The organism is Reyranella soli, assembly GCF_007992495.1.
Lineage (GTDB): Bacteria > Pseudomonadota > Alphaproteobacteria > Reyranellales > Reyranellaceae > Reyranella > Reyranella soli.
In genome coordinates, this window is record NZ_BKAJ01000131.1 from 1 (window position 1) to 42,317 (window position 42,317).

The 42,317-nt window shown below is 64.4% G+C and carries 47 protein-coding genes and 2 tRNA genes; 21 read left to right on the plus strand and 28 right to left on the minus strand.

The genetic code is table 11. From position 1 onward, the window contains the following. The first annotated feature begins 247 nt into the window (after nt 1-247). Nucleotides 248-1,864 (plus strand): GMC family oxidoreductase, encoded by a 1,617-nt coding sequence (locus RSO01_RS32765; protein WP_147154802.1) that lies wholly within the window; start codon nt 248-250, stop codon nt 1,862-1,864. A gap of 283 nt (nt 1,865-2,147) precedes the next feature. Here RSO01_RS32765 and RSO01_RS32770 read toward each other — a convergent pair whose 3' ends face one another. Next, a complete protein-coding gene (locus RSO01_RS32770) occupies nt 2,148-2,918 on the minus strand; it encodes a molybdate ABC transporter substrate-binding protein (protein ID WP_147154803.1) in 771 nt (256 codons plus the stop codon). Between the two features lie 342 nt (nt 2,919-3,260). Here RSO01_RS32770 and RSO01_RS32775 point away from each other — a divergent pair, with 342 nt between their 5' ends. Then, entirely contained in the window at nt 3,261-4,262 is a 1,002-nt protein-coding gene (locus RSO01_RS32775; protein WP_147154804.1) for a C-terminal binding protein, read from the plus strand. A gap of 264 nt (nt 4,263-4,526) precedes the next feature. Continuing rightward, complete coding sequence (locus RSO01_RS32780) at nt 4,527-5,258, plus strand: SDR family NAD(P)-dependent oxidoreductase (protein WP_147154805.1); 732 nt, start codon at nt 4,527-4,529, stop codon at nt 5,256-5,258. Between the two features lie 456 nt (nt 5,259-5,714). Here the strand turns inward: RSO01_RS32780 and RSO01_RS32785 are convergent, their stop codons facing one another. The 6 genes from RSO01_RS32785 to infA all read right to left on the minus strand — a co-directional run bounded on the left by RSO01_RS32785 (nt 5,715) and on the right by infA (nt 9,252). Further along, complete coding sequence (locus RSO01_RS32785; RefSeq protein ID WP_147154806.1) at nt 5,715-6,146, minus strand: FKBP-type peptidyl-prolyl cis-trans isomerase; 432 nt, start codon at nt 6,144-6,146, stop codon at nt 5,715-5,717. Between the two features lie 791 nt (nt 6,147-6,937). Further along, nucleotides 6,938-7,013: transfer RNA gene (locus RSO01_RS32790), tRNA-Phe, on the minus strand. A gap of 37 nt (nt 7,014-7,050) precedes the next feature. Further along, nucleotides 7,051-7,278 (minus strand): DNA gyrase inhibitor YacG, encoded by a 228-nt coding sequence (locus tag RSO01_RS32795; RefSeq protein ID WP_246158979.1) that lies wholly within the window; start codon nt 7,276-7,278, stop codon nt 7,051-7,053. Next, nucleotides 7,271-8,455: a ribonuclease E/G gene (locus tag RSO01_RS32800; RefSeq protein WP_147154807.1), complete on the minus strand. Its 1,185-nt coding sequence runs from the start codon at nt 8,453-8,455 to the stop codon at nt 7,271-7,273. The genes RSO01_RS32795 and RSO01_RS32800 overlap by 8 nt, the downstream gene beginning before the upstream one ends. After that, complete coding sequence (locus RSO01_RS32805; RefSeq protein ID WP_147154808.1) at nt 8,452-9,030, minus strand: Maf family protein; 579 nt, start codon at nt 9,028-9,030, stop codon at nt 8,452-8,454. Before RSO01_RS32805 ends, RSO01_RS32800 begins: the two co-directional genes overlap by 4 nt. A gap of 3 nt (nt 9,031-9,033) precedes the next feature. Further along, a complete protein-coding gene (gene infA, locus RSO01_RS32810) occupies nt 9,034-9,252 on the minus strand; it encodes a translation initiation factor IF-1 (protein WP_092826863.1) in 219 nt (72 codons plus the stop codon). 139 nt (nt 9,253-9,391) lie between these two features. Between infA and RSO01_RS32815 the strand changes: the two genes are divergently transcribed. The 3 genes from RSO01_RS32815 (at nt 9,392) to RSO01_RS32825 (ending at nt 11,203) form a co-directional block, all read left to right on the plus strand. Further along, complete coding sequence (locus tag RSO01_RS32815) at nt 9,392-10,165, plus strand: hypothetical protein (RefSeq protein ID WP_147154809.1); 774 nt, start codon at nt 9,392-9,394, stop codon at nt 10,163-10,165. Nucleotides 10,166-10,173: 8 nt separating this feature from the next. Further along, on the plus strand, nt 10,174-10,722 hold the full coding sequence (locus RSO01_RS32820) for a hypothetical protein (protein ID WP_174825972.1): 549 nt from the start codon (nt 10,174-10,176) through the stop codon (nt 10,720-10,722). Between the two features lie 130 nt (nt 10,723-10,852). Next, the gene (locus RSO01_RS32825) at nt 10,853-11,203 is read left to right on the plus strand and encodes a hypothetical protein (RefSeq protein ID WP_147154810.1); all 351 of its coding nucleotides are present in this window, start codon (nt 10,853-10,855) and stop codon (nt 11,201-11,203) included. A 3-nt stretch (nt 11,204-11,206) separates the two neighbouring features. Here RSO01_RS32825 and RSO01_RS32830 read toward each other — a convergent pair whose 3' ends face one another. The 8 genes from RSO01_RS32830 to RSO01_RS32865 are packed head-to-tail and all read right to left on the minus strand — an operon-like array spanning nt 11,207 to nt 16,599. Then, nucleotides 11,207-11,656, minus strand: coding sequence for an arsenate-mycothiol transferase ArsC (locus RSO01_RS32830; protein WP_218037528.1), 450 nt, complete (start codon nt 11,654-11,656; stop codon nt 11,207-11,209). Then, a complete protein-coding gene (locus RSO01_RS32835; RefSeq protein WP_147154812.1) occupies nt 11,656-12,132 on the minus strand; it encodes a UPF0262 family protein in 477 nt (158 codons plus the stop codon). Before RSO01_RS32835 ends, RSO01_RS32830 begins: the two co-directional genes overlap by 1 nt. Nucleotides 12,133-12,138: 6 nt before the next feature. After that, nucleotides 12,139-13,446 carry a histidinol dehydrogenase gene (hisD, locus tag RSO01_RS32840; protein ID WP_147154813.1) on the minus strand — a complete coding sequence of 436 codons (1,308 nt, stop codon included), beginning with the start codon at nt 13,444-13,446 and terminating at the stop codon, nt 12,139-12,141. Beyond that, nucleotides 13,436-14,104, minus strand: coding sequence for an ATP phosphoribosyltransferase (gene hisG, locus RSO01_RS32845; protein ID WP_147154814.1), 669 nt, complete (start codon nt 14,102-14,104; stop codon nt 13,436-13,438). Before hisG ends, hisD begins: the two co-directional genes overlap by 11 nt. Nucleotides 14,105-14,157: 53 nt before the next feature. Continuing rightward, nucleotides 14,158-14,580, minus strand: coding sequence for a DUF2948 family protein (locus RSO01_RS32850; protein ID WP_147154815.1), 423 nt, complete (start codon nt 14,578-14,580; stop codon nt 14,158-14,160). Beyond that, entirely contained in the window at nt 14,580-15,863 is a 1,284-nt protein-coding gene (gene murA, locus RSO01_RS32855; protein WP_147154816.1) for a UDP-N-acetylglucosamine 1-carboxyvinyltransferase, read from the minus strand. The genes RSO01_RS32850 and murA overlap by 1 nt, the downstream gene beginning before the upstream one ends. A 14-nt stretch (nt 15,864-15,877) precedes the next feature. After that, complete coding sequence (dcd, locus tag RSO01_RS32860) at nt 15,878-16,432, minus strand: dCTP deaminase (RefSeq protein WP_147154817.1); 555 nt, start codon at nt 16,430-16,432, stop codon at nt 15,878-15,880. After that, the gene (locus RSO01_RS32865) at nt 16,429-16,599 is read right to left on the minus strand and encodes a hypothetical protein (RefSeq protein WP_170303527.1); all 171 of its coding nucleotides are present in this window, start codon (nt 16,597-16,599) and stop codon (nt 16,429-16,431) included. Before RSO01_RS32865 ends, dcd begins: the two co-directional genes overlap by 4 nt. A gap of 59 nt (nt 16,600-16,658) precedes the next feature. Here RSO01_RS32865 and RSO01_RS32870 point away from each other — a divergent pair, with 59 nt between their 5' ends. Continuing rightward, a complete protein-coding gene (locus RSO01_RS32870) occupies nt 16,659-17,363 on the plus strand; it encodes an HXXEE domain-containing protein (RefSeq protein ID WP_147154819.1) in 705 nt (234 codons plus the stop codon). Here RSO01_RS32870 and RSO01_RS32875 read toward each other — a convergent pair. Next, nucleotides 17,317-19,143 (minus strand): acyclic terpene utilization AtuA family protein, encoded by a 1,827-nt coding sequence (locus RSO01_RS32875; protein ID WP_147154820.1) that lies wholly within the window; start codon nt 19,141-19,143, stop codon nt 17,317-17,319. The two genes, RSO01_RS32870 and RSO01_RS32875, sit on opposite strands and share 47 nt — an antisense overlap. 2 nt (nt 19,144-19,145) lie before the next feature. After that, on the minus strand, nt 19,146-19,931 hold the full coding sequence (locus tag RSO01_RS32880) for an enoyl-CoA hydratase (RefSeq protein WP_170303528.1): 786 nt from the start codon (nt 19,929-19,931) through the stop codon (nt 19,146-19,148). 96 nt (nt 19,932-20,027) lie between these two features. On the opposite strand from RSO01_RS32880, the gene RSO01_RS32885 reads away from it, so the two are divergent. Then, the gene (locus RSO01_RS32885) at nt 20,028-20,924 is read left to right on the plus strand and encodes a PaaI family thioesterase (RefSeq protein ID WP_147154822.1); all 897 of its coding nucleotides are present in this window, start codon (nt 20,028-20,030) and stop codon (nt 20,922-20,924) included. A gap of 126 nt (nt 20,925-21,050) precedes the next feature. Here the strand turns inward: RSO01_RS32885 and RSO01_RS32890 are convergent, their stop codons facing one another. The 4 genes from RSO01_RS32890 to RSO01_RS32905 form a co-directional block, all read right to left on the minus strand. Further along, a complete protein-coding gene (locus tag RSO01_RS32890; RefSeq protein ID WP_147154823.1) occupies nt 21,051-21,815 on the minus strand; it encodes an enoyl-CoA hydratase-related protein in 765 nt (254 codons plus the stop codon). A gap of 23 nt (nt 21,816-21,838) precedes the next feature. Further along, on the minus strand, nt 21,839-22,471 hold the full coding sequence (locus tag RSO01_RS32895; protein WP_147154824.1) for a glutathione S-transferase family protein: 633 nt from the start codon (nt 22,469-22,471) through the stop codon (nt 21,839-21,841). Nucleotides 22,472-22,561: 90 nt separating this feature from the next. Beyond that, nucleotides 22,562-22,903, minus strand: coding sequence for an Hpt domain-containing protein (locus RSO01_RS32900; protein WP_147154825.1), 342 nt, complete (start codon nt 22,901-22,903; stop codon nt 22,562-22,564). Then, the gene (locus tag RSO01_RS32905; protein WP_147154826.1) at nt 22,900-24,975 is read right to left on the minus strand and encodes a hybrid sensor histidine kinase/response regulator; all 2,076 of its coding nucleotides are present in this window, start codon (nt 24,973-24,975) and stop codon (nt 22,900-22,902) included. The genes RSO01_RS32900 and RSO01_RS32905 overlap by 4 nt, the downstream gene beginning before the upstream one ends. Nucleotides 24,976-25,267: 292 nt before the next feature. Here RSO01_RS32905 and RSO01_RS32910 point away from each other — a divergent pair, with 292 nt between their 5' ends. Further along, nucleotides 25,268-25,975, plus strand: a complete 708-nt coding sequence (locus RSO01_RS32910) for a response regulator (protein WP_147154827.1) — start codon at nt 25,268-25,270, stop codon at nt 25,973-25,975. A 5-nt stretch (nt 25,976-25,980) separates the two neighbouring features. Here RSO01_RS32910 and RSO01_RS32915 read toward each other — a convergent pair whose 3' ends face one another. Then, nucleotides 25,981-27,090 carry an extracellular catalytic domain type 2 short-chain-length polyhydroxyalkanoate depolymerase gene (locus tag RSO01_RS32915; protein WP_147154828.1) on the minus strand — a complete coding sequence of 370 codons (1,110 nt, stop codon included), beginning with the start codon at nt 27,088-27,090 and terminating at the stop codon, nt 25,981-25,983. Next, the gene (locus RSO01_RS32920) at nt 27,087-27,551 is read right to left on the minus strand and encodes a phasin family protein (RefSeq protein ID WP_170303529.1); all 465 of its coding nucleotides are present in this window, start codon (nt 27,549-27,551) and stop codon (nt 27,087-27,089) included. The genes RSO01_RS32915 and RSO01_RS32920 overlap by 4 nt, the downstream gene beginning before the upstream one ends. A 159-nt stretch (nt 27,552-27,710) precedes the next feature. Here RSO01_RS32920 and RSO01_RS32925 point away from each other — a divergent pair. Next, nucleotides 27,711-27,786, plus strand: a tRNA-Ile gene (locus RSO01_RS32925). A 934-nt stretch (nt 27,787-28,720) separates the two neighbouring features. On the opposite strand, the gene RSO01_RS32930 is transcribed toward RSO01_RS32925, so the two are convergent. Beyond that, entirely contained in the window at nt 28,721-29,665 is a 945-nt protein-coding gene (locus tag RSO01_RS32930; RefSeq protein ID WP_218037529.1) for a hypothetical protein, read from the minus strand. 134 nt (nt 29,666-29,799) lie between these two features. Between RSO01_RS32930 and RSO01_RS32935 the strand changes: the two genes are divergently transcribed. Beyond that, complete coding sequence (locus tag RSO01_RS32935; protein ID WP_147154830.1) at nt 29,800-30,771, plus strand: AraC family transcriptional regulator; 972 nt, start codon at nt 29,800-29,802, stop codon at nt 30,769-30,771. Between the two features lie 424 nt (nt 30,772-31,195). Here RSO01_RS32935 and RSO01_RS32940 read toward each other — a convergent pair whose 3' ends face one another. After that, nucleotides 31,196-31,588 carry a hypothetical protein gene (locus RSO01_RS32940; protein WP_147154831.1) on the minus strand — a complete coding sequence of 131 codons (393 nt, stop codon included), beginning with the start codon at nt 31,586-31,588 and terminating at the stop codon, nt 31,196-31,198. A gap of 47 nt (nt 31,589-31,635) precedes the next feature. Between RSO01_RS32940 and RSO01_RS32945 the strand changes: the two genes are divergently transcribed. From RSO01_RS32945 to RSO01_RS32955, 3 genes are read left to right on the plus strand one after another with little or no spacing between them, the layout of a single operon-like run. Continuing rightward, complete coding sequence (locus RSO01_RS32945; protein WP_308933108.1) at nt 31,636-33,270, plus strand: recombinase family protein; 1,635 nt, start codon at nt 31,636-31,638, stop codon at nt 33,268-33,270. Next, complete coding sequence (locus RSO01_RS32950) at nt 33,267-34,157, plus strand: plasmid partitioning protein RepB C-terminal domain-containing protein (protein WP_147154833.1); 891 nt, start codon at nt 33,267-33,269, stop codon at nt 34,155-34,157. Before RSO01_RS32945 ends, RSO01_RS32950 begins: the two co-directional genes overlap by 4 nt. A gap of 4 nt (nt 34,158-34,161) precedes the next feature. Continuing rightward, nucleotides 34,162-35,052 (plus strand): plasmid partitioning protein RepB C-terminal domain-containing protein, encoded by an 891-nt coding sequence (locus RSO01_RS32955; RefSeq protein WP_246158980.1) that lies wholly within the window; start codon nt 34,162-34,164, stop codon nt 35,050-35,052. A 665-nt stretch (nt 35,053-35,717) separates the two neighbouring features. Here the strand turns inward: RSO01_RS32955 and RSO01_RS32960 are convergent. Genes RSO01_RS32960 through RSO01_RS32970 form a run of 3 tightly spaced genes read right to left on the minus strand, consistent with a single transcriptional unit; the run spans nt 35,718 to nt 37,981 of the window. Next, nucleotides 35,718-37,256, minus strand: coding sequence for a recombinase family protein (locus tag RSO01_RS32960; protein WP_147154835.1), 1,539 nt, complete (start codon nt 37,254-37,256; stop codon nt 35,718-35,720). Next, a complete protein-coding gene (locus RSO01_RS32965; protein ID WP_246158981.1) occupies nt 37,257-37,703 on the minus strand; it encodes a DUF2924 domain-containing protein in 447 nt (148 codons plus the stop codon). Between the two features lie 11 nt (nt 37,704-37,714). Further along, a complete protein-coding gene (locus RSO01_RS32970; RefSeq protein ID WP_218037530.1) occupies nt 37,715-37,981 on the minus strand; it encodes a DUF3489 domain-containing protein in 267 nt (88 codons plus the stop codon). A 336-nt stretch (nt 37,982-38,317) separates the two neighbouring features. Between RSO01_RS32970 and RSO01_RS32975 the strand changes: the two genes are divergently transcribed. From RSO01_RS32975 to RSO01_RS33005, 7 genes are all read left to right on the plus strand, one after another. After that, the gene (locus RSO01_RS32975; RefSeq protein WP_147154838.1) at nt 38,318-39,529 is read left to right on the plus strand and encodes a tyrosine-type recombinase/integrase; all 1,212 of its coding nucleotides are present in this window, start codon (nt 38,318-38,320) and stop codon (nt 39,527-39,529) included. After that, nucleotides 39,529-39,771 carry a hypothetical protein gene (locus tag RSO01_RS32980; protein WP_147154839.1) on the plus strand — a complete coding sequence of 81 codons (243 nt, stop codon included), beginning with the start codon at nt 39,529-39,531 and terminating at the stop codon, nt 39,769-39,771. Before RSO01_RS32975 ends, RSO01_RS32980 begins: the two co-directional genes overlap by 1 nt. Nucleotides 39,772-39,843: 72 nt before the next feature. Then, nucleotides 39,844-40,050, plus strand: coding sequence for a helix-turn-helix domain-containing protein (locus RSO01_RS32985; RefSeq protein WP_147154840.1), 207 nt, complete (start codon nt 39,844-39,846; stop codon nt 40,048-40,050). After that, nucleotides 40,047-40,361 carry a hypothetical protein gene (locus RSO01_RS32990; RefSeq protein ID WP_147154841.1) on the plus strand — a complete coding sequence of 105 codons (315 nt, stop codon included), beginning with the start codon at nt 40,047-40,049 and terminating at the stop codon, nt 40,359-40,361. Before RSO01_RS32985 ends, RSO01_RS32990 begins: the two co-directional genes overlap by 4 nt. Next, on the plus strand, nt 40,361-40,603 hold the full coding sequence (locus RSO01_RS32995; RefSeq protein WP_147154842.1) for a hypothetical protein: 243 nt from the start codon (nt 40,361-40,363) through the stop codon (nt 40,601-40,603). The genes RSO01_RS32990 and RSO01_RS32995 overlap by 1 nt, the downstream gene beginning before the upstream one ends. Continuing rightward, complete coding sequence (locus tag RSO01_RS33000) at nt 40,564-41,238, plus strand: hypothetical protein (protein ID WP_147154843.1); 675 nt, start codon at nt 40,564-40,566, stop codon at nt 41,236-41,238. Before RSO01_RS32995 ends, RSO01_RS33000 begins: the two co-directional genes overlap by 40 nt. Beyond that, nucleotides 41,235-42,233: a phage/plasmid primase, P4 family gene (locus tag RSO01_RS33005; protein WP_170303530.1), complete on the plus strand. Its 999-nt coding sequence runs from the start codon at nt 41,235-41,237 to the stop codon at nt 42,231-42,233. Before RSO01_RS33000 ends, RSO01_RS33005 begins: the two co-directional genes overlap by 4 nt. Nucleotides 42,234-42,317: the final 84 nt, after the last annotated feature.

Consider the following 42,317-nt stretch of genomic DNA (forward strand, 5'->3'; position numbering starts at 1 on the left):
AGGCACCGACGAAGGCGCGCCGGGCTTCCGCGCCCAGTACAGCAAGAATTTCTTCGTGGGTTATCTGCGCGATCCGCTGGGCAACAAGCTGGCCTTTTTCTGCACGGCTGCGGATCAAGCCGCTTAGGGCGGGTCACCAGGTCGTCTCCACCCCCGCGAAGTGCTCCGAGAACCACTTGACGCACGACGCAAGGCCGCGCTCACCTGGGCGCTGCGCTTGTGGCCGATGCAAACCGCGGGGCGAAAAATGAACCAACAAAGCTTTGACTTCATCGTCGTCGGCGCCGGCTCGGCCGGCTCGGTGCTGGCCAACCGGCTGAGCGCCGATCCCCGGAACAAGGTGCTGGTGCTGGAAGCCGGGCGCGAAAGCCATCCCTGGTCGTGGATCCCGGTCGGCTTTGCCAAGCTGATCGACAACCCCGCGGCCAACTGGCTCTATGCCTCGGAGCCCGAGGCGTCGACCGGCCAGCGCCGCATCCCGATCCCGCGCGGCAAGCTTTTAGGCGGCTCGTCATCGATCAACGGCATGGTGTTCGTGCGCGGCCAGGCGCAGGACTACGACACCTGGGCACAGCTCGGTAATCGCGGCTGGAGCTATCGCGAGGTGCTGCCGATCTTCCGCGACATGGAGAGCTTCCAGGGCGATGCCGACGAGGAGTATCGCGGCCGCAACGGGCCGCTGAAAGTGACCGAGAGCAACGAGAGCGGCGCAATCTACGAGGCGCTGATCAAGGCCGCCGGCCAGGTCGGCATCGCCTACACCAAGGACTACAACGGCGCCACGCAGGACGGCATCGGCATGACCCAGGCGACCATTCGCGGGGGTCGTCGCATGAGCACCGCGGTCTGCTACCTCGATCCCGCCCGCAGCCGGCCGAACCTGACCATCGTCGCCAACGCGCTGACCGAAGGCCTGCTGTTCGACGGCAAGCGCTGCGTCGGCGTGCGCTACAACGTGGCTGGCCAGCAGCGCGAAGCGCGCGCCACGCGCGAAGTGGTCGTCAGCGCCGGCTCGATCAACTCGCCGCAACTGCTGGAGCTCTCCGGCATCGGCCAGCCGGAGCGGCTGAAGGCGGCCGGCATCGAGGTGCGCCACGAGCTCAAAGGCGTGGGCGAGAACCTGCGCGACCACTACTCGCCGCGGATGAAATGGACGGTGCCGCCGGCGCTCGGCATGACCTACAACGACAAGATGCGCGGCCTCGGCCGCGTCGGCCAGGCGCTGCGCTACGCGCTCAACCGCAAGGGGCTGCTCGGCCTGCCGGCGGCGCCGATCCGCGCCTATATCCGCACCCGCGCCGGGTTGGAGGCGCCTGACGCGGCGATCTCCTGGATCCCGTTCCTGGTGGGCGAGAACTTCCAGCTGGCCAAGACCTCCGGCGTCACCGCGATCACGAACATCCTGCGCTCGGAAAGCACCGGCAGCATTCATGTCACGTCGAGCCGGCCGGACACGCCGCCGGCGATCCGCTTCAACTTCCTGAGCGCATCGCTCGACCGCGAGGTGACGCTGGAAGCGATGCGCATCACCCGGCGCATCATGACGGCACCGGCCATGGCGGGTATCGCCACCGACGAGATCGCGCCGGGGGTGAACATCAACGCCGATGACGAGCTGCTCGATTGGGTCAGGAACAACGCCGAGACCACCTACCATCCGGTCGGCACCTGCAAGATGGGTGCGGACCCGATGGCGGTGGTCGACGACCAGCTTCGTGTCCGAGGCCTGACGGGGCTACGCGTCGCCGATGCCTCGATCATGCCGACGCTGACCTCGGGCAACACCAATGCGCCGTCGATCATGATCGGCGAGAAGGCCGCGCGGATGATGCTGGCATCGACCGTTCAAGCCGTCGCGGCATGAGCGAGTCCGGCGGCGCACTGGGACATCTGAGGTCGGGTAAGACCGACGACGCGAATCGCGATGCTCAAGTACGAACGGCGCGCGAACGAGTAAACGGCCCTCGCAGCGAGGGCCGGAAACAACCGTTTGAAGTTTGCGAGAGAATTTGGAGAATGGTGCCCAGGGGCGGCATGCAACTAGTGCGCAAAATCAAAGGCTTACAGCGCGAGGGCCGGAAATGTAAACGGCCCTCCGGCGTCCGCCCTTGTCTCGGCATCGCAGACGACCTCATCGGCAAGCCTAGCTATAGCCCCGTTTGGAACCCCTTGGACTTGAAGTACGGCGCCGCTTCAGGCCCGGACAAAAAGTCGATAAATGCTTTCGCCGCGGCGGCTGATTGCGTTTCAGCGCCGACGCCGCCGGTGAACAAGGTCATGCTCCCAAGCTCGCCCGGCAATGGACCAACCAATTGTGTGCCGGCAATCGGCACGATCTCGGAGGCCTGCGCGATGCCGAGTTCCACCTCACCCTTCGCCACCAGGTCCGGCGACTGCGCGCCGGGCACAAGCGTTGTCTTCGCCTTCATCTGCTCGGCGATGCCGAGACGCTCGATTGCTCTGCTTGCAACCACTCCGCTCAGGCCGCCCTTGGCCGGATCGGCGTAGGAGATCGAACGGGCTGAAAGCAGAGTTTGCTTGAACGCTTCAACCGTTGAGATATCTGGCTTCGGCACGCCGGCGCGGGCCGCAAGCGCAACCGGCGTGCCGGCAACATTCACGAGGTTACCAGGGGCCAGCTTGTTCTCCTTCGCAAGGTCCTCCATCATCGACCGCGTCAGGATGATCACATCGGCGCGGTCGCCATCGATGAGGCGTTTCTTCTGGACCGCTGCCAAGTTGAAATCTACGACCAGTTTGTGGCCCGTCTTCTGCTCGAAAATCGGGGAAAGCTCGTTGAGCGCGACTGTTAGCGCGACCGACGTAAATACCTTGACCTCAGCCGCGTGACCAACCGTCGTGGACAAGATCAAGCCGGCTACTGCCGCAGCAACTCGCATTAGAACTCGCGCGTTCATTGGTACCTCCCTGCACAATTCAATGTTGTGCGATTAGAGGCCATGAAGTCCCTCGCGACAAGGCGGACTAAGCGCTACGAGCGGTAAAACCGTGCAGCCCCGTCCTCGTCAAGCCATCGAGCTGCCATGCTCCGAAGCGCTTCGCCCTCCTCGATCATCGGCACTGTGGGTCTCGGCAACCTGCTCGAGCCTGGCCTCGATCGCGGCCGCCCTAGCCTGATCCGCTCGCACGTGACTCGGACCGCTTGCAACCGCTTCGGCCGGTTCCGGTCCGTTGCTCGCGTCTGGTCATAGCGCGGGGACGATGGCACTTTGGCCACGACATCGAACGAGGGAGACGTCATGGCGATGCGCATTCTCTGGCCAAACTTACCCGCTCGGCTTGTAACGGTCGCGACCGAAGCGGTCGGCTCCGGGTTCGAGTTGCAGTTCCATGAAAAATTCGAGGATGTCAGCGACGAGCAATGGGCGAAGGCGGACGCGGTCGTCGGCGGGTGCCCTCCGCCATACATCGACAAGCTGAAGGCCTGCCGCATCTTCGTGAAGTACGGCGTCGGCTACGACGACGTCGACATCGAGCGTTTCGGCAAACTGGGCATTCCGGTCTGCAATGTGCCGGACTACGGCACGCGGGAGGTCGCCGACCACGCGATCGCCCTGATGATGACCCTCGCGAAGAGCGTCGCCTATCACGATTCGGAATTGCGCGCGGACCTGAAGGGCAACTGGCGCCCGCAGCACAATCCATTCGGACGCCGTCTGTCGGTTTGCACGTTCGGGGTCGTCGGTATGGGCCGGATCGGCACCGCGGCGGCGCTCCGCGCGAAAGCCTTCGACATGGACGTGGTATTCTACGACCCCTACCAGCCGAATGGCTACCAGTTCGCGATCGGCGTGCGCCGCGCCGACACGCTCGCCGAACTGATGGGGCAATGCGACTTCGTCAGCATCCACACGCCGCTGACAGCCGAGACGCGCGGCCTGATCGGCGCCGAAGCGTTCGCCGCCGCCAAACGGGGGGTGATCCTCATCAACACCGCGCGCGGACCCGTGGTGGACATCGACGCGCTGCACGACGCCATGAAGGACGGCACGGTGCAGGCGGCCGGCCTGGACGTGCTACCGGAGGAGCCGGCGAACGCGCAACGGCGGCTGATCGCGGCATGGCAGAAAAACGAGGACTGGATCCGCCATCGCCTGCTGCTGACACCGCATTCGGCGTTCTACACGCCCGAGAGCTTCCGCGATAACCGGGGCTTCGCTGCCCGCACCGCGGCGCGCTATCTGCGCGACGGACGGCTGGAGAACTGCGTCAACAAGCAATTCCTGATCCCGAAGGTGTGAGGCAGTGGCAGCAACGGGACAGGACCTAGTCTGACGCGGACTGCAGGTTGCCGTGCCGCGCGTACGACGGATAGACCGTCGCCCCTCAGAAACGCTAACGATGAGGCGAAGCGGTTGGCCTTCCGCGTGGGCCTCTGCCTACACCTCGTAAACAACCGGCCAGGACCCACCGCCGCACTCCTGTTGTGACCCAACATTAACAGACGTTGGACCAGGCTTTTCGATCTGCCAGACTTCCTTGTCGTTAATCGGGGGGAAGCGGATATGGCGCGCTTCGACAACAAGGTAGTGCTTGTGAGCGGCGGGGCGCGCGGCCAGGGTGCCGCGGAGGCCCGCCTGCTGGTAGCGCAGGGTGCGAAGGTCGTAATCGGCGACCTTCTGGACAATCAGGGCCAAGCACTGGCTGTCGAGCTCGGACCGGCTGCGTCCTTCGTCCGGCACGATGTGACCTCGGAAGCCGATTGGGCCCGCGCTGTCGAAGCCGCCCAGAAGCTCGGCGGCTTGCACGGCTTGGTCAACAACGCCGGAATCTACCAGCCGGCCGCGCTGATGGAGACCGACGACGCGCTCTGGCAGCGGCACATCCAGATCAATCAGTACGGCTGCTTCCTCGGCATGAAGGCGGTAGTGTCGGCGATGGAGCGCTCGGGCGGCGGGTCCATCTTGAATATCTCGTCAGTCGCCGGGCTCAAGGGCTCACCTGGGTCCTTCGCCTATGCCGCGACCAAATGGGCGCTGCGGGGCATGACCAAGTCGGCAGCGATCGACCTCGCCGGCCGCAAAATCCGGGTGAACTCGGTTCATCCCGGTCCAATCGACACCGATATGATCGCGTTTCGCACGCCCGAGCAGCGCGAGGAGCGGATGAAGCAGGTGCCGATGCACCGTCACGGGACGCCGGAAGAGGTTGCGCAGCTGGTGGCATTCCTGCTCTCCGATGAGAGCAGCTACATCACCGGGGCGGAGATCGCTATCGACGGCGCTTCATCGGCCTAGCCCTCCAGTGGTGGGCTGCCACGCGCAATTCCGTGTTTGACTCGTTCCCGTGCAAGTTGGTGCGCGCATCCGCGGCCGCCAGAAGCTGCTCGCCGCCGATGACATGCCAAGCGGTGGCATTCGCATGACATACCAATGGACCGTCGAGATCGAGGGCAAGGAGCGTCCGGCCTGTGTTGCCGAGACCATGAGCATCGCCTACGCCAAGACATAAGCGACCGCGCTATGCGTCGCCGCAGCCCTTCCCGCCCGGCCCCCACCGGCGATGACGGTGGCGTGCTCCATAGGTCCGGCCGGTTGTTCCTGACGTTTCCCAACGTCGCTCGACGGATCTTCGGGCTGACAATGGCGGAGGATTGGAAACCCGGATCCAACTCCCCCAGCACTGACTTTGGCTGCAGGCAAAGGCTCGGAGTTGGAAGCGCGAGTTTGCCATCTACGGCCTCAACCGGTTGCCTACTTGATCGCCAGCAGTTCGACATCGAAAATCAGCGTGGCGTTGGGCGGAATGACACCGCCTGCGCCGCGCTCTCCATAGCCGAGCTGCGGCGGAATGATCAGCGTTCGCTTGCCGCCAACCTTCATGGTGGCGACGCCCTCATCCCAGCCGGCGATGACGCGCTTCATGCCGATGGGAAACTCGAAGGGCGAGCCGCGGTCGACGGAAGAATCGAATTTTCGGCCTTTCTCACCCCCTTCGGAGAGCCAGCCGGTGTAGTGCATGACACAAGTCTGACCGCTTTTGGGACTGGCGCCCGTTCCGACGGTCGTGTCGATGATTTTGAGGCCGGTCTCGGTCGTCATGGCTTTTCCTTGCGTTTGCGCGGCGGCCGGACGGGCGGCGGCGAGAGTTGTGATTGCGATCATGACACGGCGGGTCACTTGCATGTGGCGGCTTTTCCTCGGAGGGGTCGCGGGCTGAGCCAGCGATACGAAACAATTGCGAGGAAGCCAACTCCGATCGCGGCGGCGCACGCCGCTGAGCGGTGACAGATTGTCGTTTCGCCCGTTCAGGGCGCCGTCCGCAATAAAATTACGCCGCCTGGTCGCGGCCTGACGCGCTCACCTCTGAGACCACGCCGAGGGCGAAGGAGGCCCATCCACGACACCAGCCGAGCTTTTCGATCGTGCCTGCCGCACGCTGTTTGGCGAGCCGTACGTGGCGCAGACTGCTGCGCGGCTCGGCGTGGACAAGAACGCCGTCGGCAAATGGCGTGACGGAAGATCGAGGATCCCGCCGCCGGACCGGCTAGAGATCTCGATCATGATCGAGCTTCGGCATCAGGAGCTATCTGATTTGAAGTCAGCGGTCTTCGCGATCCCGGAGGCGACCGTACGCATCTATGAAAGCGACATTGGAGGCATTCCGGCTGGCGCGTCCCCCGATGGAACGTTCCCGGTTGTCGAGTTCACCGCCGGCACCAATGACGATTGCCGCGCCGGGCTCTGGGGCAAGCTACGCGATGACGAGCGCGGGCTTCCCAAGGGGACGCGGGCCTACCGGCTAACGCGCAATGGAAAGACAGGCGACCCCATCCCCCCTGACCTCACGAAGGTGAGGCTCCGGCCTTTTCGCGTTCGACCGCTTGTTGATCAAGGAACGCGCTACGAACGAATAAACATCCCTCGCAGCGAGGGCCGGAAACAACGTTTTGATAGTGCGCGAGAACTTGGGAAAATGGTGCCCAGGGGCGGGATCGAACCACCGACACTGCGATTTTCAGTCGCATGCTCTACCAACTGAGCTACCTGGGCATGCCGTTTCGGTTGGCGGCGGGCTGTATAGGACGCGTCAGCTTCCCTGTCCAGTTGGTCCGCGGCCGCTGCCGGGCTCCTCTTCGCCCGTCCCTTCGTCGATCGGGACGCGATAGCCCTCCTTCAGCCAGCGACCGAGATCGATGTCGGCGCAGCGCTTGGAGCAGAACGGCCGGTAGTTCGCGGTACCTGGCTTTCCGCAGATCGGACAGTTGGCGGCCATGCGCACGGCGCGCAGCGGCGGTGTGGCGGGTCGGTCAGTCATCGGCCTTCTGCAGGGCTTCGAGCTGGGCCGCCAGAGTCGCGCCGCGTCGTGCGCGCGTCAACTCGAAGTGGCCGAGCCGGGTGAAGCCGTAGAGCTGGGTCGGCACCGGGTCCTCGGCAAGGGCCTCGGCCAGGGCGGCCTGCACCTTGTCGCGGTCGTAGGTGCTGCGCATGGTGACGAAGTCGATCACCACCGCACCCGCGAGGTTGCGCAGGCGCAGCTGCTGGGCGATCGCCGGCGCGGCTTCGAGGTTGACCTCGACCGGCCGGCGCGGCGCGCGGCCCTGACGGCTGCCGGCGCTGCCGCTGTCGACATCGACGGCGGTCAGCGTCTCGCCCGGTTCGAACAGCACTTCGACGCCGCTCTCCAGCACGATGCGCGGGGCGAGCGCGGTGTCGATCTGGCCCTCGACGTCGTCGATGTCGAAGGCGGGCATCGGCCCATTGTGCCAGCGCACGCGGATCTTCTCGCCCAGGCGGTCCAGCTCGTCCTGCAGCGCGCGCGCCATGCCGCGATCGTCGAGGATCACCTCCTCGAGCGTAGCGCCGTGATCGCGCAGCGCGCGGGTGACGGGGTCGCGCTCGCCCGGCATGCGGGCCGTCAGGTCGGCTGGCGGCTGGGCATCGAAGGCGTGCCGGCGAAGCTGTTCCCAGCGCTCCATGATCTGGCCGGCGTCGGCGCGCAGCACCTCGGCGCCGGCGCCGGCGGCGGCCGTGCGCAGCACGATGCCGCCTTCCAGCAGGCCCTCGACATGGCGGCGCAGGCGCTCGCGCTCGCTTTCGCCCTCGATGCGGCGCGAGAAGCTGACGCCCGCGCCGACCGGGTGATAGACGAGATAGCGCCCGGTGACCGCGAGGTTCATCGAGAGCCGCGGGCCCTTGTCGCCCTCGCCATCGTTGCGCACCTGCACGAGCAGCGGCGCGCCGGGCGGCGGCCAGTCGTCGATGCCGGCGCGATCCTCGGCGCGCAGGAAGCCGGAGCGGCCGATGCCGATATCGACGAAGGCGGCATCGAGCTCGGGCATCATCCGCTCGAGCCGGCCGAGGAACACGCTCTCAACGCGCGTAGGCTTGTCGCGGCGCACGATCTGCAGCTCGGCCAGCCGGCCATCCGCGACCAGCGCCATCAGGAAGGCGTTGGGCAGGACGTGGCAGATCAGGCGGTCGATGCGGCTCACGAGACGGCCTTCAGGAGGCCGAGCGTCTCGTAGAGCGGCAGGCCGACGACGTTGCTGTACGAACCGGAGAGGAAGCTCGCGAAGCGCGCGGCGCGGCCCTGGATGGCATAGCCGCCGGCCTTGCCGCGCCATTCGTCGCTCGCGATGTAGTCGTCGATCTCGGCCGGCTCCAGCCGCTTGAAGCGCACGACGGTCTCGACCAGGCGCGTGCGCACCATGCCGTTGGCCGCGCCGACGGCGACGCCTCCCAGCACGCGATGCCGGCGGCCCGACAGCAGGCCGAGGCAGACGCGCGCTTCTTTCTCGGTCTCGGCCTTGGGCAGGATGCGCCGGCCGCAGACCACGACGCTGTCGGCCGCCAGCACGACCATGCCCGGATGACGGTCGGCCACGGCGGCGAGCTTGGCCTTGGCCATGCGCAGCGCGTAGGCACGCGGCAACTCGCGCGGACCGGGCGTCTCGTCGATGTGGGCGGGATCGATCTTAGCGGGCTCGATTCCCACCTGGCGCAGCAGGTCGAGCCGACGCGGCGAGGCGGAAGCGAGGACCAGCGGCGGGATCGGCTGGGCGCTCAACGCCTACTTGAAACGGAAGGTGATGCGGCCCTTGGACAGGTCGTAGGGCGTCATCTCGACGGTGACGCGGTCGCCCGCCAACACGCGGATGCGGTTCTTGCGCATCTTGCCCGAGGTATGGGCGAGGATCGTGTGATCGTTGTCGAGCTTCACCCGGAACATCGCATTGGGCAGCAGCTCGGCTACCACGCCGGTGAATTCGATGAGGTCTTCTTTGGCCATCCGGCCTCCGGTTGGAGCGTTGAGGAATAAAGCGGCCGGAAAATGGGCTGAGAGACGGGTTTAGTCAACTCGACCAGGGGATTGCTTTCGCTTATACAAGGCGCGGCTGCGGACGCCCGGGGAAGGAAGGACCAGTCGTATGAACGCACAGCAGACGTGCAGCCTTTTTGCTGCCGCCCTGATCCTTGCCTCTGGACACGTTTTAGCCCAATCGGCGACGCCAGCGCCGGCCGCTCCGACGGCAGCCGCAGCTGCTGCCGGCCCCAAGACGATCGGCGTTCCCACCAACAGGCGGTATTCGTCGGCGCTGATCGTGCTCAACGCCAAGGCCGGCCGCCTGGAGGGCGACAAGCTGGTCCTCGACGGCGTGCAGCCGACCGCAACCCTGTTCACCAGCCGGCCCGTGCGCACGGTCGGCCACATGGCGACGCCGGAGATGGTCGAGATCTGGCGCACCGGCAGCTTCGCCAAGGATCCGCCCAACGCCACGGCCTCGGTGTTCAGCAAGGACGGCTCGTCGGTCGCCGACGTCGTGGTCGTGCTGAAGGCGGCCAAGCTCGAGGGCGAGAAGCTCACCTTCGACGTGGCTGTGCTGGAAGGCAGTCTGGGCAAGGCCGACGGTCCGGCCTCGGTGTTCATCGACACGATCTGGTTCGGCCTCGGCTCGAACGGCTTCAGCTACTACGGCACCAGCCAGACGACCGGCGGCGAGACGCCCAACATCGGCGACCCGCACGGCACCAGCACGTTCAGCGGCTGGTCCAACCCCTCGCCGACCCATCCCTACGTGCCGCCGCCGCAGAGCTACGGCACCGCGGTCGGCGCGCCGCCGCCGCCCGACATCGATCCGCGCTACCAGCAGCGCTACAACCAGCCGACCTGCGGCAAGCCCCCGCTGCTGCCGTGCTACTGAGGCCCGCCATGAACCGCATCCGTTTCCTGGCCGTCCTCGCCGCCCTCGCCCTGCCCGCACTGCCGGCCGCTGCGCAGACCGACAACCAGACCACCGCTTCGGGCGCGCCCAAGGTCATCGGCCAGCCGCAGCCGCCGCGCGTCGTGCCGTCGATGATCGTGCTCAACGCCAAGGGCGCCAAGCTCGGCGGCGGCAAGCTGGTGCTCGAAGGCGTGTCGCCCAACGCCATCATCTTCGCCGACCGGCCGGTGCGCTCGGCGGGCCACGCGCTCACCGCTCACCTGCTCGAGGAGTGGAGCGGCAACGACAGCTTCGCCAAGACGCCGCCCAACGCGACGGTGTCGGTGCTGATGAAGGCCAAGGCCGCGGTGGTCGATGCGGTCGTCGTGCTGAAGTCGCCCAAGCTCGAGGGCGACAAGCTCACCTTCGATGTCGATGTGCTGGAAGGCGATCTCGTCGGCGGCGATGGCGCTGCGTCCGTCTTCATGGACATCATCAACCTGCCGATGGCGCGCCGCACGGCGCATCGCGGCGCGTGGTATCACGGCTCGAACTAGACTTACGTCGTACTTACACGAAGCATTGCGCGCATGGATTCTGCCATGCGTGTAGCGACGCATGTTCGGCACATTTCAATCACAATCCCGACGAATGCTCCGCGCGCGTTTGTAACCGAGGAGTAGTTCCATGAATCGTACGCTTGCCACGCTCAGCCTGCTCGGGCTCTGCATCGCCTCTGCATCCGTTGCTCAGGCTCAGTCCGTTCCTCTCGCCGGAAATGGTGTGTCGACCGCCACTCAGCAATACAGCGCCATGCCGCCGCTGGCGCGCGATCCCAAGGGCACCGTCGCGCCGCAGAACGGCACGGCCGAGGAAGCCTATGTGAAGGAGCATATCCGCGGCGCGGGCTACAGCGGCGTCAACAGCCTGTACCGCGACACCGCCGGCACCTGGCACGCTCTGGCCTACAAGGGCCCGGCGGACGTCGAGGTGGCGCTCGACCAGTCCGGACACATCACCGAGACTGCGCACCAGTAGTAGTCACACTGACGGGCCTGAGGGTGCGCCGAAGCGCACTTTCAGGCGCGCCAACAGCTGATCGCGCATGCGGCGATAGGCGTCCAGCCGCATCTCGCGCGATCCTTCCACGGCGCTGGGGTCGGGCACCGGCCAGTACTCGACCTCGGCCGCCGTGCCGCGCGTGACTTCCAGCGCCTGATGATGCGCCTCGGGCGACAGCGTCACGATCAGATCGAACGAGCTCGGATCGACATCGCCGAACGTCTTGGCGTGATGACGATGGACGTCGATGCCGACCTCGTCCAGCGCCGCCGCGACGAAGCCGTCGACATCGGTTGCCCGCACGCCGACCGAATCGATGTAGGACGCCTGGCCGTAGAGCCGCTTGGCCAGCGCCTCGGCCATCGGCGAGCGCACGGAATTCTCGCTGCAGGCGAACAGCACGCTGGCGGGAAGGCCGTTCATCGCCATCACGACGTGATATGCAGGGCGCAGATGAGGGTGAACAGCCGCCGCGCCGTGTCGAGATCGATCTCGATCTTGCCCTCGAGCCGCTCGCGCAACAGCTCGGAGCCCTCGTTGTGCAGGCCGCGCCGGCCCATGTCGAGCGCCTCGATCTGCGAGGGGCTGAGCTTCTTGATGGCCGCGTAGTAGCTCTCGCAGACCAGGAAGTAGTCCTTCACCACCTTGCGGAAGGGCGTCAGCGACAGGACGATGTCGCGCAGCTTGTTGTCGTCGGCATCGCGCACGTCGAACACCAGGCGCTGCTCGAAGATGCCGATGTGCAGTCGATACGGACCGGGCGCGCCGCCGACCAGCACGAAGTCGTTCTCCTCGATGAGATCGAACAGCGCCACCGCACGCTCGTGCTCGACCTCGGGCGAGCGGCGGGCCACCGACTCCTCGTCGAGGGCGATGTCGATGATGCGGCGCGCCTTGTCCGGCATCGTTCGTCAGCCGCGGCGGTTCAGCCGGATCGACACCGACCGGCCGTGCGCACCCAGCCCCTCGGCCTCGGCCAGCGCCAGCGCCGCCGGCCCCAGCTCGGCCAACGCCTCGGGCGTGCAGGTGACCAGCGAGGTGCGCTTCAGGAAATCGGCGACGCTGAGCCCGCCCGAGAAGCGCGCCGCGCGTGAGGTCGGCAGCACGTGGTTGGTGCCGGCGACATAGTCGCCGATCGCCTCGGGCGTATGGCGGCCGATGAAGATCGCGCCGGCGTGCCGGATGCGCTGGGCCAGCGCTTCGGCGGGGCCCGCTTCCATCGCGAGCTCGACGTGTTCGGCGGCGATGCGGTCGACGATCGGCGCCGAGGCCGGAAGGTCGGGCACCAGGATGATGCAGCCATTGTCGCGCCAGCTCGCTCGCGCGATGTCGGCGCGCGCCATGACTGAAAGCTCGGTCTCGACGGCAGCGGCCACCCGATCGGCGAAAGCGGCATCGTCGGTGATCAGGATCGACTGCGAGGAGGCATCGTGCTCGGCCTGCGACAGGAGATCGGCCGCGATCCAGGCGGGATCGTTCTGGCCATCGGCGACGACCAGGATCTCGGACGGGCCGGCGATAAGGTCGATGCCGACCTGGCCGAACACGCGGCGCTTTGCGGCCGCGACATAGGCGTTGCCCGGACCGGTGATCTTGTCGACTGGTGCGACCGACTGCGTGCCGTAGGCGAGGGCGGCCACCGCCTGGGCGCCGCCGATGCGCCAGACCTCGTCGGCGCCGGCGATCTCGGCCGCCAGCATGACCAGCGGATTGAGCACTCCCCCGGGCGTCGGCACGACCATGACGATGCGGGCCACGCCCGCGACCTTGGCCGGCACGATGTTCATCAACACTGACGACGGATAGGCCGCCGTGCCGCCGGGCACGTAGACGCCGACCGAATCGATCGGCCGATAGCGTGCGCCCAGTCGCGTGCCGGTGGCATCGGTGAAGTCGACGTCCTGGGGCAGCAGCGCGCGATGGAAAGCTTCGATGCGCTGGGCGGCAAAGGCGAGCGCCTCGCGCTGCGCCGCCGGCACCTTCGCCGCGGCCGAACGCCGCTCGGCATCGGAGATGCGCAGGTTCGCGAGCTCGGCTCCCGGCCAATCGAACTTGCGCGTGTAGTCGACCACCGCTTGATCGCCACGAGCACGTACGTCGGCAATGATGTCGGCCACGACGCGGTCGACATTCTCGTCGCTGTCGCGATTGCGCCCGAGGAAGTCCGAAAAGTCCTTTTCGAAGCCCGGCGCCGCGGCGTCGAGCCTTTTAGGCGGCACGGGAAATCTCGCGGAAGCGGTCGACCCAGCGGCCGATTCGCTCCGGCTGGGTCTTGAGCGCGGCGCGATTGACGATGAAGCGCGAGGTGATGTCGGCGATGTGCTCGATCTCGACCAAGCCGTTCTCTTTGAGCGTGCGGCCCGAATCGACCAGGTCGACGATGCGATGGCTGAGGCCGAGCGAGGGCGCCAGCTCCATCGCACCCGAGAGCTTCACGCATTCGGCCTGCACGCCGCGCGCGGCGAAGTGGCGGCGCGTCACCTCGGGATACTTGGTGGCGATGCGTACATGACTCCAGCGCCGCGGATCGTCGCTGCCCGCCATCTCCGCCGGCTCAGCGACCGCCAACCGGCAGTGACCGATGTTGAGATCGATCGGCGCGTAGATCTCGGGATAGTCGAACTCCATCAGCACATCGCCGCCGGCGATGCCGAGATGGGCGGCGCCGAAGGCCACGAACGTGGCGACATCGAAGGAGCGTACCCGGATGATGTCGAGGTCGGCATGGTTGGTCGTGAAGCGCAGTTGCCGCGCCTCGGGGTCGGCGAAGGCGGCCTCCGGTTCGATGCCGGCGCGCGCGAACAGGGGCGCCGCTTCCTTGAGGATGCGGCCCTTGGGCAGCGCCAGGATGAGCTTTTCGTTGGCTTCGCCGGACACGACACTTTGCTCCAGTAACGAATGCCCGCCCCAAAGATCGAAGGCTTTGCGGGCTATTCGACCGGATGGGCGGGCTTCCACGGGGTGGCCCAAGGCTCCCCGACATCTCCCAAATGGCACGCAAGCCGACCGATTTCCAGCCGTATGGCCCGGCCTGCGGCGAACCGCAGCGTGACTGAACGGTCGTTTTCCTGGACCACGGCCAGCAGCTCGAGCATGCGGTCGGGCTGGTCGACCGGGATGTCCTGATGGCGGACTGCCGTCACCTCATTGAAAACAAGGGCGGAATGGGTGCGCGAATGGGCGGCCTCGACGCTCGGGTCGGCCTCCCAGCGGAAGCGGTTCAAAAGCAGAACGAAGCGCTTCTCGTCCTTGAAGTAGGCGCAGTCGCGCACCGCCACCAGCGCGTCCTGGACGGCCGCCGATATGACGTCGAGATCGTCCGCGTCCAGCGCCGAGAGTTTCAGCCCGCTCATTATCCCTTCAGCCGCTCGATGTCGGCGCCACAGGCGGCGAGCTTCTCCTCGAGACGCTCGTAACCGCGATCCAGATGATAGAGCCGGTTCACCACCGTGTCGCCGTCGGCCGCAAGGGCCGCGATGGCAAGCGACACCGAGGCGCGCAGGTCGGTCGCCATGACCTCCGCACCGCGCAGCTTCGGCACGCCGCGCACCAAAGCGGATTCGTGATGGATGGTGACGTTGGCGCCCATGCGCGAGAGCTCGGGCACGTGCATGAAGCGGCTCTCGAACACCGTCTCGGTGATCATCGAGGCGCCCTCGGCGCGCGTCATCAGCGCCATCATCTGCGCCTGCAGGTCGGTCGGGAAGCCGGGATAGGGCTCGGTCATGACATCGACGCCGGTCAGCGCGCCATTGGTCCGATGCACCCGCATGCCGTTCGGAGTCTTCTCGAGCGTCACGCCGGCCGAGCGCAGGACTTGCGCCGCGGTCTCGATCAGGTCGAGCCGGCCGCCGACAAGCTCGACGTCGCCCGCCGTCATGGCCACGGCCATGGCATAGGTGCCGGTCTCGATGCGATCGGGGATGACGCGATGCGAGGCCTCCTTGAGCGAGGTCACGCCGTCGATGGTGAGCGTCTCCGTGCCGATGCCGCGCACCGCCACGCCCATGCTGACCAGGCATTCGGCGAGATCGGTGATCTCGGGCTCGCGCGCGGCGTTGTCGAGCACGGTCGTGCCCTTGGCCAGCGCCGCCGCCATCATCAGGTTCTCGGTGGCGCCGACCGACACCTTGGGAAAGGTGAAGCGCGCGCCCTTCAGGCCCTTGGGCGCCTTGGCGACGAGATAGCCGCCGTTGATGTCGATCTCCGCCCCCATCGCCTTCAGGCCGGCGATGTGCAGGTCGACCGGGCGGGCGCCGATGGCGCAGCCGCCGGGCAGCGATACCCGCGCCTCGCGCTCTCGCGCCAGCAATGGGCCCAGCACCAGCACCGAGGCGCGCATCTTGCGCACGATGTCGTAGGGCGCCGTGGTCGAGGCGATCTTGCCGGCTTGCAAGGTCAACGTCGTGCCGCGATCGTGGCCGTTCTCGCCAGGCGCCGCGCTCACCTCCACGCCATGCTGCTTCAGGAGCTGGATCATGGTGGTGATGTCGGCGAGCCGCGGCACGTTGTGCAGCGTGAGCTTGCGGTCGGTCAGCAGGGCCGCGACCATCAGCGGCAGCGAGGCGTTCTTGGATCCGGAGATGCGGATCTCGCCCTTGAGCTGTTGGCCGCCCTTGATGCGGAGTCGGTCCATGCTCCCTCCTCCCGTCAGATCTTGGGCAGGGTGACGCCGCGCTGGCCCTGATACTTGCCGGCCTTGTCGCGGTAGGAGACTTCGCAGGGCTCATTGCCCTGCAGGAACAGGAATTGCGCCGCACCCTCGTTGGCATAGATGCGCGCCGGTAGCGGCGTGGTGTTGGAGAATTCCAGCGTGACGTGGCCTTCCCACTCAGGCTCCAGCGGCGTCACATTCACGATGATGCCGCAGCGCGCATAGGTCGACTTGCCGACGCAGATCACCAGCACGTCACGCGGGATGCGGAAATATTCCACCGTGCTCGCCAGCGCAAAGGAATTGGGCGGGATGATGCAGATGTCGGTGGTGCGGTCGACGAAGCTGTTGGCCGCGAAGTTCTTGGGATCGACCACCGCCGAATCGACGTTGGTGAAGATCTTGAAGTTGCTGCCCACCCGCGCGTCGTAGCCGTAGGACGAGAGCCCGTAGGAGATCACGCCGTCGCGCTTCTGCGCGTCGACGAAGGGCTCGATCATGCCCTTTTCCTGCGACATGCGGCGGATCCAGCGATCGGAGAGAATGGTCATTTGGCGGGGCTTTTGGGGGGCTGAGTTTCGGTCTTGGCGCCGTCCTGCCGGACACGGTTCTGGGCGCGTGCCTGCGCCTTACGACGCTTGAGGTTTTCCCGCAAGGCGGCGGCCAACCTTTCGTTGCGATCGCCCTTTTCGGGGACGGATTTTGAGGAGGCGGTCATGCCGGACAGGATACACCATTTGATGACGGGGAGGACGCGCAAGGCTAGCTTGACGGTCCATGTTCGCGTTCTCTTTCGTCTGGCCCTACATGGGCCTCGGCGCGGCCCTTCTCCTGGCTCTGCTCCTCTGCACCGATGCCCTGCGCAGCGACCTCAGGGTGTCGCGCTGGCAAGACCTCGTCTGGCTCGCCTGGTTGGGCATGCTGGCCTACCTGATCCACCAGTTCGAGGAGCACGGCATCGACTTGCGGGGCGCGACCTATGCCTGCCGAGGCGAGATGTGCCGCAACATGGGCCAACCCGACGTCCAGACCTGCCCAATCCCCTTTTCCTTCGTCAACGCCGTCAACATAACCTGCGTATGGGTGTTCGGTCCCGTGACGGCGCTGCTCGGCCGGCGCTGGCCGGGGTTCGCGCTGGCCTTCTTCTCCATCCCCTTCGTCAACACCCTCATCCACCTCATCCCGGTGGTAACGCAGGGCGCCTACAATGCCGGCCTGTTGACGGCGCTCGTGCTCTTCGTGCCGCTGTCGCTGTGGGCCTTCCACGTCGCCCTCTCCCGCTACCGGCTGGGCTGGCGCGCCGTCATCGCCACCATCGTCGCCGGCATCATCTTTCACGCGATCATGATCGGCTCGTTGCCCATCTTCCTCGCCGGCGGCATCGGCGTGTTCGTGCTCGACGCGATCCAGGTGATCAATCCGGCCCTCATCCTTCTCATCGTGATGTATCTCGGGCGTCGGCGAGCGATGCCGGCACCCTGACTGGCATATCCAGAAGCATCTGGGCGAAAGCCTTGGCCAACGGGTCGGCCTTGAGCGAGGCCATGCCGCCGCCGCCCAGCGCCTGGCGCAGCAGGAAGTTGAAGCCGTGGATGCCGGGCAGGCGCCAGCGCGTCACCTTGCCCTGGATGCGGTGGGCGAAGTACTTCGCCACCGCCTCTTCCGTCACCTCGGCGTCGAGGATGGGCTCGTACTCCGGCCGCCGCGCGAAGATGCCGATGTTGGCGTTGTCGCCTTTGTCGCCCGAGCGACCGTAGGCCAGCGCCACCAGCGGCACGGTCGCGGTCGCCGCGTTGGGGCCGGTGGTCGGCAGCGCCGGCGCGGCCGGCGCCTCGACCGGCAGGTCCGCCGTCGTGAAGCCGCCGCTCTTGGCCGCGCGCTCCATCGTGATGCTGCTTCCGTCCATCTCGATGGTCACCGGCACCAGGGCCTTGGGCACCAGGCAGGAGAACATGCGGATCACCGGCGAGGGCGAGGCGCGGCCGGCGCCGAAGCTGCCGGTCATGCCAACCACGCCACCGGTCGCCATCGGCGCGATCTCGCGGCCGAGCAGGCCCAACGCCTCCTTCTGGTCGTGCTTGGCGGCGATCTTGACCACGACCTCGCGGCTGTCCTGCGTGCGCGCATGCGGGCCGTAGGTCGCCTCGCCGCCGATGATCTCGATGCTGAGATCGCGGTAGTCGCCCATGTTCTTCTCGCGGAACATGCGGCGCGTCTTCTTGATGATGGCGTCGGCGCTCGCCTGGCCCTTGGCCACCGCCTCGCGCCCGCCCAGCATGAAGATGGTGCTGAGCTTGTAGCCGTCGGGCCAGGTGGTCGAGACCTTGTAGGTGTCGGTCGGCGGCCGCCCCTTGGCGCCCGACACGCGCACGCGATCCTTGCCGACTTGGCTGTAGGTCGCCTGGGTGAAGTCGCAGACCACGTCGGGCACCATGTAGGCGCGCGGATCGCCGATCTCGTAGAGCATCTGCTCGGCCACGGTGGCCGTGGTGATCAGGCCGCCCGTGCCGTCGGGCTTGCCCAGCACGAAGGAGCCGTCGGCCGAAACCTCGGCCACCGGGAAGCCCATCTCGTCATAGTCGGGCACCAGCCGCCAGTCGGTGAAGTTGCCGCCGTTGCACTGTGCGCCGCATTCGATGATGTGGCCGCAAAGCGTGCCGGCGGCGAGCCTGTCGTGGTCGTCCATGGTCCAGTCGAAAGCATGGATCAGCGCGCCCAGGGTCACCGCGGAATCGACGCAGCGGCCGGTGATCACCACATCGGCGCCCTCGCTGAGGGCGCGGGCGATCGGAAAGCCGCCGAGATAGGCGTTCATGCTGACGACCTTGCCCGGCAGCTCGGCGCCGGTGTCCATCTCGCGGATGTCGAGCCCGCGCAGCTCGTCGATGCGCGGCAGCAGGTCGTCGCCCAGCACGACGGCGACCTTGAGCTTTACGCCCGCCGCCTCGCACGCCTTGAGCACGGCATCGCGGCAGGCCTGCGGGTTCACGCCGCCGGCATTGGTGATCACCTTGATCTTCTTCTCGGCGATCTCGCGCGCAAGCGGCGCCATCACCACCTGCACGAAATCCGTGGCGTAGCCCAGCTGCGGATTGCGCATCTTCTGCGCCGCCATGATCGACATCGTGACCTCGGCGAGATAGTCGCTCACCAGGTAGTCGACCTTGCCGTGGCGCACGAGCTGGACGGCGGCAGTCTCGGTGTCGCCCCAGAAGCCGGAATGGCAGCCGATACAGACGGTCTTGCTGCTGTTCTGGGCCATGGCTACTTCCTGTTGCGATTGACGAACGCGCCCATGCGCTCGATGTGCTCGCCTTCCGCCACCGACTGGGCGAAGGCGTCGATGCCGGCCTGCACCGCCTCGTCGAGCGGCAGCCGCTCCCAGCGCCGCATCAGCCGCTTCTGCGCCCGTACCGCCTTGGGCGTACCCTCGACGATCGAGGCAACGCAGCGCTCGACCGCCTCGCCGATCTTCGCGGCCGGCACGACCTGCTCGACCATGCCCCAGCGGTCGGCCGTGGCGGCATCGATGTTCTCCGCCGTCAGCAGCAGCCACGAGGTGCGGCCCCAGCCGATCAGGCGCGGCAACAGGGCCGCCTCGACCACCGACGGCACACCGACCTTGACCTCAGGCATGCCGAAGAAGGCATTGTCGGCGGCGATGCGCATGTCGCAGGCCGCCGCCACTTCCAGGCCGGCGCCCAGCGTATAGCCTTCCATGCGGCAGATCACCGGCACGGGGCAGTCGCGGATGGCCTGGCAGAGCTTGTGGACGCTGGTGATGAAGGCGCGCCCGTCCTCGGAGGTCTTCATGCCGGCCATGTGGTTGATGTCGGCGCCGCCGATGAAGGCCTTGCCGCCGGCACCCGACAGCACGACGACACGCAGGTCGTCCTCGCGCGCCAGGCCCAGGAACGCCTCGGTGAGGTCGAGCAGCGCCGGCGGATTGAGCGAATTCAGCTTGCGCGAATTGTCGAACACGACATTGGCGACAGTACCGGCGGGCCGGCGATCCCAGGAAATGTCGACCTTATGCACGCCTGACGCCATGACGTTTCGCTCCGTGGCTCTTTGTTGGTGGGGGAATTTCATCTATTAGAGCGCCGCAGCAAAGCTTCACAAGAGCCACCCCAAGAGCCTATCCGCATGCCCGATTCCATCGACCTCGGCAGCTACTCGGTCTTCGTGCCGCCCGATCCTTTCGAGGACCATGTCGGGCCGTTCTACTTCCGCATCACCGGCGACGCGCGGCAGGCGGGCAGCGTGCATTGCGTGCTGCCGACGCACGAACGGCACGGCAACTATGCCGGCGGCGTGCATGGCGGCGCCACGCTGACCTTCGCCGACTATGCGCTCTGCCTGGTCGCCGGCCGCGCCGCCGACGGCGGCACCAACACCGCTTTCGCCGTGACGGTGAGCATCGCCGTGGAATTCCTCGATGCCGGCCGCGTCGGCCTGCCGCTCGAAGCCAGCGGCGAGCCGCTGCAGGTCACCGGACGCCTCGCCTTCGCACGCGGCAGCATCACCCAGCAGGGCAAGACCATCGCGCTGTGGTCGGGCGTCTGCCGCCACATCCCGCGCACCAAGGCCATGGAACGCAAGGACGCGTCGGCCGCCGCCGCGCCGGCCCTCGTCAGCCAGAGCGTTCCGGCCGGCTTCGAGTTGCTATCCAACGCCAGCGTCTACTCCCGTCATATCGGCCCCTCCTATGCCCGCAAGGAGGCCGACGGCGCCTCCCTGATCCAGCCCACCCTGCCGCACATGTGCAACTCGGGCGGGGTGCTGCACGGCGGCTACATGATGAGCTTCGCCGATTCGGCGGTGACCCGCGCCGCCGGACTCACCACGGGCATGGCGCCCTCGACCGTGGCCTTCGCCGCCGAGTTCCTGTCGGCCGGCACGCCCACCTCGCCGATCACGACCCGGGTCGAGGTGCCGCGCCACGGCAAGTCGCTCGCCTTCGTGCGCGGCCTGCTCGAGCAGGATGGCCGCAAGCTCCTATCCTATTCGGCGACCATTAAACTACGGTCACGCGATAGATAACCTAAGTTATCACGTCAAATCAGTCGATATAATGGGTTCGTCGCCGTCCGATAATTTTTGCGTGCCGTAGGGCGCCAAAATACGCATGAGTGCTGGCAGTGCCAGCACTGATCAAGGACAGGCGCTTCAGCGTCCCTGCCACTTCGGCGGCCGCTTTTCTGCAAATGCGCGCGGACCCTCCTGGGCGTCTTCGCTCATGTACACGGGCTCGAACAGATGCCGGCCGACGCGAAGGGCGGCGGATCTGCCCATCTCGGTCGAGAGGTAGACCAGCTCGCGGGCGGCCCGCACGGTCAGCGGCGCGTTGCGCACGATGGTCAATGCCATCTCCATGGCGGCGGCGCGCAGCCTGTCCAGCGGGACCACGGCATTGACGTAGCCGAGTTCGCAGGCCCGCCGCGCGCTGAGCGGCTGGGCGGTGAGCAGCAGTTCCATCACGATCCGCTGCGGCAGCATGTGGATCAGCGGCGTCGCCCAGGGAACGCCGCGGCCGACCTTGGGCTCGGTGATGCCGAACGACGCGTTCTCGCTCGCGATGCAGAGATCGCACATCTGCGCGAACAGCCAGCCGCCAGCATAGGCGACCCCGTTCACGGCCGCGATGACCGGCTTGGTGACGTGAATATTGTCACCGAGGACGGGAATGAAATCCCGCGGCGGCACCTGAAGCCCGGTGGCAGCCGCTTCCTTGAGGTCCATGCCGGCGCAAAAGGCCCTCTCCCCGCTGCCCGTCAGGATCGCAACCTTCAGGGACTCGTCCTGCTCGAAGCGTTTCCAGGCCTCGGCCAGGCCGTGGCGGATGCCAGAGTTGATGGCATTGAGCTGAGCGGGGCGATTCAGGGTGATGACGGCTACAGGTCCCTCGATCTCGAACAACACGTCTTCGGACATGACCAAGACTCCCTTCCCCTACTCTAGCGCCCGAGCTCGTACGGCCCGCCCTTTTCGATCGCCCGCTTGTAGGCCGGCCGGGCCTTCAGCCGTTCATGCAACGCCGTCAGGCGCGGATAGGCGCTGAGCGGGCCGCGCGCGGCGCCGGCGTCGAGGATGAAGGAGATGTGGATGTCGGCGGCCGAGAAGCGGTTGGCGACGAAGTAGTCGTTTCCGCCCAAGGCCCCTTCCATGTAGTCGAAGTGGTTCTTGAGCTCGCTGTCGATGCGCGGCCACAACGGCTTGCCGGCATCGCCCAGCCGGCCGACATAGAGCTTCAGCATGAGCGGCAGCATCGCCGAGCCTTCGACGAAATGCATCCAGTGCAGCCAGGCGCGGTAGTCGGCCGAATCGGGATCGACTGGCGGCGCCGGCTTGCCGTCGTCGTACTTGCGAACGAGGTACTCGATGATCGCCCCGGTCTCGGCCACCACGCGGCCGTCATCGACAATGACCGGCGACTTGCCCAACGGATGGACTTTCTTCAGCTCCGGCGGAGCCAGTCGCGTTGTGGCATCGCGCTGGTCCGGCACGACCTTGTAGGGCTGGCCGAGCTCCTCGCGCAGCCACAGGATGCGCTGCGAGCGCGAGTTGTTGAGGTGATGGATCTCGATCATGGGAGCGTTCCTGGGTTCTTCGTCATTGGACCGCGGGCCTCCAGGCCCGCTCAGGCTCATGAGCGGGCCTGGAGGCCCGCGGTCCAATGATTACTCTACCGCAACCCCGGCCTGTTCGGCGACGCGGTGGACCTCGGGGTCGAACAGCTCGCGCAGGCGGCGCACGGTCGACAGGTCCTCGGCCTTGGCCGCCCGCTCGACGGCCTCGGCGATCTGGCGCAGCGCCAGGGCGCCGATCATGCCCGAGGCGCCCTTCAGGCGATGCGCAGCGCGGGCGATCGCCGTGAGATCGTCGGTGCCCTTGATCTCGCGCGCGGCCTCACGGGCGGTCTCCAGGAACTCGCGCTCGACATCGGCCAGGGTCCGCGGATCGTCTCCGAACAGCTCGACGAGCTTGTCGCGATCATAGGTCGGGATGCGGCTCTGGTTCATTTGGCGCCTTTCAGCCAGACATCGAGGGTGGCTCGCAGCTGCTCGAGGCCGATCGGCTTGGTGACGAAACCGTCCATGCCGACCGCCCGGCTCCTCTGCTCCTGCTCCTCGTGGGTGCTGGCGGTGACGGCCAGGATCGGCGTGCGCGGCCTCAGCTCGGCCGCTTCGCTGGCGCGAATGCGGTGCGCCAGCTCGAAGCCGTCCATGGTCGGCATCTGCAGGTCGGCCAGCACCAAGTCGTAGCGGCCGGTACGCCACAGCTCGAGCGCCTCCTCACCGCCCGACGCCGAATCGGTCGTGGCGCCGGCCAGTTCGAGCTGCCGCGCCAGGATCTTGCGGTTGACCGAATTGTCGTCGACCACCAGCACGCGGCCGTTGAGCGGCGCCGCACGCGGCGGCGTGATCGCCACGGCGTCGGTTGCGCGGCCCACCGCGCGGGCGACGGCGCGCACCAGCGCGTCGCGGCGATAGGGCCGCGGCAGGTAGATTTCCGCGCTGGGGCTGGCGACGCGAATGCCGGCAAAACTGTTGTTGGGATAGATCCCGACTTCGGCGCCGGCATCCGCGAGATAACGGGCGATGGCGCAGGCCTCGTCGGCATCGGGCAGGGCGACGGCAAGCGACAGGCCACGCAACGTCGGATCAACGCGGGTCGCGGGCGGCGCCTTGCCGAGCCGCACGGTGACGACGAAGATCGAGCCCTCGCCCGGATGGCTAATAACCTCGATGCCGCCCTGCATGGCCTCGGCAAGGCGGCGCACGATCGACAGACCGAGCCCGGTGCCGCCGAAGCGGCGCGTGGTCGAGCTGTCGGCCTGCACGAACGGCTGGAACAGGCGATTGCGCTGCTCGTCGGTAAGGCCGATGCCGGTATCGGCGACCTTGATGCGCAGCAGCCCGTCGCCGCCATTCTCCAGCGACAGTCGCACTGAGCCCGTCTCGGTGAACTTGATGGCGTTGCCCAGCAGGTTGAACAGGATCTGCTGCAGGCGCAGCGGGTCGCCCAGCACGCGGTCGGGCACGTCGGCGCCGACATAGGCGACCAGGCTGAGGCCCTTGGCCACCGCCTGCGGCGCCAGCGTCTCGGCCGCGCCCTCGATCAGCTCGACGGTCGACAGTTCGATCTGCTCGAGGTCGAGGCGGCCGGCCTCGATTTTGGAGAAATCCAGGATGTCGTCGATGATCTTGAGCAGCGCCGACGCCGAGTAGCGCACGGTCCTCAGCGACTCGCGCTGCTCGACCGAAAGCTCGGTGCGTTCCAGCACGTCGATCATGCCCAAGACGCCGTTCATCGGCGTGCGGATCTCGTGGCTCACCGTCGCAAGGAAGGTCGATTTGGCCTGGTTGGCGCTCTCGGCGTCGCGCTGGGCGTCGATGGCGATGTCGCGCGCATGGCGCGCCTCGTCGTAGGCGACCTGCAGGCGTCGCGCGAGGTCCTCTTTCTGGTAGGCCAGCGCGATGTTGTCGTACTGCCAGCGATGGACGTCGCGCACATAGGCCATGAGATGGCCGACATAGGCGCCGCCGGCGATGCCCACGAGCTGATAGAACGGATCGGCCGAGGTCAGCAGCACGAACAGGAGCGGCGCCGTGGTCGCTCCGGCGAAGGTGTAGAAGGTCGGCGGGTGGGCGGAGCGGATCGGCACCGCCGTGGTGATGGTCGCCAGCAGCACCAGGCCCAGCAGCATGCGCTGCAGCTCGTAGTCCTTGGAGGCGAGCAGGTAGCCCGCGACGCCCCAGCACGCGCCGGCCAGCAGCGACAGCGTGGCGAACCACCAGCCCCAACGGATGGCCTCCTCGTCGGACGGATTGGCGCGATTGAAGTTCTTGCGCAAGACGTCGAAGCCCAGCGTGACGACGATGTGGGCCACGAACGGGCCGGCGAGCTCGATCAACTCGATCTGGCGCCAGTAGATGGCCGCAATCACCGGCCACAGCACGAACGAGAAGTAGCGGGACTGCGCCGAGCCCTCGAACAGGCGTCGGATAAGTTCGGCGCGGACGAAGGCCTCTTGGCCCGCCGTCGCGGCTGACTCGGCCTGGGCTACCGGCTCAGTCGCAATGGCAGTCATCGTCCTTCATCCGCGCCGATGCGCGGCGGCCCAGTTCGTCTCCCTTGCCCATGCGCCGATCGGCTGACCGACTTTGCCTCGCGGCAACACCGATCCCCAAGAGAGTCCGGATCGCTGGAACTAGGGATAGAGACGACCTCAGGTCGCGGCTCTAAGGGTGGGAAAGACATGTGTTGCGCCTGTGGCGAAATAGGCGAAGAACTGTATCAAATATATCAAGAAACGGCTGTATAACCTTGAGAAATCGTGATATTTTGTCATGATTAGAGAAACATTTATTTCGGATCAGGTCATGCTGCAACCCTCCATTCTTCTGGTCGAGGACGATGCGTTTCAGCGTAAGGCCGCCGAGACCTATCTGATGAACCACGACCTCAAGGTGATCGCCGTCGAGAACGGCGCGCAGATGCGCCGACAGATCTCACGCGCCATGCCCGATCTCGTCCTGCTAGATGTCCAGCTGCCCGGCCAGGAGGACGGCTTCGCGCTGGCCCGCTGGCTGCGCGAAAGCAACACCAAGGTCGGCATCATCATGCTGACGGCCGCGGGCGATTCGGTGGACAAGGTGCTGGGGCTGGAGAGCGGTGCCGACGACTACGTCGCCAAGCCCTACGAGCCGCGCGAGCTTCTTGCCCGCTGCAAGAGCGTGTTGCGCCGCTCGGCCAACAAGTCGACGCCGCCGCTGCTGGAGCGCGTGCGCATGGGCCAGCACACGCTCGACCTGCCCAAGCGCCAGTTGCTCGACCAGGGCGGCAGAGACGTCGCCCTGACCTCGGGCGAGTTCGACATCCTGAAGACCTTCGCCGAGAACCCCAACCGTCCGCTGTCGCGCGACTGGCTGCTGGAGACGACCAGCCACAGGAGCCGCGATCCGTTCGACCGGGCGATCGACCTCCGCATCACCCGCATCCGGCGCAAGATCGAGCCGATGCCTGAAAAGCCCACCGTCATCCGCACGGTGCGCGGCATCGGCTACATGTTCGTGCCGCCCGCGGAATAGTCGGACTAATTGCCTTGCCCGGTCAGGCGGCGAACCATCGACCAGATGGCGCCGATCTGCATGCCTTGCTTGGTCAGGAATTGAGCGTCGTTGGCGTAGCCCCACCAATTCCAGCACCCGTTCGGGTTGGTGTTGAAGGTCGACGAAGCGTTCTGCATCGCCAGTTCCGAAACCGACGTCGCGTGGGCCTGCGGGTAGAGCACGACGATGCGATTCGTGTCGGCCCACTCGTTGATGCCGATCCTGGTGTAGAACTCGTTGCCCAGGACTTCGGCCGACTGCAAACAGCCATGCAGGGTTACCGCCAGACGGCATAGCTGCGCAGCGCCCGCCTCGCAGTCCTTCGGCACATAGAGATAGCCGGAGTCCGACAAGCCGTTCGCCGCCGTCGCCGCGCGGGGCACGAACTCCGTCTGGTCGAACGCAATGATCCGGCCTCCCGGCCGATCAGCGGCGCCCTGCAGCTGGCCATAGATGGTCTGCAACATCTCGCCGGCCTGGTCGTAGCCACAATTGTTGATGAACGGCGAGGCATTGGCATCGCAGGCGCTGCCGAAGTTCTTCGTCACCCAGGAATGCCCGGCCCCCGCACCCGGCAGGTCGCGATCGCGGAAAGTGATCTGCGAGGCGGGCACACCCAGCGTGCGATAGAGGCTGGCGCCGAGCTCGACCGACTGCGGGGCAACGATCTTGTCGGCCTTGCCGGCAAAGAAATAGAGCCGGCTGCGCACGATATTCTGCGGCGGGTCGATCCAGCCGCGCGCCGCCAGGTCGGCGACCAACCTGGCGTACGAGTCGACGGGCCTGAGCAGGCTCGGCACGGACATGCAGGGTCCGACGGCGAGGCTTGCCAGAGCGGCTACCCCATCGCCGGCCATGCGATCCACGGCGCAGCCGTACGGTCCGCCGGCGACGATGCCGGCGCCCATGATCCCGGCGGAATGCGCGATGTGGAGCTGGTTGGCCATGAACGCGCCGGAGCTGATGCCCGCCACCGAAACCTGACCGGGATCGATCGGAAGACGCGCCAGCGGATCCGCCGCCAGCGCGCCGACAGGCGAGGCCACCGCCAACAGCAACCATGCTGCGGCGGCCCGCACGATGGGGCCGATCATGCCGGCGTGCTGAGCTGGGGAGCGCTTGGCTGGTGCACCAATGCGGCGGGCATCGCCGCCGGCTTCTCGGGGACTGCCTTCTCGAGGGCAGTCTTGAGCTCATCGAGCGCCGCCATCATGCGCGACTGCAGGATGTTTGCGACCTCGCCACTGCTGCGGGCTGCGAGCTCGGACAGGATGTTCGAATTCGCCTGGCTCTCCTGCATGGTCGTCTTGAGCGAGCCGATCTGGTTGATCGCGAGGTCGACCGGCGACGTCGAGCCGTTTGTCGATGGCCGAACCTCGAGGGAGCGACGAATCGTTCCGTCGAGGATTTCGGCCTGGCGCTGGGCGAGCACGCCCATGCCCTCGAGCATCTTCTGCTGCGCCAGCCCTAGGGCCTCCAAGTTGCGCAGCTCGATGGCCAGAAGATCGTAGAAATAGGTGAAGCCGGTGCCGAACAGGCGGGATGCATCTTCCATGCGCCACTCCATGATGGGCTGAACGGTGGATGGGAGCTTGCCGGAATGCAGGTCGCAGCCGCGAACGTGGCGCGCGAAATCGCCCGGCGCCAGCGAATTTTCAAAGACAAAGGTGCTTCGTATCCCCCGCTGAATGAGTGTAGAAACGGCAGGCTCCGGGGGCCCGTAGTTCAGTGGTTAGAACGAGCCGCTCATAACGGTTATGTCGCAGGTTCGAATCCTGCCGGGCCTACCAACCACTTACGGTTGTGTTACCGATCGTTTAAGAGAACCGAGAAAGGGCCGCATTTGCGGCCCTTTTTGCGTCTCGAGTGACACCAGAGACCAGCACATTCCAGCCTATATTGGCAAAATACCCGCTTTCGGGCCAAGAGTCTCTGGCCGGCCAAAAGGAAGTCACTACTCTACTTTCGATTGTAAATTATCTTCATGTTTTACTTTCGAATCCAGCCCGCCCCCTCTCCTAACCCTCTTGGCAGTCGGCGCGACTCGCATGCCCTATTGGCACGGCTCGAATCCAGTCCGCTCAACCAACCAACTCGCCGCCAACTCGCTTCTCACTTATCTCGTTACAGCTTTGGGCCAGGTTCTTGCCGGCAATGTGCCTATTTTTACGCCTATTATCCATGCGCCTAAGACTTCGGAAATTTAGGTAAGAATCTCTTGATGGTTTCGACCCGACCTAGCCAGGACACCGAAGGAATGGTCGGCGCCATTTTCACCTCTTTCAGCAAGCAGATCGGCCACGGCTGTCATAAGGGATGTGACATGCCGGCCTCTGCCCCCGTGTGCAAGCACAAGCAGCGCTGAGGCGCAGGGAGCCCTTTGATAAAGCGCCGAAACGGTCGTTCCCGGCATTACCAACAATCTAAGCCGTCTCGCTCGCCGAGGAGATTTCATAACTCAAAGTCTGAAGCAGAAAGAGACTCACCCGTTTTCCGGGGTGACCGCGTTTCCCCAATCGGGTTTGATCAGCTGCACTTTAGTCAGCCCCAACTCATATGACTCACGACATTCCATGGATGCGCCATTGGAAGGGCACAACCGCTAGCAGCTCGGTCAGGCCAACAGGTGAGCGGGCAAAATCTGAAGGCGTGTGAGAGGCGGGGGCAATGGTCCCGGCGCCACTTGGCAGCGCAGGCAGCGCCGGGAACTGGATCCGCCTCGGATCAAACGAGCGTGCCGAGGGCCGCCTCGATGCGCACCATCTGATCGGCGCCGATCAGGCCCTTCACGATGCCCTGAAAGCGCGGGTGGCCGGCGCCCGAGAAAATGTACTGCCAGCGATAGGCCTTCAGGAAGTGCCGGCCGACCTGCTCAGCCTCGGCAGGCTGCAGCTTTCGCCCGCAGTTCGCGCCGAAGTAAGCCGCGTCCGCCTTGGCCTGCACCTGCAGAATCGCATCGACGGCCACCACCAGGTCGATGAACTCGCCCACCGCCCGCTCGCGTTCCTCGCGGGAGAGCGTTGCGTCGTGACGCTTCAACTCGAGCTCGTCGAGGACCGAGTGCTGGGCCTCGTCCTTCCAGTGGAAGAGAAACACATCCTTGAACAGCTCCGAGAGCCCGTTGTCCGGCTCGATGCTCTGCCGATAGTGGAGCTGCACGAACAGCTCGATGTGAAGGGTGAGCACGAGCACCGACCATGTAGACTTGGCGAGCACGGCGCGGGCAACCGCGTCGGAATCGACGTCAAAGCGATAGCCCGCCGGCATGGTCTCGGCCATCATCGCCTCGATGCGCCGGAAAAGTATCTGATGCTTGATCTCCTCGTCGCTGAAACGCACCAGGGCCTCGAGCGCATTTTGGTCGCCCAATGTGTGCTCCCGGCTCACGTCGATGAGCTTGGCCGTGATGAAGCGCTCGACCAGCCCGAAGACGTTGGCATAGGTGCGGCCCTGGATCTGGCTGGCGAAGCGCATTTCGGCCTCGGAAAGCGCCATTTCCTGGACCAGCGACAGGCCGTCGGGCAGGTATTTCTTGGCGACGTCAAAGCGCCGCCCCCTGATGACATCGTTGTCGATGTCCCAGCGCACGGCCTTGGAGGCCGCGATGGCCCGCGCATATTTGGCGGTGTCGGCCATCGGAATAATGGCATTTGAAACGATGGCGTTCATGTCTGTCTCCATTCGATTGCATCATAGGCACGGACAATCCGTTCCGATGGGCTGGATGTATCTCTGGCAATCCGGGCGCGCTATGATCGGAACGCCGGAAGAAATGACGAAGGCTCCAAACGAGAACTCGCCCAATGGATGCGTTGTCAGACATTCTGAGAGTTGCCCGTCTCAGCGGCGGCGTCTTTCTCAACGCCGAGTTTTCGGCGCCCTGGTGTATGATCGGCCAAATGTCCGCGGAACATTGCGCTCCCTTTCTCGGGGCGGCGGTCAATCTCATTCCCTATCATTACGTCGTCGACGGCGAGCTCTATATCGCCGAGCCCAATCAGCAGGGGCAGCAAGTGAGCAGCGGCGACGTCGTGCTCTTTCCCCGCAATGATCTCTATCTGATGGGCAGCGACGTCAGCCTGCCCCCGGTTTCGGCCGCCTCCGTCATCGTACCCGACGGAGACAAGATGGTTCAGACGGTTCTCCACGGTGGCGGCGGGGATGCGGTCCACATGGTGTGCGGCTTTCTCGGCTGCGACAGCGGCCTCATCAATCCGATCGTGTCCACCTTGCCCTCAGCGATGATCCTGAAGGTGGAGGAGACGCCGGCGGCGGATTGGATCCGTTCGACCTTCCAGTATGCGGCCTATGAAGTCGCGAGCGGACGGACCGGATCGACAGCGGTTCTCTCCAAGCTCTCGGAGTTGTTGTTCGTCGAGGCCGTGCGGCAGTACGTGCAGAGCATCCCCGAAGGGCAAACCGGCTGGCTTGCCGGCTTGCGCGATCCGGCTGTTTCCAAAGCGTTGGCCCTCATGCATGCAGACATGGTGCGTGGCTGGAGCGTCGACGAACTCGGTCGCGAGGTTGGCATATCCCGCTCCGGCCTCGCCGAAAGATTCACGCGCGTGATCGGCGTTGCGCCGATGCACTACCTCACCGACTGGCGCCTGCAGGTCGCTGCGCAGAAGCTGCGGGACAGCGGTGATTCGCTGGGCCGGATTGCCGAACAGGTCGGATACGAATCGGAGGCGGCGTTCTCCCGCGCGTTCAAGAAGAAGTTTGGCGCCGCACCTGCCACCTGGCGGCGTGTGGGAAATGTCGGTGCACCCGCATAACCCGCCCTGGAACGCCACGATTAAGGGGGCACTGTTAGAATCCAGTCCGCCCAACCAACCAGTCTTTCTGCTAACTTGTCTCCCGCCTCCGGGGCGCCCGCCCGGCGAGCCACGAACCAAGTCGATCGACATATGGAGCCCCAGAAAATGCCCAAAATCTGCGACTTTATCGCGATGGCGGATTCGGGCCGTGGACAGGTGTCGCACCACGCCGGCGATGCAGCATCAGGCGATGCTTAGGTTTCGAATCATGTCTCGACTACCAACCACCGGTGGTTGTTTTTCTTCTATCAGTCGAAGAGCGAGAAAGAGCCGCGGAATGCGGCCCCTTCCACATGCGACTAAGGACTATGACCTACTCAGTTGTGGCCTCAAGGCGCTTTTTGGCGAAGTGTCTCCAGACGCCAAAGATCGAGTCACTACTCTACCTATGCGCGCTTTTCCTATTTTCTTCGTCAAGCAGGTCCGCTAGCCGGCGCAGAGGGTCTCGCAGACCGACCAGCCGGTGCGCGTCAGCCAGGAGTTCCCGCCCTGCCAGCGAAAGGACCTGCTGCATCACGATGTCGGACGACCGCATCAGGCCAACCAAGTGCTCTCCACGGGGACCATTCTTGCCCGAGATCCACCCTTTGACCGCGCGCTCGCTCGCACTTGTCCAGCCCATGATTGTCTTCGTGGAAATTCCGGGTGCCTCAAGGGCTTGCCTTAGGCTTTTTGCGACCGCCGCCGCATACGCCGAGCGCTGTTCTCCGCCCGCGGCCAAGGGCAACTCTTTGCCCGACTTATGCAATACTTTGCCCGTTTCCGGGAAAGACATCCGACACCTCCGTGGATAGCGTTCGGCTATTCAAGGGGCGTCAGTAAATGAGCGTTGCATCCGGCCCGGATGCTGGCGGAGGCCGTTTGCCTTCGTACCCGCCTGGAGTCCGAGGCCTACCCTACCCTCTTCGGCGAACCGCCGGCCCGACCTCGGACAAGGCGAAGCGGGCGGCGCAGTACGTCCGAATGTCCACGGAGCATCAGCGCTATTCGACCGAGAACCAAGCTGATGCCATCCAGAAGTATGCCGAGCAGAAGGGCCTACAGATCATAAAAACCTATGCCGACGAGGGAAAAAGCGGCCTTCGCTTCGATGGTCGCGAGGGTATCAAGGCGCTGATCCGAGACGTCCAGACTGGGAAAGCCGACTTCACCACCATCCTAGTTTACGACGTTAGCCGCTGGGGCCGCTTTCAGGACGCCGACGAGAGCGCGCACTACGAATACATCTGCAGAAGTGCCGGAATTGCAGTGCAATACTGCGCTGAGCAGTTCGAGAACGACGGAAGTCCGGTTTCCACCATCGTCAAAGGCGTCAAGCGGGCGATGGCTGGCGAGTATAGCCGTGAACTGTCCGCGAAAGTCTTTGCCGGTCAATGCCGCTTGATCGAGATAGGCTATCGCCAAGGTGGGCCAGCGGGCTACGGGCTGCGAAGAATGCTGATCGACCAGAACGGAGTTCATAAAGGAGAGTTGGCTCGAGGTGAGCACAAAAGTATCCAAACAGATCGGGTGATCCTAATCCCAGGAGCGCCAGTCGAGATCGAGACCGTCCAATGGATGTACCAAACTTTCGTCGAGGAAGGAAAGCTGGAGCAGGAGATCGCGTGCTTGTTGAACAGCCGGGAGGTCCTCACCGACGATGGCGGGCAATGGACCCGCGGCCGCGTCCATCAAGTGCTTACGAACCCGAAGTATGTGGGCGATAACGTTTGGAACCGCATCTCCTTCAAGCTCAAGAAGGTCCGGATCCGGAATGACCCGGAAAAATGGGTCCGAGCCAACGGCGTATTCGACCCCATCGTGGACAGGCATCTTTTCGATGCCGCCCAGGCCATCATCCAGAACCGATCACGGCGCATCTCTGAGAGCGAGATGCTCGATAGGCTTCGGGTGCTCTATCAGGAACGCGGCTTCCTTTCTGGACTCATCATCGATGAGGCCGACGGCTTGCCGTCGAGCTCGACGTATAGCGTGCGCTTCGGGAGCCTCGCCCGCGCTTATCAGCTCGTCGGATTCACGCCAGATCGTGACATGCGGTATGTCGAGATCAATCGGCAGCTCCGCGCCTTGCTTCCCGACATCGTTGACGAAACCATCTCCAACATCGCTCAGCTAGGCGGCCGGGTCATCCAGGACGACTCCAGCGAACTGCTGCTCGTGAACGACGAGTTCACGGTTTCGCTCTGCATAGCCCGCTGCCATGAGACCGCGGCTGGATCGCTTCGCTGGAAAATTCAGTTCGACACTAGCCTGTCCCCTGACGTGATCGTCGCGCTGCGCATGGATCGTGAGAACCAATCGGTCCAGGACTACTACATCCTTCCCCGCATCAATCTGCCTGGTGCTCAAGTGCGAGTGGGCGAGCATAACGGATTGGCTCTCGATTCCTTCCGGTTTGACACGCTCGACCAGCTTTACGAGATGGCCGCTCGGGTTCACCTGAGGGAGGTGGCATGAAAAGACGGCAATCCGCTTCGAAGGTCCAGCTAGTCCCGATCGACAAGATCGCCGTGATTAACCCGCGAAAGCGCAATCGCAAGGTCTTCGAAGGGATCGTGCAAAGCATCGCTCAGCTCGGGCTCAAACGTCCTATCACCGTCATCCGAAAGGCCAGTCCAAATGGCGAGGCCTTCGATCTTGTCTGTGGGCAGGGTCGCATGGAAGCGTTTAAGGTTCTCGGTCAAACCGAGATCCCCGCCCTCGTTATTGAGGCAACGACGCAAGAAGCACTTGTAATGAGCCTCGTGGAAAACGTCGCACGACGTCAGCACAGGGCTATCGACCTACTGCGGGATGTTGAGGGCATGAAGAGGCGTGGCTACTCAATCGACCAGATCGCCCACAAGACTGACCTGTCTCCTGATTACGTTCGCGGCGTCATTAGGCTGACAGAGAACGGCGAGCACCGTCTTCTCAGAGCTGTTGAAGCCGGCACGATGCCAATCAGTGTCGCAATGCAGATCGCTGAATCGCCGGATGAAGAGGTCCAAGCTGCACTTCAGCAAGCGTACGAAAAGGGCGACCTCAAAGGGCGAAAGATCGTGTTGGCCCGTCAACTCGTCGAGCAGCGGCGCCGCCGCGGCAAAGGTTTCGGGGCAACCAGCAAGAAAGGTGGGCCGCGGCTGTCAGCCACTGCTCTAATCCGGACCTATCAGCAAGATGTCGAACGCAAACGCCAAATGGTGCGGAAAGCCGAGACAACTCGGGATCGGCTGACCTTCGCCGTCCAAGCCCTACGCAGCCTTCTGGCAGATGATGGCTTCGCATCTCTCCTACGTAAAGAAGGTCTTGATACCCTACCCCGCAATCTCGCAACACGTTTGCAAGGCACCTCATATGCCTGATGGGATGGCGCCAGCTCCGGTCGCCAAGGCCTTTGCTGATGCGACCATCAGCATCCCGCTCGACGAGATAACGACGCTTCATCCCGTCACCGATACCGTGCGCGCGTCCCGCAAGTATGCCCAGATAACCGCCTCCGTTCGGGAGGTTGGCCTTATCGAGCCGATCGCCGTCTCCATCGACCCGCGTACACCCGGCAGGTACATGGTGGTAGACGGTCGCCTTCGCCTGGAGGCCTTGAAGGAGCTAGGAGAGCGGGACGCTGTCTGCCTTTTGAGCTCCGACGACGAAGCGTACACGTTCAACAAGCGTACCAACCGGCTTGCGATCATTCAGGAGCACAAGATGATCCTGCGGGCGATCGAGTTGGGCGCATCCGAAGATCGCGTCGCCGCCGCTCTCCATGTCAAGATCGACCATATCCGACGCAAACGCCGGCTCTTAGACGGAATCAGCCCCGATGCAGTAGCAATCCTTGAGGACAAGCATGTCTCGATCAACGCGTTCGATGCGCTGAGGAAAATGGTATCGGAGCGGCAAATCGAGGTCGCTCAGGCCATGGTCGTAATGAACAGGTTCACGGTTAGTTACGCTAAGACGCTTCTCGCAGGCACTCCTGACAGCCAACTCATTGCTGGCCGCCGTCGCCGGCAAAAGACGAACGGAGTGACGGACGAACAACTCTCCATCATGCAGCGTGAGTCCGCGACGTTGGATCGGGAGTTCCGTGTAATCGAAGAGACATACGGCTTGGACCATCTCGATCTGGTGCTGGCTAAGGGATACCTCGGTCGCATGCTAGCGAACGTGCAAGTCCATAACTACTTGGAACGGCATCACAAGGACATCCTGGCCGAATTGATGCAGCTGACCGAACAGCAGGCGACGGTCGCCTGATCCGGACGCAAGCGTCCGTGGGGACCCGGACCCATAAGCGCGGGGACCGCAGGAGACGCCGCACGGTGGGGCGGATCAAGTGCGGCGGCGGAGAAGACGGCGAACCCGCTCTGAGCCCGCCAGGCTGGAAATCATATGCCAGCCGGGTGGCCCGTCATTCGGGCGGGCGCCACGATGGATGTGCCGGCGGAAAGTTGCCGCTAGCTGTCTGCCGGCACATCGGCAGAGAGTCGACCGGTCGACCATTCAGTCCGTTGCAAACTCGTCTCTGTTGTTTGCTGCCTCCCAACGGCGAGTCGGAGGCGCAGGAAAGGGCCCATAAACCGTGGCCTTCTTGCGTTGATGAACTCGTACTCCAGGTGGATCGCGCATTGAATCGTCGGAGTCGTGTCTGAAGTTCGTATGACTGCGCCCCTACCAACCACCCAGCGCCGCTAACTCTAGCGGCGCATGGATAGCCAGAAATGCGGCATAAATCCGCACTTTCTGGGCCTAGAGTGACGCCAGAGACCGGCATCTTTGGCGACCTTCACGCGAATAGGGCGTTTCTGGCTGAAAGTCTCCGGGCGCCTTTGATTGAGGTGTCACTCTGTGCCGCTTGCCAACACCATCAGCGCCAAGTGCGGTCGCTAGACTAGAATGTGGATACCCCCGCGATTGGCGCGTCAGAGCCTGTCAATCTGCTGGTGCCAGTCAGCAGGTATGCCCCGGCGCAGCCGAATCATCAATGCCCCGCGCAATTGACGACGGCCGTCGAGAAATTCACGTGTCAGACTCGGCGCCAGGAACGCCAACGGCAGGATGGTCTGCACGTAGCTTGATGTGAGCCCGGCCTTTTTGGCGATGGCGCGATATGATTCCACCTCGCCCCTCTCCATCCAGTCGCGCCATTCGTGGGCCCGGCCCAGAGCTTTCATCAATTTCGGGTCGGGATTCGCCGAACCGTCATCGAGGATCCTGGCCCGATTGCGATGCGCCAGTCTGGCCGTCACGACGACAGTCCGGGATGCCGGGCTTTCTTCTGCATCCGTGGCCTTGTCAGTCACTGCCTTGATGATCTCGACACGGTCGGAGTGAACAATCACGCGTTCGACGCGCTTGCGCAGCGCCTCTTCAGGTAAACTCGTTTCGTCGCAGTGGGGTCCTAGGGCCTTGTGCACCAGGCGCTCGACCTCCTCTGCCGGCACGCGGGCGATCGATCCGGCCCGCTCCTTCTCGTTCTGCAGCAGGGCTTGGCTCACATAGTAAGGATATCGCCGGCCTTTGCGTCCGACCGTATAAGTCGGGCTCATCGCATTACCCCGGTCGTCGAACAAACGGGCAGCCAGCGGCCTGCCGCCCGGAACGATCGGCCGGCGTTCCCGGGACGCACTCTTCGTCGCCAAGCGTTCCTGCACCCGCTCCCAGAGTGCTCGGTCGACGATCGCCTGCTGCCGCCCGTCGTAGACCTGCCCCTTGTGAACCACCTGCCCCACATAGACCGGATTGCGGAGCAGCCAGTAAAGGGCACCCCGGCTGAAGGACACCCCGCCCCAGGTCCGGCCTGTCGATGAAGTCCATCGCTTGCTGAAGATGCCGCGCCGCCGGAGATCGTCCTGCACGTCTGATACCGTGCCCACGCGATCATAGGCTTCGAATATCGCCCGGACCGTTTCTGCCTCAGCCTCGTTTACGACCAACTCACGGCTCCTGACGTCGTAGCCCAGGGGCAACGATCCTCCCATCCACATGCCCTTGCGCTTCGACGCCGCGATCTTGTCGCGAATGCGCTCGCCCGTGACCTCGCGTTCGAACTGCGCGAACGACAGCAGCACGTTCAGGGTCAGTCGTCCCATTGAGGTAGTTGTATTGAACTGCTGTGTGACCGACACAAAGCTAGCGCCCTGACTGTCCAGCGTCTCCACGATCCGGGCGAAGTCAGCGAGCGACCGCGTTAGCCGGTCGACCTTGTAGACCACGATCACATTGATCCGCCCGGCTGCTACCTCGGCCAGCAGCCTTTGCAGCGCCGGCCGTTCCATGGAGCCGCCCGATAGGCCGCCGTCGTCATAGGCGGTCTTTACAAGCTTCCACCCTTCATGCGCCTGGCTCTTGATATATGCCTCGCAGGCCTCCCGTTGGGCATGCAGGGAGTTGAAGGCCTGTTCGAGGCCTTCCTCCGACGATTTGCGTGTGTAAACGGCGCAGCGACGGATGGCGGTCATTTACCGGTCGCCCTGCTTCAGGCCGAAGAAGCGCGGCCCTGACCAGCGGGTGCCGCTGATCCGGGTCGCGATCTCCGACAGGGAGCCATAGGTCTGGCCGGCCCAAGCGAAGCCCTCCTCTAAGACCATCACTCGGTGGGTCACTCCGCCCCACTCCCGCGTCAGCACCGCGCCGGGCTTCAGCGCCCCACGTGCGGCTGATGTTGGAGGCGCATCGGCCTTCGAGGATTTACTGAGTTGTTTCAGCCAGCGTCGGGTTGCCGGATCGTACCCGCCACGCGCTCGCGCCTGCAGCTCCCACGCCAGCCAGAGCCGTGTCAGTTCCGTGCTTGCAAAGCGTGGTGGGGAACCGAGACGCTCGCGCCAGAGATCGCGCAGCGCTCCAAGGCCAAGACCGTCCAGCCGTGCGATCTCGGCAGTAAGTGTATCGTCAGGCCTGGAAGACATCGACAAGCCCGTCAGGCAATCCGGTAAACGCGCCGACCGTCTTCAGTCATCTGATTGCTGATCGTCAGGCCCTGTTTTTTCTTCAGCGAGCCCGACATCGCACCGCGCACGCTATGTGGCTGCCAATCCAGCGCCGCGGCGATCTGGGCGATGGTGGCGCCCTCCTTGCGCCGCAGCAGGCTTTCCAGTTGGCTTAGCTTGGTCTCCGGCCCGCCAGCAGATGCTGTGGCCGTCTTATGCTTCTTCTTGCCGGGACCGGCCGTCGCCTTCTTCGTCATCGTAGGCTCCATGCGTGTTTACCGGCCTTGTGCCGGCACCGCATGCACGCTTCCTTTGCCTACTTTCTCAAGTGAACTGGCAGATCATGGCATTGCGTAGATCGCGGGCAGGCGATACTTCCATGATCAGGTGCCGGCCGACTGGCGAATCGCTACTGCGGGTTCGAATCCCGCCCTTCCGCCACTTCACTGTTTGCGGCCGTTCGCAACCGTTCGAAGAACACATCGGAAAGTGCCTTCCTGTCGGCACTATGTGCTATTTGGCCCTCGAAATCGTCCCTTTCCATTCGCCCCCATTCGCGCGATCATTTAGGGGACGGAACAGGGGATGACGACATGGGGCGACGGGCAAGAGGATTGACGGCCGCATTCGTGGCCAAGGCGACGAAGCCAGGCCGCTGGGGCGACGGCGACGGTTTGTATCTGGCCGTGCGCGACGCGCAGGCGAAGTTCTGGACCTTCCGGTACACGCCACCGGGCGGAAAGATGCGAGAGAAGGGACTGGGGCCGGTGCGGCTCAAGACCCTAGCGGAGGCACGTGCCGAGGCGCGCGAGCTCTTCCGGGCGCATCGCGCTGGACTTGATCCGTTGGCTGAAGATGCTGCGAAACGCGCGGCGCTCTTGGCCTCGACCACGTTCAAGCAGGAGGCGGAAAGCTACATTAAGAGACATTCGCAGGGCTGGCGTAATGCCAAGGCGACTGCGCAATGGGGATCGACGCTCAAGACGTACGCATATCCCACGATAGGCGATCTGCCTGTGTCGGACATCGACACCCCGCTAATGCTAAAGGTGCTTGAACCGATCTGGACGACAAAAAACGTGACTGCCAGTCGCCTGCGGCAACGCATTGAAGCGATCCTCGATGCCGCCAAGGCACGTGGCGCTCGCTCGGGCGACAATCCTGCGGCCTGGAAAGGCAACCTTCAGACACTCCTGACAGCCCGCGCGCGCCGCGTCGTGAAGCATCATGCGGCCCTGCCCTATGCCGAGATCGGCTCGTTCATGGAGAAGTTGCGCAAGCAGCCGGGTGTGGGCGCGCGATTGCTTGAGTTCACTATCCTGACTGCCTGCCGCACTGGGGAGACGCTCGGCGCGCGATGGGATGAGATCGAGGGTGCTGTTTGGACGATCCCTGCCGAGCGGATGAAGGGTGGACGAGTGCACCGGGTTCCGTTGAGCAAGAGCGCGCTGTCGTTGCTCAACTCGTTGAGCAACGAGGGCGAGTACATCTTTCCCAGCCCACGGACCGACGACAAGCCGCTGTCGAACATGGCTATGTCGGTGCTGCTGCAGAAGCGAATGCGGCGTGACGACATCACCGTTCATGGCTTCCGTTCGACGTTCCGCGACTGGGCGGCGGAAAAGACGACCTACCCTCGCGAGGTCGCGGAGATGGCCTTGGCCCACGCTGTTGGCAATGCGGTGGAAGCCGCGTACCGGCGCGGCGATCTGTTCGAGAAACGGCGCCGGCTGATGGACGACTGGGCCCGGTTCTGCGCCCGCCTGCCGATCGCTGACAACGTCACGCCGCTGCGGAGGGCGTGATGGCCAAGCGAGGCCGCAAGCCCCTGCCGCATGACCCGCCGAGTTGGCGTCCGATCTATCAGGAAGTCTGGGACCTGATCGCGAGTGGCACCAAGGCTACCGCGGCATGGCGCGAGGTTGGCCAGCGACACAACATGGACTGGCAAGTCGTGCGGAAGCGGTTCCTGCGTATGGAAGAGCACGGCCTGCGCGTGCGCCGGATGATTGAGCGCGCCAACCGTGGCCTGAAGCGGCCGAATTAAAAAAACCAATTCTTGCAGCGATCCGTTCGCTTCAGCCCGATAGTCCCCGTAGGCAAACCTACGGAGACTGTGATGCAAAAGCCTCTGCTGTATAAGAAAACTGCCGCCCGCCAAATACTGGGGTCTTGCGGCAACACGAAACTTCACGATCTGATCGCAGGCGGCAAGCTCAAGGCCGTCAAGTTCGGCGGCAGCACCATGATCACCGCCGAGAGCCTTGACGAGTATGTCGCGAGCCTGCCGCCCGTCAATCTCCGCAAGTCCGGGGCGGCGAAATGATCAAACACTATCTTCTGACGATCCCCCTGGCCGGCTCCAACCTGCACGGCTACTTGATGACAAACGATAAGCGTCATGTCGCCGCCGTGCTCGAAAAGATGGTCGGCGAGGTCATCCCCAAAACGGGCGACCGCATGGCTCTGCCGATGGTGCTGCAGACCGAACTGGGCGACGCCGCGGGGCGGGTCCGCGACGTCATCATGGCCGATCCCCAGGCCCGGGAATGCCTGCTGGCCGCCAGGGATTTCCACTTCAGCGCGTTCAGCGCCCCAGACCCCGACATCGACCGGGCATTGATGGAGTTGCATTGATGCCGAAAGATAATAGCAGAGCCGAAGAGCTCCTTGCTCAGCTGCTTCCTCCTGCCGACGACAACGACGACGCCAAGAATCCTTTACCTTGGGGCGATCTCGATGGCCGCAGGTTGTGGGTGACGTTCGATAAAGAGAGCGAGACGCCGCGCGGCCGCAACGGCAAGGTCGTTGACCCTGACAAACCCAGGGGTTGCTCACGTTGGCCGAGGCGCAAGCCACTGGTGACAACATTGGCATAGTGCTTGGACCGATCGACGATGAACGCGGCATCGGTGCCTACGAACTGGAAGGCGACATCGGCGTCATTCGCAAGACGTTGGCAAGACTCAACTCCTACGTCGAGACGATGAAGGGCGGCTACCGAGCGTTCGTCCTCTACCCGTCGCAAGCGGAGACCGAAGAGCTTAGCCGCGAAGGCTTGTGGGTGCCCGTCACCGGCGAGCCGTTCGAGAACTTCGACAAGCTGCGCCAGATCGGGACGGAGGAGTTGGCTGAGGCCGAAAAGCGTGCCCTGGCTGTAGCCTCGCTGGCATATAAAAAAGCGCAATCGACCAAGGACCAGGATTACGACCTCGCCAAACTCTTTGCCAGGGGCATGGTCGGCAGCAGATGGCGCTACGTCGCTAAGTGGGGCCAGTGGTTGCGCTGGAACGACAAGGTCTGGGAAACGGATGAAAAGCTGACCGCGCAAGACGAAGTTGGGGCGTACTGCAGTGGACTTGGCATCGGCAGCGCCAAGCGGGTCTTCGCCGTTCTCAGCATGCTTAAGGGCGTTGAGACGACCGCTGCCGTCCACGATCAATGGGACACAAACATCTGGGTGCTAGGCACGCCGGGTGGAACCATTCAACTCAAAGAAGGAGAAGCGCCATGAGCCTAAGACCAGCGGACCGCAACGACTACATCACGAAGCAGACCGCAGTCGCGCCCGATGGCGACATGCCAATCCCGGAATGGACTACATACCTGGACCGCGTGACTGGCAGCGACAAGGAGTTGCAAGCCTACCTGCAGCGCGTGGCCGGTTACTGCTTGACCGGGTCGATTGAAGAACACGCGATGTTCTTCCTCTATGGCAGTGGCAGCAACGGCAAAACTATCTTCATCATTACGTTGGCCGGCATTCTCGGCGACTACGCGAAAACGGCTCCCATTTCGACCTTCATGGCGTCGAAGAGCGAGCAGCATCCGACCGACCTCGCAGGGCTGCAAGGCGCGCGGCTTGTTGTGGCTAATGAAACTGACAAAGGTCGCCGCTGGGACGAGGCGAAGATCAAGATGATCACGGGCGGCGATGCTGTCTCTGCGCGGTTTATGCGGCAGGACTTCTTCACGTTTACGCCCCAGTTCAAGTTGCTGATCAGCGGCAACCACAAACCGCGTCTGTCGTCGGTCGATGATGCGATGCGTCGAAGGTTTCACTTGGTGCCGTTCACCGTGACGATCCCGGAGAAAGAGCGCGACACCAAGCTCGGTGAAAAGCTCAAGGCCGAGTGGGCCGGCATCTTTCATTGGATGATCGAAGGTTGTCGCGAGTGGCAGCGCATCGGGCTCAAGCCGCCTGCCAAGGTGATCGCCGCGACGGCCAACTACTTCGAGGAGCAGGACACGATTGGCCGCTGGATGGAGGACTGCTGTGTCGACGATCCCAACGAGCAATGCGCCCGCACCGCTCTGTTCAAGTCGTGGGAACGATGGGCGAAGGCGAACAATGAGTTCGTCGGCAGACCAGCCGTGTTCTACGACGAACTGGAGAAGCAGGGCTTCGAACCCGCCAAGGTCGACGGCGAGCGCCGCTACAAAGGGCTGAATCTTACCGAGGTGGAGGTCAAGAGGGTGGCCGCAGCGGCGTTTCGGAGCGACCCGTGAGTAGCCGCGTGTGCCTTCCTGTTTGGTGGAGGGCTGGAAAGGGCGGCCCTTTTGCATTAATCGCTCTAACAGTTTGCTGAAGAA

Excerpts from the sequence above, each read along its gene's own strand:
- RSO01_RS32765 (WP_147154802.1), top strand. The coding sequence starts at position 248 with ATGAACCAACAAAGCTTTGACTTCATCGTCGTCGGCGCCGGCTCGGCC.
- RSO01_RS32770 (WP_147154803.1), bottom strand. The coding sequence starts at position 2,918 with ATGAACGCGCGAGTTCTAATGCGAGTTGCTGCGGCAGTAGCCGGCTTG.
- RSO01_RS32775 (WP_147154804.1), top strand. The coding sequence starts at position 3,261 with ATGGCGATGCGCATTCTCTGGCCAAACTTACCCGCTCGGCTTGTAACG.
- RSO01_RS32780 (WP_147154805.1), top strand. The coding sequence starts at position 4,527 with ATGGCGCGCTTCGACAACAAGGTAGTGCTTGTGAGCGGCGGGGCGCGC.
- RSO01_RS32785 (WP_147154806.1), bottom strand. The coding sequence starts at position 6,146 with ATGCAAGTGACCCGCCGTGTCATGATCGCAATCACAACTCTCGCCGCC.
- RSO01_RS32795 (WP_246158979.1), bottom strand. The coding sequence starts at position 7,278 with ATGACTGACCGACCCGCCACACCGCCGCTGCGCGCCGTGCGCATGGCC.
- infA (WP_092826863.1), bottom strand. The coding sequence starts at position 9,252 with ATGGCCAAAGAAGACCTCATCGAATTCACCGGCGTGGTAGCCGAGCTG.
- RSO01_RS32815 (WP_147154809.1), top strand. The coding sequence starts at position 9,392 with ATGAACGCACAGCAGACGTGCAGCCTTTTTGCTGCCGCCCTGATCCTT.
- RSO01_RS32820 (WP_174825972.1), top strand. The coding sequence starts at position 10,174 with ATGAACCGCATCCGTTTCCTGGCCGTCCTCGCCGCCCTCGCCCTGCCC.
- RSO01_RS32825 (WP_147154810.1), top strand. The coding sequence starts at position 10,853 with ATGAATCGTACGCTTGCCACGCTCAGCCTGCTCGGGCTCTGCATCGCC.
- RSO01_RS32830 (WP_218037528.1), bottom strand. The coding sequence starts at position 11,656 with ATGGCGATGAACGGCCTTCCCGCCAGCGTGCTGTTCGCCTGCAGCGAG.
- RSO01_RS32835 (WP_147154812.1), bottom strand. The coding sequence starts at position 12,132 with ATGCCGGACAAGGCGCGCCGCATCATCGACATCGCCCTCGACGAGGAG.
- RSO01_RS32850 (WP_147154815.1), bottom strand. The coding sequence starts at position 14,580 with ATGAGCGGGCTGAAACTCTCGGCGCTGGACGCGGACGATCTCGACGTC.
- murA (WP_147154816.1), bottom strand. The coding sequence starts at position 15,863 with ATGGACCGACTCCGCATCAAGGGCGGCCAACAGCTCAAGGGCGAGATC.
- dcd (WP_147154817.1), bottom strand. The coding sequence starts at position 16,432 with ATGACCATTCTCTCCGATCGCTGGATCCGCCGCATGTCGCAGGAAAAG.
- RSO01_RS32865 (WP_170303527.1), bottom strand. The coding sequence starts at position 16,599 with ATGACCGCCTCCTCAAAATCCGTCCCCGAAAAGGGCGATCGCAACGAA.
- RSO01_RS32870 (WP_147154819.1), top strand. The coding sequence starts at position 16,659 with ATGTTCGCGTTCTCTTTCGTCTGGCCCTACATGGGCCTCGGCGCGGCC.
- RSO01_RS32875 (WP_147154820.1), bottom strand. The coding sequence starts at position 19,143 with ATGGCCCAGAACAGCAGCAAGACCGTCTGTATCGGCTGCCATTCCGGC.
- RSO01_RS32880 (WP_170303528.1), bottom strand. The coding sequence starts at position 19,931 with ATGGCGTCAGGCGTGCATAAGGTCGACATTTCCTGGGATCGCCGGCCC.
- RSO01_RS32885 (WP_147154822.1), top strand. The coding sequence starts at position 20,028 with ATGCCCGATTCCATCGACCTCGGCAGCTACTCGGTCTTCGTGCCGCCC.
- RSO01_RS32890 (WP_147154823.1), bottom strand. The coding sequence starts at position 21,815 with ATGTCCGAAGACGTGTTGTTCGAGATCGAGGGACCTGTAGCCGTCATC.
- RSO01_RS32895 (WP_147154824.1), bottom strand. The coding sequence starts at position 22,471 with ATGATCGAGATCCATCACCTCAACAACTCGCGCTCGCAGCGCATCCTG.
- RSO01_RS32900 (WP_147154825.1), bottom strand. The coding sequence starts at position 22,903 with ATGAACCAGAGCCGCATCCCGACCTATGATCGCGACAAGCTCGTCGAG.
- RSO01_RS32905 (WP_147154826.1), bottom strand. The coding sequence starts at position 24,975 with ATGACTGCCATTGCGACTGAGCCGGTAGCCCAGGCCGAGTCAGCCGCG.
- RSO01_RS32910 (WP_147154827.1), top strand. The coding sequence starts at position 25,268 with ATGCTGCAACCCTCCATTCTTCTGGTCGAGGACGATGCGTTTCAGCGT.
- RSO01_RS32915 (WP_147154828.1), bottom strand. The coding sequence starts at position 27,090 with ATGATCGGCCCCATCGTGCGGGCCGCCGCAGCATGGTTGCTGTTGGCG.
- RSO01_RS32920 (WP_170303529.1), bottom strand. The coding sequence starts at position 27,551 with ATGGAAGATGCATCCCGCCTGTTCGGCACCGGCTTCACCTATTTCTAC.
- RSO01_RS32930 (WP_218037529.1), bottom strand. The coding sequence starts at position 29,665 with ATGAACGCCATCGTTTCAAATGCCATTATTCCGATGGCCGACACCGCC.
- RSO01_RS32935 (WP_147154830.1), top strand. The coding sequence starts at position 29,800 with ATGGATGCGTTGTCAGACATTCTGAGAGTTGCCCGTCTCAGCGGCGGC.
- RSO01_RS32940 (WP_147154831.1), bottom strand. The coding sequence starts at position 31,588 with ATGTCTTTCCCGGAAACGGGCAAAGTATTGCATAAGTCGGGCAAAGAG.
- RSO01_RS32945 (WP_308933108.1), top strand. The coding sequence starts at position 31,636 with ATGAGCGTTGCATCCGGCCCGGATGCTGGCGGAGGCCGTTTGCCTTCG.
- RSO01_RS32950 (WP_147154833.1), top strand. The coding sequence starts at position 33,267 with ATGAAAAGACGGCAATCCGCTTCGAAGGTCCAGCTAGTCCCGATCGAC.
- RSO01_RS32955 (WP_246158980.1), top strand. The coding sequence starts at position 34,162 with ATGGCGCCAGCTCCGGTCGCCAAGGCCTTTGCTGATGCGACCATCAGC.
- RSO01_RS32960 (WP_147154835.1), bottom strand. The coding sequence starts at position 37,256 with ATGACCGCCATCCGTCGCTGCGCCGTTTACACACGCAAATCGTCGGAG.
- RSO01_RS32965 (WP_246158981.1), bottom strand. The coding sequence starts at position 37,703 with ATGTCTTCCAGGCCTGACGATACACTTACTGCCGAGATCGCACGGCTG.
- RSO01_RS32970 (WP_218037530.1), bottom strand. The coding sequence starts at position 37,981 with ATGACGAAGAAGGCGACGGCCGGTCCCGGCAAGAAGAAGCATAAGACG.
- RSO01_RS32975 (WP_147154838.1), top strand. The coding sequence starts at position 38,318 with ATGGGGCGACGGGCAAGAGGATTGACGGCCGCATTCGTGGCCAAGGCG.
- RSO01_RS32980 (WP_147154839.1), top strand. The coding sequence starts at position 39,529 with ATGGCCAAGCGAGGCCGCAAGCCCCTGCCGCATGACCCGCCGAGTTGG.
- RSO01_RS32985 (WP_147154840.1), top strand. The coding sequence starts at position 39,844 with ATGCAAAAGCCTCTGCTGTATAAGAAAACTGCCGCCCGCCAAATACTG.
- RSO01_RS32990 (WP_147154841.1), top strand. The coding sequence starts at position 40,047 with ATGATCAAACACTATCTTCTGACGATCCCCCTGGCCGGCTCCAACCTG.
- RSO01_RS32995 (WP_147154842.1), top strand. The coding sequence starts at position 40,361 with ATGCCGAAAGATAATAGCAGAGCCGAAGAGCTCCTTGCTCAGCTGCTT.
- RSO01_RS33005 (WP_170303530.1), top strand. The coding sequence starts at position 41,235 with ATGAGCCTAAGACCAGCGGACCGCAACGACTACATCACGAAGCAGACC.